Annotated in this window: 47 protein-coding genes and 1 pseudogene (1 of these 48 running past the window's edge); 20 read left to right on the forward strand and 28 right to left on the reverse strand. The window is 63.5% G+C overall.

Translation table 11 applies throughout. From position 1 onward, the window contains the following. Positions 1-2135, reverse strand: a 2135-nt coding sequence (gene alaS, locus FEZ63_RS10740) for an alanine--tRNA ligase (protein ID WP_150944205.1), incomplete at its 3' end; no start/stop codon positions are given. A 511-nt stretch (positions 2136-2646) separates the two neighbouring features. Between alaS and FEZ63_RS10745 the strand changes: the two genes are divergently transcribed. Continuing rightward, positions 2647-3687 carry a zinc-dependent alcohol dehydrogenase family protein gene (locus tag FEZ63_RS10745; RefSeq protein WP_150944618.1) on the forward strand — a complete coding sequence of 347 codons (1041 nt, stop codon included), beginning with the start codon at positions 2647-2649 and terminating at the stop codon, positions 3685-3687. Between the two features lie 339 nt (positions 3688-4026). On the opposite strand, the gene recA is transcribed toward FEZ63_RS10745, so the two are convergent. Continuing rightward, the gene (gene recA, locus FEZ63_RS10750) at positions 4027-5118 is read right to left on the reverse strand and encodes a recombinase RecA (protein ID WP_150944207.1); all 1092 of its coding nucleotides are present in this window, start codon (positions 5116-5118) and stop codon (positions 4027-4029) included. A gap of 352 nt (positions 5119-5470) precedes the next feature. Here recA and FEZ63_RS10755 point away from each other — a divergent pair, with 352 nt between their 5' ends. Further along, positions 5471-6292 carry an AbiJ-NTD4 domain-containing protein gene (locus tag FEZ63_RS10755; protein ID WP_150944209.1) on the forward strand — a complete coding sequence of 274 codons (822 nt, stop codon included), beginning with the start codon at positions 5471-5473 and terminating at the stop codon, positions 6290-6292. A 34-nt stretch (positions 6293-6326) separates the two neighbouring features. On the opposite strand, the gene cckA is transcribed toward FEZ63_RS10755, so the two are convergent. Next, on the reverse strand, positions 6327-8858 hold the full coding sequence (cckA, locus tag FEZ63_RS10760; RefSeq protein WP_150944211.1) for a cell cycle histidine kinase CckA: 2532 nt from the start codon (positions 8856-8858) through the stop codon (positions 6327-6329). 367 nt (positions 8859-9225) lie between these two features. On the opposite strand from cckA, the gene FEZ63_RS10765 reads away from it, so the two are divergent. Further along, the gene (locus FEZ63_RS10765) at positions 9226-10434 is read left to right on the forward strand and encodes a flagellar biosynthetic protein FliO (RefSeq protein ID WP_150944213.1); all 1209 of its coding nucleotides are present in this window, start codon (positions 9226-9228) and stop codon (positions 10432-10434) included. Positions 10435-10501: 67 nt separating this feature from the next. On the opposite strand, the gene dksA is transcribed toward FEZ63_RS10765, so the two are convergent. From dksA to FEZ63_RS10780, 3 genes are all read right to left on the reverse strand, one after another. Beyond that, on the reverse strand, positions 10502-10921 hold the full coding sequence (gene dksA / locus FEZ63_RS10770) for an RNA polymerase-binding protein DksA (protein WP_150944215.1): 420 nt from the start codon (positions 10919-10921) through the stop codon (positions 10502-10504). A 187-nt stretch (positions 10922-11108) separates the two neighbouring features. Further along, complete coding sequence (locus tag FEZ63_RS10775) at positions 11109-12137, reverse strand: hypothetical protein (RefSeq protein ID WP_150944217.1); 1029 nt, start codon at positions 12135-12137, stop codon at positions 11109-11111. Next, complete coding sequence (locus FEZ63_RS10780) at positions 12112-13485, reverse strand: MBOAT family O-acyltransferase (protein WP_150944218.1); 1374 nt, start codon at positions 13483-13485, stop codon at positions 12112-12114. The genes FEZ63_RS10775 and FEZ63_RS10780 overlap by 26 nt, the downstream gene beginning before the upstream one ends. Before the next feature lie 289 nt (positions 13486-13774). Between FEZ63_RS10780 and FEZ63_RS10785 the strand changes: the two genes are divergently transcribed. Continuing rightward, positions 13775-15784 carry a calcium-binding protein gene (locus tag FEZ63_RS10785; RefSeq protein ID WP_150944220.1) on the forward strand — a complete coding sequence of 670 codons (2010 nt, stop codon included), beginning with the start codon at positions 13775-13777 and terminating at the stop codon, positions 15782-15784. A 129-nt stretch (positions 15785-15913) separates the two neighbouring features. On the opposite strand, the gene FEZ63_RS10790 is transcribed toward FEZ63_RS10785, so the two are convergent. Both FEZ63_RS10790 and FEZ63_RS10795 read right to left on the reverse strand, forming a co-directional pair. Continuing rightward, on the reverse strand, positions 15914-16900 hold the full coding sequence (locus FEZ63_RS10790) for a YcjF family protein (protein WP_150944222.1): 987 nt from the start codon (positions 16898-16900) through the stop codon (positions 15914-15916). Further along, on the reverse strand, positions 16897-18345 hold the full coding sequence (locus FEZ63_RS10795; RefSeq protein WP_150944224.1) for a YcjX family GTP-binding protein: 1449 nt from the start codon (positions 18343-18345) through the stop codon (positions 16897-16899). The genes FEZ63_RS10790 and FEZ63_RS10795 overlap by 4 nt, the downstream gene beginning before the upstream one ends. A gap of 118 nt (positions 18346-18463) precedes the next feature. Between FEZ63_RS10795 and FEZ63_RS10800 the strand changes: the two genes are divergently transcribed. Further along, positions 18464-19360, forward strand: coding sequence for a serine hydrolase domain-containing protein (locus tag FEZ63_RS10800; RefSeq protein ID WP_150944226.1), 897 nt, complete (start codon positions 18464-18466; stop codon positions 19358-19360). A 39-nt stretch (positions 19361-19399) separates the two neighbouring features. Here FEZ63_RS10800 and FEZ63_RS10805 read toward each other — a convergent pair whose 3' ends face one another. From FEZ63_RS10805 to FEZ63_RS10815, 3 genes are all read right to left on the reverse strand, one after another. Further along, a complete protein-coding gene (locus FEZ63_RS10805; protein WP_150944228.1) occupies positions 19400-20416 on the reverse strand; it encodes a hypothetical protein in 1017 nt (338 codons plus the stop codon). A gap of 266 nt (positions 20417-20682) precedes the next feature. Then, positions 20683-21207 carry a SixA phosphatase family protein gene (locus tag FEZ63_RS10810; protein WP_150944229.1) on the reverse strand — a complete coding sequence of 175 codons (525 nt, stop codon included), beginning with the start codon at positions 21205-21207 and terminating at the stop codon, positions 20683-20685. Then, positions 21208-22059 (reverse strand): AAA family ATPase, encoded by an 852-nt coding sequence (locus FEZ63_RS10815; RefSeq protein ID WP_150944231.1) that lies wholly within the window; start codon positions 22057-22059, stop codon positions 21208-21210. 183 nt (positions 22060-22242) lie between these two features. On the opposite strand from FEZ63_RS10815, the gene FEZ63_RS10820 reads away from it, so the two are divergent. The 4 genes from FEZ63_RS10820 (at position 22243) to FEZ63_RS10835 (ending at position 27521) form a co-directional block, all read left to right on the forward strand. Beyond that, complete coding sequence (locus FEZ63_RS10820; RefSeq protein ID WP_150944233.1) at positions 22243-23529, forward strand: cystathionine gamma-synthase family protein; 1287 nt, start codon at positions 22243-22245, stop codon at positions 23527-23529. 166 nt (positions 23530-23695) lie between these two features. Beyond that, the gene (locus FEZ63_RS10825) at positions 23696-25558 is read left to right on the forward strand and encodes a cation:proton antiporter domain-containing protein (protein ID WP_150944235.1); all 1863 of its coding nucleotides are present in this window, start codon (positions 23696-23698) and stop codon (positions 25556-25558) included. A gap of 48 nt (positions 25559-25606) precedes the next feature. Beyond that, positions 25607-26782, forward strand: a complete 1176-nt coding sequence (locus FEZ63_RS10830) for a vWA domain-containing protein (RefSeq protein WP_150944238.1) — start codon at positions 25607-25609, stop codon at positions 26780-26782. Between the two features lie 172 nt (positions 26783-26954). Continuing rightward, positions 26955-27521 (forward strand): hypothetical protein, encoded by a 567-nt coding sequence (locus tag FEZ63_RS10835; RefSeq protein ID WP_150944239.1) that lies wholly within the window; start codon positions 26955-26957, stop codon positions 27519-27521. 242 nt (positions 27522-27763) lie between these two features. Here the strand turns inward: FEZ63_RS10835 and FEZ63_RS10840 are convergent, their stop codons facing one another. Together FEZ63_RS10840 and FEZ63_RS10845 are read right to left on the reverse strand one after the other, a co-directional pair. After that, entirely contained in the window at positions 27764-28189 is a 426-nt protein-coding gene (locus FEZ63_RS10840; protein WP_150944240.1) for a universal stress protein, read from the reverse strand. Between the two features lie 35 nt (positions 28190-28224). Next, positions 28225-28545 (reverse strand): 2Fe-2S iron-sulfur cluster-binding protein, encoded by a 321-nt coding sequence (locus tag FEZ63_RS10845; RefSeq protein ID WP_150944241.1) that lies wholly within the window; start codon positions 28543-28545, stop codon positions 28225-28227. A 1254-nt stretch (positions 28546-29799) separates the two neighbouring features. On the opposite strand from FEZ63_RS10845, the gene FEZ63_RS10850 reads away from it, so the two are divergent. Further along, entirely contained in the window at positions 29800-34395 is a 4596-nt protein-coding gene (locus FEZ63_RS10850) for an apolipoprotein A-IV repeat region-like domain-containing protein (RefSeq protein ID WP_150944242.1), read from the forward strand. A 144-nt stretch (positions 34396-34539) separates the two neighbouring features. On the opposite strand, the gene FEZ63_RS10855 is transcribed toward FEZ63_RS10850, so the two are convergent. From FEZ63_RS10855 to FEZ63_RS10870, 4 genes are all read right to left on the reverse strand, one after another. Further along, the gene (locus FEZ63_RS10855) at positions 34540-35205 is read right to left on the reverse strand and encodes an ABC-type transport auxiliary lipoprotein family protein (protein ID WP_150944243.1); all 666 of its coding nucleotides are present in this window, start codon (positions 35203-35205) and stop codon (positions 34540-34542) included. Between the two features lie 272 nt (positions 35206-35477). After that, positions 35478-36806 (reverse strand): MlaD family protein, encoded by a 1329-nt coding sequence (locus tag FEZ63_RS10860; RefSeq protein ID WP_150944244.1) that lies wholly within the window; start codon positions 36804-36806, stop codon positions 35478-35480. An 8-nt stretch (positions 36807-36814) separates the two neighbouring features. Continuing rightward, positions 36815-37615 (reverse strand): ABC transporter ATP-binding protein, encoded by an 801-nt coding sequence (locus FEZ63_RS10865; protein WP_150944245.1) that lies wholly within the window; start codon positions 37613-37615, stop codon positions 36815-36817. 4 nt (positions 37616-37619) lie between these two features. Then, positions 37620-38771 (reverse strand): ABC transporter permease, encoded by a 1152-nt coding sequence (locus tag FEZ63_RS10870; protein ID WP_150944620.1) that lies wholly within the window; start codon positions 38769-38771, stop codon positions 37620-37622. Positions 38772-38864: 93 nt separating this feature from the next. Here FEZ63_RS10870 and dgcA point away from each other — a divergent pair, with 93 nt between their 5' ends. Then, positions 38865-39848, forward strand: a complete 984-nt coding sequence (dgcA, locus tag FEZ63_RS10875) for an N-acetyl-D-Glu racemase DgcA (RefSeq protein WP_150944246.1) — start codon at positions 38865-38867, stop codon at positions 39846-39848. Here dgcA and FEZ63_RS10880 read toward each other — a convergent pair. The 3 genes and pseudogenes from FEZ63_RS10880 to FEZ63_RS10890 form a co-directional block, all read right to left on the reverse strand. Continuing rightward, positions 39827-40996: an MFS transporter gene (locus FEZ63_RS10880; protein WP_150944247.1), complete on the reverse strand. Its 1170-nt coding sequence runs from the start codon at positions 40994-40996 to the stop codon at positions 39827-39829. The two genes, dgcA and FEZ63_RS10880, sit on opposite strands and share 22 nt — an antisense overlap. 12 nt (positions 40997-41008) lie before the next feature. Further along, positions 41009-41233, reverse strand: a pseudogene (locus FEZ63_RS10885) (transposase); the annotation flags it as partial. Positions 41234-41349: 116 nt separating this feature from the next. Further along, on the reverse strand, positions 41350-41673 hold the full coding sequence (locus tag FEZ63_RS10890; protein ID WP_150944249.1) for a hypothetical protein: 324 nt from the start codon (positions 41671-41673) through the stop codon (positions 41350-41352). Between the two features lie 298 nt (positions 41674-41971). Between FEZ63_RS10890 and FEZ63_RS10895 the strand changes: the two genes are divergently transcribed. Both FEZ63_RS10895 and FEZ63_RS26200 read left to right on the forward strand, forming a co-directional pair. Beyond that, the gene (locus FEZ63_RS10895) at positions 41972-43639 is read left to right on the forward strand and encodes an arylsulfatase (protein ID WP_150944251.1); all 1668 of its coding nucleotides are present in this window, start codon (positions 41972-41974) and stop codon (positions 43637-43639) included. Positions 43640-43934: 295 nt separating this feature from the next. Further along, on the forward strand, positions 43935-44456 hold the full coding sequence (locus FEZ63_RS26200; RefSeq protein WP_150944253.1) for a hypothetical protein: 522 nt from the start codon (positions 43935-43937) through the stop codon (positions 44454-44456). Here FEZ63_RS26200 and FEZ63_RS10905 read toward each other — a convergent pair. Both FEZ63_RS10905 and FEZ63_RS10910 read right to left on the reverse strand, forming a co-directional pair. Next, entirely contained in the window at positions 44407-45465 is a 1059-nt protein-coding gene (locus FEZ63_RS10905) for a glycosyltransferase family 4 protein (RefSeq protein WP_150944256.1), read from the reverse strand. The two genes, FEZ63_RS26200 and FEZ63_RS10905, sit on opposite strands and share 50 nt — an antisense overlap. Further along, complete coding sequence (locus tag FEZ63_RS10910; protein ID WP_150944258.1) at positions 45465-46277, reverse strand: UDP-2,3-diacylglucosamine diphosphatase; 813 nt, start codon at positions 46275-46277, stop codon at positions 45465-45467. The genes FEZ63_RS10905 and FEZ63_RS10910 overlap by 1 nt, the downstream gene beginning before the upstream one ends. A 180-nt stretch (positions 46278-46457) precedes the next feature. On the opposite strand from FEZ63_RS10910, the gene FEZ63_RS10915 reads away from it, so the two are divergent. Then, a complete protein-coding gene (locus tag FEZ63_RS10915) occupies positions 46458-47390 on the forward strand; it encodes a DMT family transporter (protein WP_150944260.1) in 933 nt (310 codons plus the stop codon). Between the two features lie 192 nt (positions 47391-47582). Beyond that, a complete protein-coding gene (locus FEZ63_RS10920; RefSeq protein WP_150944262.1) occupies positions 47583-48200 on the forward strand; it encodes an XRE family transcriptional regulator in 618 nt (205 codons plus the stop codon). A gap of 82 nt (positions 48201-48282) precedes the next feature. Here the strand turns inward: FEZ63_RS10920 and FEZ63_RS10925 are convergent, their stop codons facing one another. The 6 genes from FEZ63_RS10925 to uraH form a co-directional block, all read right to left on the reverse strand. Next, positions 48283-49230: a cytochrome c gene (locus FEZ63_RS10925; protein ID WP_150944264.1), complete on the reverse strand. Its 948-nt coding sequence runs from the start codon at positions 49228-49230 to the stop codon at positions 48283-48285. Positions 49231-49295: 65 nt separating this feature from the next. Continuing rightward, positions 49296-49727 (reverse strand): c-type cytochrome, encoded by a 432-nt coding sequence (locus tag FEZ63_RS10930; protein WP_150944266.1) that lies wholly within the window; start codon positions 49725-49727, stop codon positions 49296-49298. A gap of 138 nt (positions 49728-49865) precedes the next feature. After that, complete coding sequence (locus FEZ63_RS10935; protein WP_150944268.1) at positions 49866-50186, reverse strand: rhodanese-like domain-containing protein; 321 nt, start codon at positions 50184-50186, stop codon at positions 49866-49868. A 57-nt stretch (positions 50187-50243) separates the two neighbouring features. Further along, positions 50244-50690, reverse strand: a complete 447-nt coding sequence (gene lysM, locus FEZ63_RS10940; protein WP_150944270.1) for a peptidoglycan-binding protein LysM — start codon at positions 50688-50690, stop codon at positions 50244-50246. A gap of 75 nt (positions 50691-50765) precedes the next feature. Then, positions 50766-52199 carry an allantoinase PuuE gene (gene puuE, locus FEZ63_RS10945; RefSeq protein WP_150944272.1) on the reverse strand — a complete coding sequence of 478 codons (1434 nt, stop codon included), beginning with the start codon at positions 52197-52199 and terminating at the stop codon, positions 50766-50768. Positions 52200-52201: 2 nt separating this feature from the next. Continuing rightward, positions 52202-52552: a hydroxyisourate hydrolase gene (gene uraH, locus FEZ63_RS10950; protein WP_150944274.1), complete on the reverse strand. Its 351-nt coding sequence runs from the start codon at positions 52550-52552 to the stop codon at positions 52202-52204. A 137-nt stretch (positions 52553-52689) separates the two neighbouring features. On the opposite strand from uraH, the gene FEZ63_RS10955 reads away from it, so the two are divergent. The 5 genes from FEZ63_RS10955 to FEZ63_RS10975 all read left to right on the forward strand — a co-directional run. Further along, the gene (locus FEZ63_RS10955; RefSeq protein ID WP_150944276.1) at positions 52690-53916 is read left to right on the forward strand and encodes a urate hydroxylase PuuD; all 1227 of its coding nucleotides are present in this window, start codon (positions 52690-52692) and stop codon (positions 53914-53916) included. Positions 53917-53966: 50 nt separating this feature from the next. Further along, complete coding sequence (locus FEZ63_RS10960) at positions 53967-54401, forward strand: GlcG/HbpS family heme-binding protein (RefSeq protein WP_150944278.1); 435 nt, start codon at positions 53967-53969, stop codon at positions 54399-54401. A 158-nt stretch (positions 54402-54559) separates the two neighbouring features. Continuing rightward, entirely contained in the window at positions 54560-56143 is a 1584-nt protein-coding gene (locus tag FEZ63_RS10965; RefSeq protein ID WP_150944281.1) for a peptide ABC transporter substrate-binding protein, read from the forward strand. Between the two features lie 76 nt (positions 56144-56219). Further along, positions 56220-57140 carry an ABC transporter permease subunit gene (locus tag FEZ63_RS10970; RefSeq protein WP_150944283.1) on the forward strand — a complete coding sequence of 307 codons (921 nt, stop codon included), beginning with the start codon at positions 56220-56222 and terminating at the stop codon, positions 57138-57140. Positions 57141-57148: 8 nt separating this feature from the next. Then, on the forward strand, positions 57149-57488 hold the beginning of the coding sequence (locus tag FEZ63_RS10975; protein ID WP_150944285.1) for an ABC transporter permease subunit. 797 nt of this gene lie beyond the right edge of the window; the window shows 340 of its 1137 coding nt (coding positions 1-340); it begins with the start codon at positions 57149-57151; its stop codon lies beyond the right edge, outside the window.

Consider the following 57488-nt stretch of genomic DNA (forward strand, 5'->3'; position numbering starts at 1 on the left):
TGGCGCCGCGCGGTGTCGCCCGTCATCGCTTCGAGACGACGCACGCCGGCCGCCACCGCCGCTTCCGCCACGATGGTGACGAGGCCGATATCGCCGGTGCGATTCACATGCGTGCCGCCGCAGAGTTCGATCGAAAACGTCCGGTTGCCATCGGCCTTGCCCATGGAAACGACGCGGACCTCGTCGCCGTATTTCTCGCCGAACAGCGCCCGCGCGCCGGATTCGATCGCCTCCTCGACGCCCATGAGCTTTGTGACGACGGGTTCGTTCTGGAGCAGGACGCGATTGGCGATGTCCTCCACCCGCGACAGCTCTTCGTCGGCGATGGGCTTGGGGTGGCTGAAGTCGAACCGCAAACGGTCCGGCGCGACGAGCGAACCCTTTTGCGCCACGTGATCGCCGAGAACCTGGCGCAGGGCCTCGTGCAGCAGATGGGTCGCCGAATGGTTGGCGCGAATGGCGGAACGGCGCTCGTGATCGACTGACAATTCCAGCGATTGATCGATCTTCAACGCGCCGTGCTCGACCAGAACCTGATGGACGAAGAGATCACCGAGTTTCTTTTCCGTGCCGGTAACGCGAACGCGCGCGCCCTCCCCTTGCAGAATCCCGGTATCGCCGCTCTGGCCGCCGGATTCGGCATAAAACGGCGTCTGGTTGAGGACCACGAGGCCGGTCTCGCCCGCCTTCAGCTCCGCCACCTCCTGGCCGTCTTTCAGAAGCGCGACCACGAGGCCTTCGGCAACTTCGGTGTCATAGCCCAGAAAATCGGTCGCACCGACGCGCTCCTTGATGCCGAACCACACGGTTTCGGTCGCCGCTTCACCCGAGCCGGACCAGGCGGCGCGCGCCATCTGACGCTGGCGCTCCATAGCGGCCTTGAACGTATCGGTATCGACGCCGATGCCGCGGGCTTTGAGCGCATCCTGCGTGAGATCGAGCGGGAAGCCGAAGGTGTCGTAGAGCGTGAATGCCGTCTCGCCCGAGAGGTTCTGACCCTTGGTGAGCGAGCGCGTTTCCTCGTCGAGAATCGACAGGCCGCGTTCAAGCGTCTTGCGAAAGCGGGTTTCCTCGAGCTTCAGGGTCTCGGTGATGAGCGGCTCGGCGCGGATCAGTTCCGGATAGGCCTGCCCCATCTCGCGCACCAGGGCGGGAACGAGCCGGTACATCAGCGGATCCTTCGCGCCCAAAAGCTGCGCATGGCGCATGGCGCGGCGCATGATGCGGCGCAGCACGTAGCCGCGGCCCTCGTTCGACGGCAGCACACCATCGGCAACCAGGAACGACGAAGCGCGCAGGTGGTCGGCGATGACCCGCTGCGACGCCTTGTGGGCGCCCTCCGGCGCGACGCCGGTCGCATGCGCCACCGCCTCGATCAGGGTGCGGAAGAGATCGGTGTCATAGTTCGAATGGACGCCCTGCAGGATCGCCGCCATGCGCTCGAGGCCCATGCCGGTATCGATCGAGGGCTTCGGCAGGTCGACCCGGTTGCCGGGCTCGATCTGCTCGTATTGCATGAAGACCAGGTTCCAGAATTCGAGGAACCGGTCGCCATCCTCATCCGGGCTGCCGGGAGGGCCGCCCTGAAGGGCATCGCCCTGGTCGATGAAGATTTCCGAGCACGGGCCGCACGGGCCGGTATCGCCCATCTGCCAGAAATTGTCCGAAGTGGGGATGCGGATGATCTTCGAATCGGAGAACCCGGCGATCTTCTTCCAGAGCGACACCGCCTCCTCGTCGTCGTGATAGACGGTGACGAGCAGCCGATCCTTGGTGAGGCCGAACTCCTTGGTGATCAGGTTCCACGCCAGCTCGATGGCGCGGTCCTTGAAGTAATCGCCAAACGAGAAATTCCCCATCATCTCAAAGAAGGTGTGGTGCCGGGCGGTGTAGCCCACATTGTCGAGATCGTTGTGCTTGCCGCCGGCGCGCACGCATTTCTGCGCCGTGGTGGCCCGGTTATAGGGCCGTTTCTCGGCGCCCGTGAACACGTTCTTGAACTGCACCATGCCCGCATTGGTGAACATCAGCGTCGGGTCGTTGCGCGGCACAAGCGAACTCGACGGCACCATTTCGTGGCCGTTCTGGGCAAAGTAATCGAGGAAGGCCGACCGGATTTCGTTGACGCCGCTCATGACAATCTAAACTCGGGACTGGGGCTCGCGAGGGCCCGAAAAAGGTATTGCAAGGTCTTGCAGGAGGGCCGGTTTTAGACGGCGGCGCAAGTCCTGTCGAGAACGGCGTTTCGGGGGATGTGCCCGCTGGTTTCATGACAAGCGGATAAAGGAGCTCCCTCCTTCCCGTCATCTCGAGCCTGGCCCGGAGACCCACACTATCGTCCGGCACCGTCGTGAAAAGTCGTGGATGGCCGGGTCAAGCCCGGCCAAGACGTTGGAGCGTTTAGGTCATTGCTCCGCGACCAGCGCTGCCGATCTGCCATCCCGCCGCTGTCATGCCCGAGCTTGACTCGGGGACCCACGCCTTCCCACCCGCGCGAGAAAGGCGTGGGTGGCCGGGTCAAGCCCGGCCATGACGGGGGTGGGATCGGCGGGCGGTTGCGCCGATCGTATTCGGCCCGACTACAGTTACGGGCACGAAGGGTGTAAGCCCTCCGACACCGCAATTCCCAATGGAAGCCCGCCCGCCATGAAAGCCATCCTGTTCGAACAATTCCGCCAGCCGCCGCGCGTGCAGAACGTGACTGATCCCGCGCCCTCCCTTGAGGGAGTGGTCGTCAAGGTCGAGGCGACCGGCCTCTGCCGGAGCGATTGGCACGGCTGGATGGGGCATGATTCGGATATCGTCCTGCCGCACGTGCCGGGCCACGAACTGGCGGGGACCGTTCAGGCGGTCGGGAAGGGGGTCTCCCGCTGGCGCATCGGCGACCGGGTCACGGTGCCGTTCGTCGGCGGTTGCGGCCATTGCGCCGAATGTCATTCCGGCAACCATCAGGTCTGCGAGCAGCAATTCCAGCCCGGCTTCACCGCGTGGGGTTCGTTTGCCGAATACGTCGCCATCGATTTTGCCGACACCAACCTCGTCGCCCTGCCGGACGATCTCGATTTTACCGCGGCGGCAAGCCTCGGTTGCCGTTTCGTCACGTCGTTCCGCGCCATCGTCGATCAGGGCCGCGTCAAGCCGGGCGAATGGGTGGCGGTGCATGGCTGCGGCGGCGTCGGCCTGTCGGCCATCATGATCGCGAGCGCCATGGGAGCGAACGTCGTGGCGATCGACCTGACGGAGGAAAAGCTCGCCTTCGCGCGGACGATCGGCGCCGTGGCGACCGTGAATGCATCGCAGACCGAGGATGTGGTCGGCGCGGTGCGGGAGATCACGAAGGGCGGCGCGCATATGTCGATGGATGCGCTCGGCCACCCCACCACCTGCTTCAACTCCATCGCCAATCTGCGCCGCCGCGGCCGCCACGTGCAGGTCGGCCTGATGCTGGGCGGCCACAACCGTCCGCAGGTCCCGATGGACCAGATCATCGCCCACGAACTGGAAATCCTCGGCAGCCACGGCATGCAGGCGTTCCGCTATCAGGCGATGATGGACATGATCGAAACCGGCAAGCTGAAGCCGCAGGCGCTGATCGGCAGGCACATTTCGCTCGATGAGGCACCGGCGGCGCTGATGGCGATGGACCGGTTCGAGGGCATCGGGATTTCAATGATTACGAGCTTTTAAGGGCTCATGCAGAGATAAACCTACGATCCGAGCGTCATGGCCGGGCTTGACCCGGGCACCCACGCCTTAACCCCGCGCGTCGCAAGAAGAACGTGGGTGGCCGGGTCAAGCCCGGCCATGACGGCCGCAGGCGGGATGCCCGTACTTCTGACCCCCACTTTCCCACTCACCACTCACCACTCATCACTCATCACTCATCACTCACCACTCGCCATTCGCAATTCGCAATTCGCTGCTCCCTCCATTCGCTCCTCAACAGCCGCAACAGAAAAGACCGCCGCGATCGCTCGCGACGGCCTTTGGTTTGCCCCTTGAAGGAGAGCAAAATTCGGAGATGGCCTACGCGACGCCCTCGTCGAGATCGTCCGCCGTGGGGGTGGCCTGATCGAGGATGCGGTCGGCGAGCAGGCCGGCATTCTGGCGGATGAGGCCTTCGATCTTGTCGGCGACTTCCGGGTTGTCGCGCAGGAACTGCTTTGAGTTCTCGCGGCCCTGGCCGAGACGCTGGCTGTCATAGGAGAACCAGGCGCCGGATTTCTCGACGATGCCGGCCTTGACGCCGAGATCGATGAGTTCGCCGACCTTGGACACGCCCTCGCCGAACATGATGTCGAACTCGACCTGCTTGAAGGGCGGCGCAACCTTGTTCTTGACCACCTTCACGCGCACCGAGTTGCCGATCGGATCATCGCGGTCCTTGAGCGTCGAGACGCGGCGGATATCGAGGCGGACCGAGGCGTAGAATTTGAGCGCGTTGCCGCCCGTCGTCGTTTCGGGCGAGCCGTACATGACGCCGATCTTCATGCGGATCTGGTTGATGAAGATCACCATGGTGTTCGAGCGTGAGATCGAACCGGTGAGCTTGCGCAGGGCCTGGCTCATGAGGCGGGCCTGGAGGCCGGGCTGCACGTCACCCATCTCGCCGTCGAGTTCGGCCTTCGGCGTCAGCGCCGCCACCGAATCGATAACCAGCACGTCGATGGCGCCGGAGCGCACCAGCGTGTCGCAGATCTCAAGCGCCTGCTCGCCCGTATCGGGCTGCGAGATCAGGAGATCGTCGAGAGCGACGCCGAGCTTGCGGGCATAGGCCGTATCGAGCGCGTGTTCCGCGTCGACGAAGGCGCAGACGCCGCCCTTCTTCTGCGCTTCGGCCACCGTATGCAGCGCCAGCGTCGTCTTGCCGGACGATTCGGGGCCGTAGATCTCGATGACGCGACCGCGTGGCAGCCCGCCGACGCCGAGCGCGATGTCGAGGCCGAGGGAGCCGGTCGAGACGACCTCGATCTCCTCGATCTTCTGATTCTTGCCCAACCGCATGATCGAGCCCTTGCCGAACGAGCGCTCGATTTGAGAAAGCGCTGCATCCAGAGCTTTCGACCTGTCTTTATCCATCGATGAATTTTCCACCAGTCTCAGAGACGACTGCGACATGACCTGAGCATCCTTATGGCACGGAGGGCTATTGAGTCTCAACGCGGGTTTGTGAGATAAACGTACCCGGTTTGTTCCAAGGCGCAAGTTCTTTTTTTGTTCTCATGGATATTATTCCCCAATAAGGGTGTTGGACACGTCTGAAATTTCCTCGGCTGGAGTGTCGTCTCGAATTGCCGAATTTTACAGCTTTCCTCGTCAACGGACGGGTGGCGTTAGGTCCCGCCGACTAGAAGCGCCGAAAGGTGCCTCGGCAAAATACGAAACGAATGTTGATAATCCGCCGCCCAACTTATCGAAGCGGGGCAATTTGCTGTACACCTGTTAGATGCCAGATGATCCGCAGCCTTACATGCCGTTCTCGCAGCGCACCGGCCTGGATCCCATTCCCCCACAGCTAAAATTGGGCGAGGCATCCGACGATTTGCGGCGAATGATAGAATACTACGTTGGACTTGAAATTGGGCGAAACACCCGCTCGGGTTATGATCATTCATATTTCAACGACCGTTGGGAGAGGGTGACGAGGGACCTGCACGTTCTCTTCCTGAAGGCGGATCCGGATATATATGAGAACTCGCCTTACGACTGGCGAATAAGTCTCAAAAATTTTTTCCAGGGCGCGAAGATCGGACCGCTATTTAATCTAATTGAATTTTTGGTCCGGCATCCAAAATGCAGTGACGAGCTGAAGAGTGAGCTTGCGAGCGCGTTTGTCACGGCGCGCGCAGCCTACCGCATCATTGATGGTCAGATCGTCGCCATTGGCACAGAAGAACAGGCCGCAGCGTTCGAGAAGGCCGTTGTGGATGCGGCAGAAAATAGTGCGGGTGCGGCGAGAAAGCACTTGCTGGCGGCAGGCATGGCGCTTCGTAATTCGGACTGGGCCGGTAGCGTTAGGGAAAGCATCCACGCTGTCGAAGCCATCGCCATTCGCCTTGCGCCTGACACAACCACCCTCGGCCCGGCACTTAGCGCGTTAGAAAAGCAGGGCCACTTGCACGGCAGCCTCAAGGCCGCGTTCGGCTCACTGTACGGATACTCAAGCGACGAAGAAGGTGTGCGACATGCGCTCGTGTTCAAAGAGGAGGCCCAAGTCGACGAGGCAGATGCATTATTTATGCTCGGCGCGTGCGCCTCATTCGTGTCCTACTTATTGGCACGCGCTAATTGAGGCGCCGCTGCTGCCTTCGGACTGATGAGTTTCCCTACTTCCCGATCACCTGCTTCACGGTCTCCACCAGCTGGCGCAGGCTGAAGGGCTTGGGCAGGAAGTTGAACTCCTCCCCTTCGGGCAGGTTGCGGCGGAAGGCGTCTTCGGCATAGCCGGAGACGAAGATGACCTTGAGGTCGGGATAGAGCTTGCGTAATTCGCCCAGCAGGGTCGGCCCGTCCATTTCGGGCATCACCACGTCGGAGACGACGAGATCGACCGGCGCGCCGCGCGCCTCGATGATCTGCATCGCCTCGACGCCGGAGGCGGCCTCCAGCACCGTATAGCCACGGGCCGAAAGCGCCCGCGAATTGACGGCGCGGACCGGGTCCTCGTCCTCGACGAGCAGGATAGTGCCCTGCCCGGTCATGTCGGCGGCCGGCTTCTTGACGGTCTCGGGCTTGGTGTCGTCCGGCAGTTCATGCGCCTCGGGGATGTGGCGCGGCATGTAGATGCGGAAGATCGTGCCGCGTCCGAGCTTCGAATCGACGTCGATGAAGCCGCCCGATTGCTTGACGATGCCGAACACGGTCGAGAGGCCGAGGCCGGTGCCCTTGCCCATCTCCTTGGTGGTGAAGAAGGGTTCGAAAATCTTCTCCATCACGCCGGCATCCATGCCGGTACCGCTATCCGACACCTCGACCACCACGTAATCGGCCGCCGGCATGCCGCTCACATGCAGCCGCGCGGCTTCGCTTTCGGGCAGGTTCATCGTCCGGATCACCAGCTTGCCGCCATCCGGCATCGCATCGCGCGCATTGACCGCGAGGTTCACCACCACCTGCTCGAACTGGTTCACGTCGGCCTTCACGAACCACAGGTCGCGGCCGTGGCTGAGGTCGAGTTCGACGCGCTCGCCGAGCAGGCGCTTCAGCAGCATCGAGAGTTCGTAGAGCCGGTCGTTGAGGTTCAGCACTTCCGGCCGCAGGGTCTGGCGGCGCGAGAAGGCGAGCAGCTGGCGCACCAGGCTCGCGGCCCGGTTGGCGTTCTGCTTGATCTGCATGATGTCCTGGAAGGACGGATCGGTCGGGCGGTGATTGGCGAGCAGAAGATCGCTGTAGCCGATGATCGCCTGCAACACATTGTTGAAATCGTGCGCGACGCCGCCCGCAAGCTGGCCGACCGCGTTCATCTTCTGCGATTGCGCGAGCTGTTCTTCGACCTTGCGGAAATCGGTGGTGTCGAAGGCGTAGAGGATCGCCGCTTCGCCATCCGCCGCATTGTCGCTCACCGGCGTCACCCACACGCGCACCGAGCCGCTCTTTTCGCCGGCGGTGTGCAGTTCGAGCGGCGGAATATCGCCGCGGCTTTCGCCGGCGGCCTTCAGCGCTGCCGCCACCTGCGCGCCCTCGCCGTCACGAAACGCGTCGGTGATCAGCGGGCCGTCGACGCCTTCCCCCGTGCGCGGCAGGGTGCCGAACAACCGCGTGAACGGGGCGTTGGCCTGCAGGATGCGGCCCTGCCGATTGACCGTCGCGATGGCGATCGGCGTGTTGTTGAAGAAACGCGCAAACCGCACTTCGGCGGCACGCTGGCCCTCATCCACGTCGAGACCCGGCGACCGGTTCAGCACCAGCGTCCGCGAGGCGCCCATCGCGCCGTCCTGCCCGAAGGCGATGCGGTGATAGAGCCGGACCGGCAGGAACTGGCCGTTGCGGCGGCGCAGATCGAGATCGAAGGTTTCGGTGCGCACGCTGCCGGGCTCGCCGGAGAATGACGTCATCATCGCCACCACGTTGCGCGGCACCACGTCGGCCAGACCAAGCCCGCCGGAGCCGACCTGCGCGAGGTCGTAATCGAGCCAGGAGGCGAGCGTCGCATTCAGATAGACGATGTTGCCGTCCGGATCGATCGACAGGAAACCGGCAGGCGCGTGATCGAGATAATCGATGGCGTGCTGCAATTCCTGAAAGACGTTTTCCTGGCGCTCCCGCTCATGGGTGACGTCGGCGATGGTCCATAAGGCGGCCTGTGCGCCGTTGCGCGGCAAGGCGCGGACGCGGACCCGGTACCAGCCGAATTCCTGGGTCCCGTCGAGCGAGGGGGACAGGCGGATTTCCTCCGAACCCGTGCGATGTTCACGGGCCGATTGGGCCAGACGGTAGATCGCCTCCGAAACTTCCGGCGCGCCGGTGAAGAGACGCTCGACGGCCCTGATATCGCCGCCGCTCGAGCCGGCGAGGTCGAGATAGGCCTTGTTGGCGTAGACCACGCGCCCGTCATCCTCGATGACGATGAGGCCGTCACTGGAGGTGTCGGCCATGAGCTTGGTGATATCGTTGCGAACCGACTTGGTGCCAAATTGCATGACGCCGATCGCAATCGCGAACAGGAAGAACACGCCCGCCATCGCGAAGAACGCCAGCAAGCCGAGGATCAGCGGCTGGGCCTGATCGCTGCCGAGATAACGCAGGCTCAGGATCGCCCCGACGAGAATCGTCGCCAGTAGCAGAACAAGGCCGATATGGCCCGGACGATCGGAGCGATCGATCGGGTCAGCCGCTTGCGTGTCGCCCTCATAAGCCATGGAAGTTCGATATCCCCTTGAGGAAGGTGGGCGATGCCGGAGCGCGCCTCGGATCTGCGAGGTTGGTTGTGGCCGCATACTACACAGAATTTATTGATTGACCTCTAAGGCCGTACAAGAGGGTCTTCATTGTCCCCCGAAAGCCTGCGGGGATGACCACCCCGGCGGCTAGCGCTGGGGAAACGGGTCGCCCGCCAGCACAGTGTTGCCGCAATGTGAACCCAAGTGACGACCAGACGTTGGCTTCCCTTGGCGAGGTGCATCGTTAACCATCCATTAACCTTGCGGCTTCCTTTGCTGATCGATGTGTTACAAAGCCGTTCAGGAACGTGGCCTTCAATGGCCCCACAAAATTTGAGAGTTCATCGTGCTGTCTCAATTTGGTATCGAAGCGTCACGGGCGGCCCAGTACGTCATCGCTTTCGCGATCATCCTCGGTCTGGTCGCGCTGTTTGGATTGGTTCTCCGCAAATTGACGGGCGGACGGCTCATGATGAACGGCCCCGACCGCTCCCGCGCCCGGCAACCCCGCCTCGGCGTCGTCGATATCTACGATCTCGACCGGCAACGGCAACTGGTCCTGTTGCGCCGTGACAATGTCGAGCATCTGCTGCTGATCGGCGGCCTCAACGACGTGGTCATCGAAACCAATATCGTGCGCGTCGCCGGCGCGAGGATTCCCGCGGCGTCCACCGAGCAAGGCGCCGATCGATTCGAGCCGGCCTTCGAGCCCACCCGTCCGCAGGTCGAAACTCCCGGCAGGCCCTCCATCGAGACGCAGCTCGCGGCGCAGCTCGGCAGCTTCATGAAACGCCCCTCCGAGGAGGCCGGCGACGAAGAGGCTCCTGCGAGCGCGCCCGAACAGGCGCGCCCGGAGCCGGTCCTCAAAGTCGGTGCGGCGCCCTATGGCGCGGGCCCGTCGATCGACGGCTTCCGCCCCGAATCCGAGTCCACCCCGCGTCAGCCCGCCGAGGCGCCGCCCGTGCGGGTCGAGCCGCGCCCGAGCTACATGCCGCCGATTTTCCAGTCGCGGCCGACGCCGCAACCGCCGGCGCCTCCTCCACCCGCGCCCCCGCCGCCGGCGCCGCCGATCTTTCCGATCGGCCCGGTGCGGGCGACCGAGAACGCCGCCAATGACCGGGCCGCACCCGACGCGGCGATCCTCTCGGACATGGCCAAGCAGCTCGAGGAAGCGCTCAAGCGTCCGGCCACTCCGGTGTCATCGGAGCATGATCGGTCGGAGCTGGCCTCGGCCGCCATCGAGGACAATCCGGATCTCGAGGATGACGATCTGCTGGAGCCCACCGCGCCCGCGGGCGGCTCGCCTGATGTCGGCACCCCCATTATCCTTGCCGACGAGGTCACGGCCAGCGCGGAAGTCGTCGCGGTCGAACCCCGCGAAACCGAGGCACAGGGCCCGACGGAGCCGGAGACCCGACCGGCTCCGGAGCGGGCCGAGACCGCCGGTCCGCAAAAGCCCACCGAGAAGGTGGCCGATCCGTTCTCGGTCGAGGAGATCGAGGCGGAATTCGCCCGGCTGCTCGGGCGGCCGCTGGACACCGGCAAGAAGGGCTGATCCTGCAATCCCGAAACGAAAAAGGGCTCCGCGTACGGAGCCCTTTTTGTTGTCGGATGGAGGAGGATCAGTCGTCCCGATAGACCCGCTCGTTGCGCTCGTGACGCTCCTGCGCTTCGAGCGACAGGGTGGCGATGGGGCGGGCTTCGAGCCGCTTGAGCGAGATCGGGTCGCCCGTCTCTTCGCAATAGCCGTAGCTGCCATCATCGATCCGCGCGAGGGCGGCGTCGATCTTGGCGATGAGCTTGCGCTGGCGGTCGCGGGCGCGAAGCTCGATGGCACGGTCGGTTTCGGAGGAAGCCCGGTCTGCGAGATCCGGGTGATTCTCGTTTTCGTTCTGCAGGGTAGCGAGGGTTTCCTGGGCTTCTTTCAGGATGTCGCCCTTCCAACGGATGAGCTTGCGCCGGAAATATTCCCGCTGCCGTTCGCTCATGAACGGCTCCTCTTCGGTTGGTCGATAACCCTCGGCGATTTCAATATTCGTCATGTGGGCCGTTTTATCCCGATGTACTGTCGCGCCCCTATATACACTCGCGCGGTCCGCCACAACGGAGTTCAGCGTCACCGGTTTGTCTAATATCCGACCGGGTGCGCCCCCTGTGACGCTGAGGAAGTCGCCGACGTTGTGGCAAAAGAACATTTTGCCGCACGGGTCCGTCGCTCAGCCCGGTGGCTCAGTTCAATTTTGCGAGAGCCTGCGCGATGTCCGCCTCCATCGCCCGGGCGATCGGCTGGCGATAATGGCTCATGTCGAAAAACAGGCTCGCCTCCTGATTCTCGGCCCGCTGGACGCGCCAATCGACCACCGCCGACTTGGCATGGCTCCGCGCCGCCTCCGTGATGGCCTTCTTGCAGGCCGCATCGTGATAGGCCGGCTCGGTGCCGGGCGGAGGCTGGAAATTGGTGTAGGTGGCGGGAAACACCACGATGAGGGCAGCCTCCGCCGGGAGCGTCCGCGCGACCTCCCGCAATTTTTCGGCGGTCGGGAAGCGGCGCTTTCCTGCCAGCGGGTCGTGCTCGACTAAGGCCGCCTTACCGTGGGGCTTTTGCTCGAGACGCTGCCTCAGGACCGGGTCCCGGTCATAGCCAAGGCCGATATAGTCAGGTTCGTAATCCCAATAGCCATCCGGGCGGGCGCGCTCGGCGTCCGTGTCGAAAACATAGCCGAGGCGTCGCGGGGTCTCCTCGAGGATGTCGTAGCGCAGGAGGCCGCGGAGATATTCGAGGGGACTTTGCGAAAACAGCCAGAACGGGAACGGCTTGTCGTTCGGCATCGCCGGATCGGGATTGCACCACATGGCGTCGGCGCTGACGATCAGGGCCCGCACCGGACGCTCCCGATGGCGCAGGAACCACTCGATGAGCGTGAAATGTTCCTTGGGGCCCGTGGCGGGAACCGCGAGCTGGACGAAGTCGAGCCCGGTCGAGGTCTTGAGGCGCTCGGGCGAGAGCAGCTGAATATGCGAATTGCCGACGATCGTTGCGTTATACGCCTGATCCCGCCCGCGGCTCGCCGCCGCCGTCCGCGGACCTTGCGGACGCACGCCGGGTTTCGGCAGCAGGTTGGAGCGTCCGGTATCGTAGGGGTCGGTGGCGTAGGTCGCCGCGACGATCAGGCCCAGAACCGCGGCGGCGACGGCCAGAAGCACCGCCGAGAACCGCCTCCAGCGGGCCGGGTCAGAACTGGAAATAGATGAATTCATAATTCGCATCGTCGCCGACCTTGAACAGCACCATCACCAGGAGCACCGCGAAGGCGACGGCGATCCAGCGCTGCGGCGGCATCTTGTGGACGAAGGTCCAGGCGGTCGGGCCGATCACCGCGACGGCGGCCGCGAGCGCGATAGCACGCCACTTGAACGCAAATCCCTGCGGGCCGAGACCGAGAAGGCCCTCATATACCCTGATGGCGGCCTCAAAACTGGTGGCTCGGAAGAGCACCCAGGTCAGCATCACGAACGCGAAGGTCAGGCCCCAGCCGAGCCAGCTCGGCATGGAGCGCCCGGCCTTGCGCCAAAGCACGCCTGCGCCCAGCACCGCCCCGTGCGCCGCACCCCAGGCGACGAATGTCAGCCCCGCGCCATGCCACAGACCGCCGAGGGTCATGGTGGCGAACAGGGCCGCCACCTGCATGGCGAGCCCTTTGCGGTTGCCGCCCATGGCGATATAGAGATAATCGCGCAGGAACCGGGACAGGGTCATGTGCCAGCGGCGCCAGAAATCCTGCAGCGACACCGACCGGTAGGGCGCGTCGAAATTCTGCGGCAGCACGATGCCGAACAGCAGCGCGAGCCCCAGGGCCATGTCGGTATAGCCCGAGAAATCGAAATAGATCTGGAACGTGAAGCCGAGCGTCGCCTGCCAGGCCTCGCCCATGGCAATGGCCTTGCCGGCTTCCGCGGCCTGAAAGACCGGGTTCACATATTCGGCCAACTGGTCGCCGATGAACACTTTTTTGGCGAGACCGCAGACCAGCAGCATCAGCCCGCGGGCAACCCGCTCGGCGGCGTCCGGCCGGAGATACGGCCGCTCCTCGAACTGGTGCATGATCTCGCTCCACCGCACCAGCGGGCCGGCGAGAACCTGCGGGAAGAACCCGATATAGAGCGAATAGCGGACGAGATCGTAGCGCGGCGCCTTCCCGGCCTTCAGATCCGTCAAATACATGATGTGGTGGAAGGTGAAGAACGAGATGCCGAGCGGCAGCGCGATGTCGTAATGCGGCGCGTGCAGCCCCGGAATCAGGTTCGCCAGATCGGCGAAGAAGTTGAAATACTTGAACACCGCCAGCACCGCGAGATTGGCGCCGATGGCGAGGGGAATCAGAATGCTGCGGCCGGTGCGGATGAAGCTCTGGGCGACGATCCAGTTGACGAGGATCGAGAGCGCCAGCAGCGGAATGAAGCGCCAATCCCAGTAGCCGTAGAAGATGAACGACAGGAATGCGAGCAGCGGCAGCCGCCAGTCCGGCCGGAATCGCTCGACCAGCCAATGGCTCAGGAGCGCAACCGGCAAGAATCCGAACAGGAAGATGAATGAGTTGAAGAGCATCGCCGCGTGGGTCTGATCGAGCGGCGCGCGACATTCCCCTCCGCGCCAGAAGGCCGGTTCTTGTGAGCGAATGGGAAGCGGACGTCAACTTGTCGGTAAGGCGACGCAAAAACTTGACCGATCCAATCTTCCCCCGCCGGTCGTATGCCGCGATCGGGCCGTCGGACGCTCCGGGTTCAAAAGATGTGATTAAGTTGTGTTTTAGGACGAAAGACCGTGACACGCGTCTATTCTTTCCTTGCCCCAGCGTCTACGAGTGCAACTTCATTTTATTACAATGGGGTTTCCAGTGCCAATATCCACTCTCGATGCCGCGGACGCGGCCCTGCTCGCCGAATTCAACGATGCTGCAGACGAATTCGCTGTTCTGGCGGCGATCGATGCTCACGCGGCGGCTCTTCTTGAGGGCGACAGCGCCACGCGGTTCGCTGAGCTTCCGGACAATGCCGGCCGCCAGCAGGCCATCGGGCTCGGCCTGAAAGAGATCGCCGACCTGTTCGGCGATTTCACCTCGGTCGCGCAGCTCAAGCTCGCGCTGGAGCACCAGATCGCCGTCGAATACGCCAAGCACCAGTTCATCGGCGCCATGGACGCCGCAACGACGGCCGAGGAAATGGCCGCTGCCATCACGGCCCATGTGGACCTCCTCAACGAGCATCGCCAGGCCCTGATCGCCGAATGGGGCGCCGTTGCCGGCAACCCGGCCGTCGCCGCTCGCGTGGCAGAGCTGCAGGCCGAAGATTATACGACGGTTCTCAACGACGTCGCAGCCCGTCTCGGCGACTCAGGCTTCGTGGGCGATCTCGGGGCCAGCCTTCTCGATGCCCGCAATGCGCTGCCGGGCGGCAAGTTCTTTGGCGACGGCAAGATCATAGCCGCCCTGGATGCGGCCAATGACGGGCCGGATGCAGCGCTCCTGACCGCGTTCAACGATGCGGCGAATGAAACCACGATTCTGGCTGCCATCGACACCTACGACGCAAGCCTTCTTGAAGGCGATAGCGCCACGCATTTCCGGGCGCTCCCGGACGATGCCGGCCGCCAGAAGGCGATCGCACTCGGTGTGAAGGAGATCGCGGATCTGTTCGGCGATTTCACCTCGGTCGCGCAGCTCAAGGCCGCGCTGGAGCACCAGATCGCCGTCGAATACGCCAAGCATCAATTCATCAGCGCGATCGACAGCGCCACGACGGCCGACGAAATGGCCGCTGCCATCTCGGATTATGCGGGCACGCTCAATGCCGATCGTCAGGATCTGATCGCCGAATGGGGCGCGGTTGACGGCAACCCCGCGGTCGCCGCTCGCGTGGCGGTATTGCGGGCCAGCGACTACACCAGGGTCCTGGCGGAGATCACGGCTAAGTTGGGCGACGGCCCGTTCCTGGCGGATCTGGCGGCCGGCGTCCTTGCCGCCCGCAACGAGATGCCGAACGACAAGTTCTTCGGCGACGTCAAGATTATTGCCGCACTGGACGCGGCGAGCAACGACGCGCCAACCGATATCTCGCTCTCGAATGCGACTTTGGCCGAGAACACGGGCACTGGGGCGGTCATTGGCTCGCTCACGGCCCTCGATGACGATTTGGGCGACACCTTCAGCTTTAAACTGCTCGACGATGCCGGCGGGCGTTTTGCGGTTCAGGGCGACAAGCTGGTCGTCGCGAACGGCACCCTTCTCGATTTCGAACAGGCCACAAGCCACAAGATCGTGGTGAAAGTCACCGACAGCATCGGAGCCAGCGTCAACAAGATCCTGACGCTGTCGCTGTCCGATGTCCTGAACGAATCCGCTGTCGGCTCGTCCGGCTCTGACAACCTCTCCGGCGGCACAGGCAACGACAATCTCGCGGGCGGCGCCGGAGACGACGTGCTGGCGGCGGGCGCCGGCAACGACAAGATCGACGGCGGCACAGGCAACGACAAGCTCTGGGGCGGTCTCGGGAAGGACACGCTGGCCGGCGGCACCGGGAAAGACATCTTCGTGTTCAACACCAAGCCGAACAAGAAGACGAACCTCGATAAAGTCACCGATTTCAACGTCAAGGATGACACGATCTGGCTCGAGAACGCCATCTTCACGAAACTTGGCCGGAAGGGCAGCGAGACCTCGCCCGCCAAGCTGAACAAGAAGTTCTTCAGCATCGATGGCGCCAAGGACCGGGACGACTACATCGTCTATAACAAGAAGACCGGCGTGGTGTCCTACGATCTGGACGGTTCGGGCGCCAAGAAGGCGGTCGAGATCGTCACCCTCAAGAAGAACCTGAAGTTGACCTACAACGACTTCCTCGTGATCTAACGATCATGAAACTCGCTGCTTCCCGGATCCGTCCGGGGAGCAGCAGGAAGCAGACGACGATATATCCGCTGACAAACGTGGCGGATCGAGACGCCGCCTGAGCCGCAAGGCGGTGGCATGATTTTTCCCCTACTCCGCCGCAGCCTCGGCTCGGCTCAGCAACTCTCCCGCCACGTCGCCGATCTTCGGCGTTTCCTCGCGGATGAACGGCAGCGGGCGGCAGACGGCGAGCGCCGCGAGGCCGAAACGGGCGGTCATGAGGCCGTTCAGCACCCCCTCCCCCAATTTGGCGGAGATGCGCGCGGCAAGGCCGAGACCCAGAACCTGCTGCAGTAAGCTGTCGCCCACCGCGACGCCGCCCGTCACCGCGAGGTGGTTGAAGGCGGCTTTGGCGAGACGCAGGAAGCCGAACAGCCCCGGTCGCCCGCCATAGATCCGCGCCAGCGTCCGCAAGAGCCGCACGGCCGCGAAGACCACGAACGCCACATCGACGATGGCGCGGGGGCTGACGGCCGTCACCAGCGAGACTTGCTTTGCCGCGCCCGCGATGGCGCGCTTGGCCTGCGCATCGAGAGGGGCGAGCAATTCCCGCTCGGCGATGGCGAGGCGATCATCGGCATCGATGATCTCGTCCATCAGGCCCATGAGGCGGGCGGTGCCGGGAACCGCGCTTGCCCGCGAGCCGTAGAGGCTCAGGAGATCGGAGACGATGGCCTTGGCGCCCTTGTGATCCTTGACCGCCAGCACATCGGCTGCGGCCTCGCGCAGGTGCTCGATCTTCTTCTCCCGCCAGATGCCCACGAACTCGCGGCCGATGATGGCGAGAAAGGCCGCGGCCGCCACCACGGCCAGCACCAGCGCCACCCAGCCGAGCCACGGCGCGACCGCATAGAGGTCGACGATGAGCCGCTCGACAGCGAGCCCGAGCCCGAGCACCAGCAGGCCCGAGAGAGCCGTCAGAAAGATGCCGACCCATGGCGCCCGGCGCTTCGGACCCATCGGCACGATGACGCCATCGGCCGCCTCGATGGCGTCAAGCGGCTCGTCCGTCACCACGACGGAGCCGCTGGCAACCCCAGGATCGTCAAGGCGAAAGGCGCGTGGTTGGCGGCTCATGTGAAACGGTCCCCGAGCAGGAATTCAAGGGCACGGTCGAGGCGGATATGGGGCATCTTGGCCATCCGGCCCGCCGCATCGACGGGAAGTTTCGGGGGACGGAAGCGGGGAAAGCGCAGGGAGCCGGGCGTCACCGCTCCCTCGAACACCGCACTGGCGGTTTCGGGCAATTCGCCGGGGAAAATCGCCGCTTCCGTCTCGCCGTCGAAAATCTCGTCGCCGACCCGCTCGCCGGCCTCCGGCACGCCGGCCACCGCCCGCAAGGTTTCGCGGCCCTCCCGGATCGTGGTCTCGCGCGTGGCCCGCACCGAGGCGAGCGCCACGGTGCCGACCCGCGCGCCGGCGGCTTCCGTGCGCCGCGCGGCGCGGTTGACCAGAAGCCGCAGGATCGCATCGAGGCGGTCATGATCGGTGTGGTGGATATGGTCGGCCTTGGTGGCGGCAAACAGCACCTTGTCGGCCCGCGGCGAGAAGAGCCGCGACAGCAACGTGTTTCGCCCGGTGCGGAACGCCATCAGCACCTGGTCCAGCGCTTCTTCCAGTTCCGCCAGGGCAACCGGACCGGCATCGATGGCGGCGAGCACGTCGACGAGGACGATCTGGCGATCGATGCGCTGGAAATGATCGCGGAAGAACGGCCTGACCACATGGGTCTTATAGGCCTCGAAGCGGCGCTCCATGAGAGAAGCGAAACTGCCCGGCGCGATCTGGGCGCCTGTGGCAAGATCGAGCGGCGCGAAGGTGAGCGCCGGGGAGCCCGCAAGATCCCCCGGCATCAGGAAGCGGCCCGGCGGCGTCGTCGCCACGGTCTCGTCGTCGGTGCGCAGGCCTATCAGATACTCCTTGAACGCCTCGCTGGCCTTGCCAGCCAGCACCTCGTCCGCCGGCCCCGCCGGATCGAATGTCTCAAGTGCCTTGCGCCAGGTCCGCGCCGTCTCGACCCGATCGGGCTTGCGGCTCTGCGCGACGGTCTGGCGCGACCATTCCGCGTAGCCGGCGTCGAGGAGCGCAAGGTCGAGCAGCCATTCGCCCGGATAATCGACGATGTCGAGGGCAAGTGAAGCCGGCCCCGTGCGCCAGCCAGCCTTGCGTTCATACTCGATATCGACGCGCAACTCGCTGATCCGATTGGTGGATTGCGGCCAGCGGCGTTCCGCCGTCAGCGCCTCCATGTGCTCCTCGTAGGGGAAGCGCGGCACCGCGTCATCGGGCTGCGGCGCCAGGTGGGCGCGACGGATGCGCCCTTCCGCGGAGGCGCGAAACGCCGGCAGGTTCGTGCCCCGGGTCAGGTGATGCACCAGCGCCGTCGTGAACACCGTCTTGCCCGAGCGCGCGAGACCGGTGACGCCGAGACGAAGCGAAGGCTGCACAAGTTGGCCGGAAGCCTCCCAGAGCGAGTGCGCCGCCGATCCGGCGCGGGAGGCGAGGTGATTGAAAAAAGGCACTAGGAACTCGCACTTTGGGACGGGCTTGAAGTGGTACCTTACTCATGAAATTGCAAAGCAGGGTATCATTTCTCCCGTTCGCAAACGCGCGACCGAGACAGCATGGTGATGGGAAGTCATGAGCGTTAGCCAATCGGCTGTCGTGACCGAGGAGGGCGAGCTCGAAGAAAGGGCATCGACCGCCATCGTCCCCTGGTGGAGCTTTACCAAGGCGCTCATCGCCGCCGGGGTGCTTCGGCTGGCCGAGCAAGGTCGCGTCGATCTCGATCGGCCTATCCGTGGTCAATCCTACACGCTGCGCGCCATCCTCCAGCATCGCAGCGGCATCGGCGATTACAGCGGGTTGGCGGAGTATCACGAGGCCGTCGCCAAGGGAGATGACCCGTGGTCCGATGAAGCGCTTTTTGAACGCGTGTCGCCAGAGGCGTTTCTGTTCCGGCCGATGAGCGGATGGGCCTACTCGAATGTGGGATATCTGCTTCTGCGGCGAATGATCGAGCGGACCTGCGGCACGGGTCTCCCTCAAGCGCTGCACGAACTCGTCCTCGAGCCGCTCGACCTGCGACATTCACGGGTCGCCGAGACGCGCGAGGACATGCGCGCCACCATCTTCGATACCGGGAGACCCTACCATCCGGGATGGGCATTCCATGGAATCGTGATCGGCCCCGTGGCGGAAGCGGCGCTGGCGCTCCATCGCCTCATGCAAGGCGACCTGCTCACGCCGGCCTCCCGAGCGGCGATGCTTAACGCCCATGCAATCGGCGGCGCCCTTCCCGGACGGCCCTGGCTGACCACCGGTTACGGCCTCGGGCTGATGAGCGGAACGATGCAGCGCGTCGGCATGGCGCGGCCGCTCCATGTGATCGGTCATTCCGCGGGTGGTCCCGCCAGTACCGGGGCGGTCTATTGCGCGTCGCAAGACGGCTATCGCCGCACCGTGGCGGTGTTCGGGCCCGGATCGAACGAGGGCGCCGCCGAGGATCAAGCCCTGCGGCTTCTGGCGAGGATGTAGTGCAGCCCGAACGCTGACCGAGATGGGTTGCCAACGGCATCAAAGCTCAGGATCGGCGGAGGGCGCCGCTTTCCTGGCTTCCGCCCGCAGGATGGCCCGTTGCACGGCTCCCTCGATGAGGGCGGCGCCTGGACGCAGCATGCCGAGTTCGAACGACGACATGGCCGCCATCACCGCCGTCAGGTTCGGCAACGGCGTACCATCCGCTGCAAAGAGCTTCAGATCGTCATTGGGCCCGAGATCGAGGTCGCCCACCATGCGCTCGGCGTAGTTGCGCAGGCGCTGCTCGTCCGGAGCGCAAGCGGCGACAGCAGGTTTGGGAGCGGAGGCCGTTGCCATTGGCGCCGCGGCGGCTCTGATTTTTGGTCGTGGTGCGGCTTCCATCTTCGGGACCGGCTTCGGCTTCTCGCCCATCCCTTCCGCGATATCCGGCACCCGGTATTGCGGCGTTTTTAGCGGGATGACCATCGACACCCGGCCGGGCTTTCCGCCTCGGCCCTTGGCGGTGAACGTGGTGACGCCCTTGCCGCGTCGCGACGCCAGATAGCGGGCGCGCACCGTGCCGCCGATGCCCTTGACGGCGAGCACCGCAAGGCCGCCGATTCCGGTGGCGATGCCGCATTCGGCCGGTGCCCATCGCCGCACGATGTCGAGGGCGGATTTGCGGCCGAATTCGAGGTAGTAACGGCGCAGCAACGTCACCGCGGCGTCGGCGCCGTGATCGGCGGACGCGAAACCCACATGGCCTTCCGAATCCTTGCCGATTTCGCCATCCCAGCGCGCGCTCTTGATGCACCAGTAGTTGTTGAGCTTGACACACCGGGTGACCACCGGACGATCGGCACCGAGCAACGCTGCGGCCATCGCGACGGGCTTGGGCTCGAGCGTCCCGACGGTCTGCGAACGCCAGTTCGAAATCTCACGCGTCGCCGCGTCGTAGCGGATGGCCGCGATCGAGGGCGCATCACGATCGGCGATCATGGCGGAAAACCCCCAATGATCGGTCGAGAGCGCGCTTCCGGCGAGGAAGAGCGCGATGAGCGCCGAAGGCAGCATGGCGATGATTGCCCCCTGAAAACGCAGCCCATCATCGGGCGTGTTTCAGGCACAACGATGGTCGGGCGGCGAAGTTCAGCCGTCATTCCGGGGCCGCGAAGCGGAACCCGGAACCCATAACCATGAGGCTGCCGGATAAAGTGCCGCGCGGAACCGCGGGGGTTCATACGCGGGAGGTCAGCGGTTATGGGTTCCGGGCTCTCGCTGCGCTCGCCCCGGAATGGCGGGTTGGTCCGCCGTCGTTCGCGGCCGCGGAACAGCAATCCTCAATCGTCCTCGCCGGCGCCGAGGAATTTGGGCGTGACGAAACGTTCGAGCTTGCCGCCTCGCGGCTTGACCTCGGCCCAGCTCGCGCAATCGCAATCGATCACCGCGAGGCCGGCGGTGGGATATTTCTGCCGCATCCGCGACAACGCCTCCCCGTCGCCGTGGCTCGCCAGCAGGCGGGCCAGATCCTCAAAACCGGGATTATGGCCGATGATCAGGACGCTCGAGATCTGCGGGTCGATCTCCTGGATGAGCGACAACAGCCGCGCGGCCGGCGCATCGTAGATCCGCGGCTCGGCACGCATGGTCACGGGCCCGAGCGCCGGCTGGACCAGCGACCAGGTCTCCACCGTCCGGCGCGCCGGCGAGATCAGGACGAGGTCGGGCAGAAGTTCCTCATCGTCGAGATAATCGCCCATCAGCACCGCGGCCTTGCGCCCTCGGGCCGAAAGCGGCCGGTCCACGTCGAGCATTCCCGACGGCCAGGAGGATTTCGCGTGACGCAGAAGCAGGAGCCGAACCATTCACGACCGCCCTTCGCGCCGCGAGAGAAACGCGAGCTTCTCGAACAGCGTCACATCCTGCTCGTTCTTCAACAGCGCGCCATGCAGCGGCGGGATCAGTTTGCGCGGATCGCGCTCGCGCAATTGCTCGGGGCCGATATCCTCCGCCATGAGCAATTTCAGCCAGTCGAGAAGTTCCGACGTCGAGGGCTTCTTCTTCAGCCCGGGCGCCTCGCGGATCTCGAAGAAGATCCTCAGCGCTTCCTCGACGAGACGGCGTTTGATGCCGGGATAATGCACGGCGATGATCCGCGACATCGTCACTTCGTCCGGAAACTTGATGTAGTGAAAGAAGCAGCGGCGCAGGAAGGCGTCGGGCAGTTCCTTCTCGTTATTGGACGTGATGATGACGATCGGCCGTCTTTCCGCCCGCACCGTCTCGCCGGTCTCGTAGACGTGGAATTCCATGCGATCGAGTTCGAGCAGAAGATCGTTCGGGAACTCGATATCGGCTTTGTCGATTTCGTCGATCAGCAGCACGGGCCGCTGGTCGGCGGCGAAGGCCTCCCAGAGTTTTCCGCGCTTGATGTAATGGCCGATATCGGAGACGCGGGGATCGCCGAGCTGGCTGTCGCGCAGACGCGACACCGCATCGTATTCGTAGAGGCCCTGCTGTGCCTTGGTGGTTGATTTGATGTGCCAGGTGAGAAGCGGCGCCTTGACGGCGCGGGCGATTTCCTCGGCCAGGACCGATTTGCCGGTGCCCGGCTCGCCTTTGACGAGCAGGGGACGTTCGAGAACGATGGCGGCATTGACGGCGACCGTCAGATCCTCGGTTGCCACATACGATTCAGTGCCTTCGAAACGCGCCATTCTGCCTTCCCTTCCGGTCTTTTTCCGACCCTAGAGCCGGATCGCCCCAAGGGAAAGCGCGAAGCACTTCTCCTTTGCGGCGTCAAATCCATCTCTCTCGAGAGGCGCGAGCATGATCGGCCGTCAGACGAGCTTTCGGCAACAGGCCGGTTAGGGTAAGGCTGGCGAAAGGGAGAATGAACCATGGCCTATAACCGCTACCACAAGGACCGGATCGGAAATCACAAGCTCAAGCCCGAGACCCTGATGCTCGGCTACGGGTATGATCCGACCCTCTCGGAAGGCGCCGTCAAGCCGCCCGTCTTTCTCACCTCGACTTTCGTGTTCAACTCGGCTGAGCACGGCAAGGAATTCTTCGATTACGTGGCCGGACGCCGCGAGCCGCCGCAAGGCGAGACCGCCGGCCTCGTCTATTCGCGCTTCAACCACCCCAATGCGGAGATCGTCGAGGATCGCCTGGCGATCTTCGAGGAAACGGAGGCCGGCCTCCTGTTCTCATCCGGCATGTCGGCCATCGCCACGGCGATTCTCGCCTTCGCCAAGCCCGGCGACGTGATCCTCCATTCGCAGCCGCTTTATGGCGGCACCGAAACCCTAATCTCGAAGACCCTCGCCAATCTCGGCATCCAGTCCGCCGGTTTCGGCGATGGCGTCGATGAGGCGAGCATCCGCGCCGCCGCCACGGAAGCGCAAGGCAAGGGCCGGGTGTCGGTGATCCTGGTCGAGTCGCCCTCGAACCCGGTCAACACGATCGTGGACATCGCGCTGATCCGCCGGATCGCCGACGAAATCGGAACGGCGCAGGGGCAGCGGCCGATCATTATGTGCGACAACACTTTGCTCGGGCCCATCTTCCAGAAACCGATCCAGCACGGCGTCGATATCTCGCTTTATTCGCTGACGAAATATGTGGGCGGACACTCGGACCTGATTGCCGGCGCCGCCTTGGGCTCGAAAGAGCTGATGAAGCCGGTGCGCATGCTGCGCTCGGCCATCGGCACGCAGCTCGATCCGCATTCGTGCTGGATGCTCGGCCGTTCGCTTGAAACGCTCGCGCTGCGCATGAACGCCGCCAATCGCAACGGCGAGATCGTGGCGAAATTCCTGAGCGACCATCCCATGGTGACCAAGCTCCATCATCTCGACTACCTGCCCGAAGGCTCGCCGGCCAAGCGGGTCTACGAGGCGCAGTGCTCTGCCCCCGGCTCGACTTTCTCGTTCGACGTCAAGGGCGGCGAGCCGGAAGCCTTCCGGGTTCTGAACGCGCTTCAGGTGTTCAAGCTGGCGGTCAGCCTGGGCGGCACCGAATCGCTGATCTCGCATCCGGCCTCGACCACCCATTCGGGCGTTCCTAAAGCGACCCGCGACCGGCTCGGCGTGAGCGATGCGACGATCCGCGTCTCCATCGGCATCGAGCACCCGGACGACCTGGTGGCCGATCTTGCCCAGGCGCTTTCGACGCTGGGCTGAAAAAGCCGCGGCTTTGCGGACTTCCGGGCATGCGTGCTGCCCGGAAGGACGGCCATTGAGGCGGCAGGCTGCCTCCAGAAGAGGCTAACCCCCTCTGAATCGGATGAGTTTTACCTTGCGCTGCCCGGACCCTTAAAACCATGATGGGCCGAACCGGACGGAGCAAATGGCAGCCGCAATCGACCTTTATGCCTATCAGGAGCCCATTCTATTTCTCGCCACGGCCGGGATCGTCGTTCCTCTCTTTCACCGGCTGAGGATCAGCCCTGTCCTGGGATTTCTGGGCGCGGGCGCCCTGCTCGGGCCTTACGGTTTGGGACGGCTGACGGATGACCACCCGTGGGTCAACTGGCTTACCCTCACCAATCAGGAAGGCACCTCGCACCTTGCCGAATTCGGCGTGGTGTTCCTGCTTTTCACCATCGGCATCGAATTGTCCTGGCAGCGCCTGCGGACCCTGAGGCGCCTGGTCTTCGGGTTCGGCTCGTTGCAGGTGCTCCTGTGCAGCGCTGCCATCGGCGCCCTCGCCTACGGCCTCGTCGGCACGATCACGGGCGCGGCGATCGTCGGGCTTGCTTTTGCGCTCTCCTCCACCGCCATCGTCATCCCGGTCATGGCGGAGCGGAAGCGCCTGAAAACACCCGCCGGCCGGGCAACCTTCTCGGCGCTGATCTTCCAGGACCTGGCGGTCGCGCCGATCCTCTTCACGATCGCGGTTCTCGATACCGGCCAACCCGAGGTCACGACCGCCTCGTTCCTGTGGGCGATGGTTCAGGCCGCCATTGCGCTTGCCCTTCTCGTGGGCGTCGGCCGCCTGATCCTGCGCCCGTTTTTTCAGCTCGCTTCCGCATCGCGCAGTCCCGAGGTGTTCATGGCGGCCTGCCTGCTGGTGGTGATCGTCACCAGCCTGATCGCAGCCGTGAGCGGGCTATCGATGGCGCTCGGCGCGTTCATCGCCGGCATTCTCTTGTCCGAGACCGAATACCGGCGCGCCGTCGACGTGACGATCCAACCCTTCAAGGGCTTGCTGCTCGGCGTCTTCTTCATGTCGGTCGGCATGAATCTCGACCTTTTCCGGCTGCTGGATGCGCCGATCCTGATCCTCACCGCGGCCACGACGATCATCGCCATCAAGGCGCTCATCGTGTTCTTCACGGCGCGGCCATTCGGCCTGACACCGGGTGAAGCCGCCGAGACCGGCCTGCTGCTCGGGCCCGCAGGGGAGTTCGCGCTCGTGATCATCGGCGGTGCGATGGCAGGCGCCCTGATCCCCTCCGCCATTGGCCAGAACCTTCTCATCGTCACGACCTTCACGATGGTCACCATACCGCTCCTCGCCCGCCTCGGGCGCAAGCTCGGCCGGCGTCTGGAAAAAGGCGAGCCGCTCGATCCGATCCTCGCGGCGACGCCCCCGCCCGACGAGGCAGGCCGGGTCATCATCGCCGGCTATGGTCGGGTCGGGCAGCTCGTAGGCGAAATGCTCGCCCGGCACGATGTACCGTTCCTGGCGCTGGACCTGGATCCTGTCCGCGTCGCCGCCGAGCGGCGAGCCGGAAAGCCGGTCTATTTCGGCAACGGCGCGCATCCTGAATTTCTCCGGGCTTGCGGCCTCGATCGGGCTCTCGCCCTCGTGGTGACGCTCGATACACGCGGCTCCATCGAGGCGGTCGTGTCGGCGGCACGGCAGGAGCGGTCCGACATCACCATCGTGGCGCGGGCGCGCGACGCCAAACACGCGGCCGAACTCTACAAGATCGGCGTCGACGATGCGGTGCCCGAGACCATCGAGGCGTCGTTGCAGCTGAGCGAGGCGGTGCTGGCCGATATCGGCGTCCCCATGGGCCTCGTGATCGCCTCGATCCACGAACGCCGCGACGAGTTCAGGTCGATTCTCAAGAGCAGCAATCTTCGGCGCGACCCGGCGCGGACGGAGTTTCGCGCGCGGCGGACGGTCGGAAAATCCTCGACCCGTGCCACTGAGGAAACCAGCACCCCGGTGAGCGGGGCGAAATCGCAGGTGGATGTCTAGCGCATGATGCCGGCTTGACGTTCCCGAACGAGACACGACACTGGTGCGATGTTTCTGAATTTCTTCACCGCTCTGCGCGCCGCCAAGGTGCCCGTCTCATTGCGCGAATACCTGTCGCTGCTCGATGCGCTCGACCAGGATCTCGCCGACAAGAAGGTCGAGGATTTCTATTACCTGTCGCGCGCATGCCTGGTGAAGGACGAACGCCATTTCGACCGCTTCGATCAGGTCTTCGCCAGGACATTCAACGGGATCGAGAGTCTCGGCGAAGCGCATGAGAACCCGGAGATTCCCGCCGAATGGCTCCGGTCGATGGCGGAGCGCTACCTGTCCGACGCGGAAAAACGCGAAATCGAGGCGCTCGGCTGGGACAAGCTGTTCGAGACGCTGAAGAAGCGCCTCGCGGAACAGAAAGAGCGCCATCAGGGCGGCAACAAGTGGATCGGCACCGGCGGCACGTCGCCCTACGGCGCCGATGGCTACAACCCCGAAGGAATCCGCATCGGGCAGGACAAGAACCGCAATTTCCGCGCCGTGAAGGTGTGGGACAAGCGCGAGTTCCGGGATTTCGACGACAGCGTGGAACTGGGCGTTCGCAACATGCGGATCGCGCTCAGGCGATTGCGCCGCTTCGCGCGATCGGGGGCAGTCGAGGAGCTCGATCTCGACGGCACGATCCACGAGACCGCGCATAAAGGCTATCTCGATGTGCGGCTTCGCCCGGAGCGCCGCAACGCCGTCAAGGTCCTGCTGTTTCTCGACGTCGGCGGCTCCATGGATTGGCACATCCAGGCCGCCGAGGAACTGTTCTCGGCCGCGCGTCTCGAGTTCAAGCATTTCGAGCATTTCTATTTCCACAACTGCATCTACGAGAAGGTCTGGAAGGAAAACCGGCGGCGGTTCGACGAAACGATCCCGACCCTGGATGTGATCCGCACCTACCCGTCCGATTACCGGGTGGTGATCGTCAGCGACGCCTCGATGAGCCCTTACGAGATCACCATGCCGGGCGGCTCGGTGGAGCATTGGAACGAGGAGCCGGGCCACATCTGGATCGAGCGGATTCTCGGGCATTTTCCAAAAGCGGTGCTGCTCAACCCGGTGCCGAAACCGCAATGGGGCTACACCCAGTCGATCGCGCTTTTGCGTCAGCTTTTGTCCGACCGCATGTATCCCCTCACGCTCGAAGGAATCGACCAGGCGATGCGCGAACTCGTGCGCTGACGCTCCGTCCAGCGCGCCCTTTCCGTTGTTGCTTCCCTAACGTCATGGCCGGGCATGACGGATCTCCGAAGATAAGATATCGCGCGTCCGATACCGGGCTTCTCTCTTTCGGCGAAACGGTGTCTATGCGGAGCTCGGTTTCTCTCAAGGCCGGCGATCGCCGGACGATTTCATGCCCATCACGTATGAACACAGCCCTCGCCCGGTCGGCGGCCCGATCAGCTTCAGCCTCGACGGCGACAGGCTCACGGTCGATTCCGGCCGGAGGGTCAGCGAAGTGCGCCTTGGCGCGGTCGAGCAGGTGCGAATGACGTTCGAGCCGGGGCGGTTCGCCCAAAAGGCCTATCGCACCCGTGTCACCATGAAGGACGGCAAGGCCTTCGCGTTCTCGTCGCTCAACTGGCGCAGCCTCGTGGAGGCGAGGGAACAAGGGCCGGAATACCGCGCCTTCACCCAATCCCTGTTCGAGGCCATCCTCCGGGCGAACCCGGATGCGCGCTTCGCGGCGGGCAAGTCCTGGCCGGTCTGGCTCATCACGTCGGCGCTGGGGATCGCCTCGCTCATCGCCATGGCGATCCTGATCTGGCGCGCCTTTCAGACCGGCGCCACCAACATCGCCGTTCTCGGGACGTTGTTCGCGCTCGTGGGAATCTGGCAGATCGAACCGATGGTCCGGCTCAACAAACCGCGCCCATTCGACCCCCGCTCGCCCCCGAAGGAATTGCTCCCGCGCTCCTGAATGTGCGAGCCCGTCCCAAAGCCTTATGCTGAGGAAGGCCGGAGGCCTATCTCGAAGCACGAGGCGGTTCCAGAGACCACTGGATGATCCTTCGAGACGCCGCTTTGCGGCTCCTCAGGATGAGGTGGAGTGGAACTCGAAAGGAGCGTGATAGCGCTGTCCTAAAGCCTCATGCTGAGGAGGGCCGGAGGCCTGTCTCGAAGCACGAGGCGTCTCCAGAGACCACTGGAGACGCTGCTGCGTCAGCTGCGCACCACCAGGACCGAGCATTTGGCGTGCCGCACGATCGTCGAGGCGTTCGACCCGAGCAGGAAGCTCGCCATGGTCGGACGGTGGGAGCCGATCACCACCAGATCCGCGCCGGTCTTTTCCGCTTCGTCGAGCACTTCATTGTAGATCGAGCCGAAGCGCACCACCGCCGAGACGCGATCAGCGGGCAGCTTCACGCTGGCGGCGATCTCGGCAAGCTTCTTCTCCGCATCGGCCTGCTGCTCCTCGTCGAAGGCCGGCGGCATGAATTCCATGTAGGTGACGGGAACGATGAAGCGCACATAGATCAGTCGCAACGTGCCCTCGGAGATCGCCGCAAGCGCCGCAGCCTTCTCGATGGCGGGTTGTGCAGCCTCGACTTCGCTGAGATCGACGGGAACCAGAATGGTCTTGAACATGGTGATCGTCTCCGGACGGCGCTGTTTTGAGAAGGCTAACCTTGGCGCTTCGGGGTCTGCACCACAAGCCCATCAAGCTCCGGCCTGACGCGGATCTGGCATGACAGGCGCGAATTCGGCCGGACGTCGGAAGCGAAATCGAGCATGTCCTCTTCCATGGGTTGCGGCGGCCCCACCGCCTCGACCCATTCCTCGTCCACATAGACATGGCAGGTGGCGCAGGAACATGCCCCGCCGCATTCCGCGTCGATCCCCGGCACACCATTGCGGATCGCCGTCTCCATCACCGTCGAGCCCTCCTCGGCCTCGACCTCACGTGACGTACCGGCAGCGTCCATATAAGTAATCTTGATCATCGCGTGCCTCTCGCTACCGGCGCATACTTAAGCGACGGAATGCCGAAAGACGAGACACGGATAGTTCGATTGCCGGCTTTTCGCCATGTTTGCACGGAGCGGCTTTGCCGGGGTCGGCTTAAGCCGCTGGATTTACGGGGCAATGCGCGGTTGCCCTGGGGTGGGTGAGATGGGTGTTTGAGCGGCCGAACGACTGGGCTCGATCAAGATAGGCCGGCGCGGAATTCGCCCGCACCAGCCCAACAACCTCGATTTGACGGCCAAGTCTAACAGCGGCGCGCCCGCCTGACGATTACGCGGCCCCATTCATCCTCTTCCTGAATGGTGACGGTCCGGCAACGTTCACCGTACCTGCTGTCGCGCCAAGCGGCTCGTCGACCCTCTTCGTATCCTCGCGCCCGTTCGACCGCTCTGCGCTCGCGCCAACGCTCTCGCCGCTCGTATCGATCGTCGTCGCTCGGTCCGACGCGGACACTGGGACCATACGGGCCAATACCCAGTTCAACCTGGGCGACTGATGGCGTTGCAAGGAATACGCCCGAGCCCAGCAGGGAAACTGCAGCGAGCAGAACAATTTTCCTCATCACACAAACTCCTGTTGGGACACTTGCAAACCAACGCTTGTGTAATAGCAGGGTTCCGATGCTCGTGACGTTGAAAACTACCTTAGAACACTCTTGCTAAATGGGTTTTTATACCAAATGCAAAGGGGAACGTTGCTTTTCGATCGTTTGGAATTACGCTCTGCCAGCCAACTTCCCATGACACTGCCGATCCGGCATTCGATCTCGCGCGCGGCCGCGTCCCCACCCAATCGGTGGGCCGCGATCTCCAGGCGCGGCGGCTGTGACGGAAGGTCGCCGACGAAATACCTCGACTGACAAAGCCAGCAATGTGGCGGCTCATTCCAACGCTGGAACGCCCGCCGACATCTGTGGTAGAGAGCGGTTCGAGGCTCATCGTCATTTCGGCCCGCCCGATTTTCGGAACGGGAATGAGTATCTTTCAAGCTTTTGATATGGTTAATGTTTGCTAATTGAAGCGGTTACCAAGCCGTTAACGACGTTCCTAAATCACAATGGGCATCGGGTTCCCTTAGTCGGCCTCGGTCGCTAGACTTTATCGGTGAATGGTAGGTTTCCGGCCGGGCTCGCCGCAGATGCGTCGAACGGGGGAAATCTGGTGTGCCGCGGCCATTTTGCCGCTGCCCTGCCGGGCTCCAACCACTATTCAGTTGCGTCACGAGGACTGATCATGGCGATCGAAAACAAGAAGATGAAAGACCCGGCCGAGGCAGCTTTGTCAGCTGTCGAACAGGCGCTGAACCTCGACGAGGTCATCAGCCTGCATCCGTCCGAACGGTCCGATGGCAGCCGGGTCGATGATCCGAAGCTGCCAGACATCGACGACCATGACTTTACCAAGGGCGCCTTTGCCGACATCGAGGCGAACGCGCCGCGTGAGCGCTACAGCCCGCGGGATCTCGACGACAGCCAGCGCTCAAGCTTCATCGCGCCGGACCGCGCCGCAGTCGCCAATGACGACCGGCAGAATGTCGGGACCATGCTGCAGGCCTTGCAGGTTCGCCCGTCGGGCCGCGCCTACAATGTGGCGACACTTCTGTCTCTGCTGTGGATCGCGGGCGGCGCCTTCTCGCTCTATTCGCAGGGGATCACGACGCCCGAACAGCTTCTCGCGGCCTATACCCCGGCCCAGCTCTCGGTTGCGGCACTCGTGCTGATTTCCCCCATCATCCTGTTCTTCATCGCCGCGATGCTCACCGTGCGTTCGCGCGAAATGAAGCAGGTTGCCCGCGCCGTCGGCGAAGTCGCCATGCGGCTTGCCCAGCCGGAGAATTTTTCCACCGACGCGGTGCTGTCCGTCTCGCAGGCGGTTCGCCGCGAAATCGCCGCCGTCGGCGACGGCGTGGAGCGGGCACTGGCCCGTGCCGGCGAACTGGAAACGCTCGTCCGCAGTGAAATCTCGACCCTCGAGCGAGCCTATTCGGACAATGAAATCCGCATTCGCTCGTTGATCGACGAATTGGTCACCCAGCGCGAGTCGGTCGTGACCAACGCCGAGCGCGTGCGGTCCGCGATCACCGGTTCGCATCAGCACATGACGCAGGATCTCGACGAGGCCGCCGAGCGCGTCGTCTCCGCGATCAATGGCGCGGGCGAACGGGTGACCGGATCGCTGGAACAGCGCGGCGAACAGATCACCCAGGCCCTTGGCCGCGCCGGCGAACGGGTCGTCGAAGAAATGGCGAGCCGCGGCGTCGAACTGGTCGACCGGCTGTCGGGCGCCAGCGACGAGATCAAGGTCGGCATCTCGAATGTCGGCACCAACATCACGGCCGCGCTCGAAGACAAGGCACAGGATATTACCGGCGCGTTCGAGCGCACTGGCGACCTCCTCACCCGCCATCTCCAGGATGGTGCCGGACAGGTCACGCGCACGCTCGCCGAAACCGGCCGCGGCGTGATCGACGCGCTCGCCCAGCAAGGCACGGATGTGCGCGAGGCGTTCGAGCAGACCGCGAAATCGCTGGAAGACAGCTTTGCCCAGCGGGGTACGCAGATCACCGAGCAATTGTCGGCAACCAGCACCCAGATCACCGACGATTTCTCTGCCCGCGCCATCGACATGCGCGAGCAGCTCGTGACGACCGGCGCCTCCATCGTTCAGGACATCGCCTCCAACGGCGGCAGCCTGCGCGAGGCCTTCGCGACCACCGCGACCACGCTGCTCGAAGAGATGACGACACGCAGTGAGGCCTTGCGCGAACAACTGGCCTCGACCGGCGTCGAAGTGGTGGACGAAATCGTGGTGCGCGGCGGCGAGTTCCGGGAAAAGCTTGCGACCACCGCAATGGAAGTCACCAGCGAGATCGCCGCACGCGGCGCGGAAGTCCGCGAGCATCTCGAAGGCGCGGTGCGGCTTGCAGATGAATCCATCGGCACCCGTGTCGAGGATCTCGCCGTACGCCTCGAATCCGCCAGCCTGCGCGTCAGCGAAACGGTCGGCGTTCAGGGCCAGGCCCTCGAAGGCAGCCTCACGGCGATGGGCGAGCGCATCACCTCGCTCATGGGCGTTAAGGTCGACGAGTTCCAGGCCGCCTATGAAACGCGCGGCGAGCAGTTCTCCGCCGCCCTCACCCGGCAGGCCGACGACGCGCAGACCCGCCTTGCCGGGACCGGCAAGGACATTGTTCTCGCAATCGCCACCCAAGGCGCGCGGGTCAACGAAGCACTCAACCGGACCGCCGACACGTTGTCGACGACGGTCGATACCCGCACCCGCGAGATGGAAGAGACGCTCGGCTCCCGCCTCGCCGCATTCGAGGACGTCATGGGCCGCGGCGGCGAAGTCGCCGAACGCATCTCGCGCGATGTGGGCAGCCTCACCGACACGATCAGCGGACGCTTCGAGGAGATGGACCGCCTCATCACCGTGCAGGGCCGCACGATGGCAGAATCGTTCTCGGAACGGGCTCGCGAAGCGACCGGGGCCATCGAGGTGCAGCTCACCGCGCTCGAGGAACATGCCACGCGCCGCACCTCCGAAATCACCGGCAATTTCGACGCCATCGTCGAACGTGTGGACAATGCGCTCAGCACGCGCTCGACGGCGCTCAACGAGACGCTGGTCGTGCGGACCGGCGAACTGGCGCGCGTCATGGCCGAAGGCGGCCGCGACATGGCAAGCACGCTCCAGAGCCGTGTCGACGAGATCGGCGAAGCCATGACGGCCAGGAGCGTCGCCATCACGGATTCGCTCGCCGCTCGCGCCGATCAGATCAGCGCGACGCTCGGGGCACGTGCGTCGGAAATCAACGCCACCCTCGGCAACCGCGCCGAGGAAATCGCCAGCACGCTCGACCAGCGCGTCTCGATGTTCGAGCATCGCGTGGTCAATCGTCTCGACGGGGTGGTGGAGGCCATCGACGAGAAGGGCCAAGCCGTTCTCGGCTCCCTCGGCGGGCGCATCGGCGAGATCCGCGGCATCTTCGACACGCAGGGCCTGTCGCTGGTGTCGAGCCTCGGCGAACGCAGCGAGTCGATCGGACGCGAAGTTGCGGCCATTACCGACGCCGTCATCGAGGGCCTGCAGGATCGCAGCAATTCCGTGCTGTCCTCGCTGCAGGAACGGGCATCGGAAGTCACCTCGTCCTACATGCAATCCACCGAAGCGATGCGCGCTGCCATCGACGAAGGCTCGTCCCGTGCGGTCGAAACCCTCATCGGCACCAACGAAAAGCTTCGCGACGAATTGTCGGAAGTTCTCGGACGTCTGCAGGACGCCAACCGCCTGCTGCAGCAGGTCTCGGCCAGCGCCAGCGGCAATCTCGGCGCCATCGAGGACGGACTCAGCAGCCGCGTGCAGCAGATCGAAGGTCTTCTCTCCGAAGTTGCGTCGCAAACCGGCCGCGCTTCCGAACAGGTCGCCGATCAGGTCGAGGCGCTGCGCTCCGTGTCCTCCGGCGCGATCCAGCAGGCAACCGAACTGGCACACGCACTCGAAGAGCGGGGCCGCTCGCTCACCGAAGGTGTCGGCACGCAGTTGCAGACACTGACGGAAGCCGCCTCCTCGCTCGAACAGGCGGAAAGCCGCATGAGCTCGGCCCTGGCCGGTCGCGAACAATCCCTCAACGAGCTCCTGGGCCGCATCAGCACACGGTCGGAAAATCTCGAGGCGGTCACCCGGTCGTTCACCGCATTGGTGGAGGGCTCGCTGCAGAACGCGGAATCCAAAGCCCGTCAGATCGGGTCCATTCTGGCCAATTCGGCAGAGGCGACCACCCATGCGATCGGCGAACAGTTCGAGCGCATCCGCAGCTCGACCGGCGCGGAAGGCGAACGCACCGCATCCGCGCTCCGCAGCGCCTATGAGCAGGCCGCAGCCGAAATGGCCGAAGCACTCAACAGCGCCACGGCGAAATTCCGCGACACCATGAACGAGATGCGCGGCATGACCGGGCAAATCCAGCGTGAGCTGGAAAACACGCGCGCCGAACTCCATCGCGGCGTCGTCGAGTTGCCGCAGGAGACGCAGGAGACGACAGCCAACATGCGCCGTGTCGTCGCCGACCAGATCAAGGCGCTGAACGAGCTTTCGGCGCTGGTGTCGCGCTCCAACCGCGTCGTCGACGCGGCTCCCGCGGTCCAGCCGCGCCGGGTCAACGAGGCGGCCTCGATCGCCGCTGTCGCGGCGGTGGTGGAACAGCGCCCGGTTCCCGCGGTCGCGGCGGCTCCGATCCCCATGAACGCCCCGGCTGCGACTTTCGCCCGTCATGTGGAGCCGAAAGCGGCGCCCGTGCAAACCCCTGCACCAGCGCCGGCTCCCGCACCGATGCGTCAGGCGCCGCCCGTGGCGGAGCGCCCTGCCCCGCGCCGCGAGGATCCGGCCAACCGCAGCGGATGGCTCTCGGGCCTGCTCGACCGGGCCTCGCGCGACGAGGAAGAGCATGGACGCGCTGGCGGTCGGCCCGATCGCTCGCGGGTCAACAGCCTCGAATCCCTCGATTCCATCTCGGTTGATATTGCGCGGATGATCGACCACGACGCGGCCGTCGAATTGTGGGATCGCTACAAGCGCGGCGAGAGCAAGGTGTTTACGCGCCGGCTCTATACGCTCCAAGGGCAGCAGACCTTCGACGAGATCCGCCGCAAATACGGGCGCGATCCTGAATTCAAGGCGACCGTTGATCGCTACGTGGAAGAGTTCGAGCGGCTTCTCGCCGAAGTCTCCCGCGATGATCGCGACTCGATGCTGACCAAGACCTACCTGACGTCGGAAACCGGCAAGGTCTACACCATGCTGGCCCATGCGAGTGGCAGGCTGGACTGATCACGCGCCGAAAGCGGAAACGAAAACGCGGCCCATCGAGGCCGCGTTTTTTGTTCGCTGGATAATCCGGGGCGTTGGTGGGCGATTTTCCGCTGGCTCATGCACCAGGGGATCGCAATCGAAGGCGACTGAGACGCTGCGCTGTCAGCTTGGCGCTGCGCCGCTCGCCTCGCTCGCGGTCTCGCGACGCGGCAGGCGATTGCCGCTGACCCAGCGCACGATGTCGAGCATGACCACCGAGAGAGCCTCGTCGAGGGCGCGGGCGGCATTGGCGGCGTCGATCGCCGCTGCCGGCACACGGGCGCGGAAGATGCGCGCGTTGACGATGCGGCCGGTGCCGTCATTGACGATCTTCACCGACATTTCCACGAACGCCTCATTGGCCGGTGTGGCGATTTCGAAGCTTCGGAGCTCGGAGATCAACTGCACGTCGGCCACCGCCCCGCTGCTCGGGCGCGAGACGCCGCGAAGCTGGGACGCGTTCTCGAAGGTGTTGATGAGGCGGGTCTGGATCAGGCGCGGAAGATTGTCGGACCATTGCCCGCCGCCGAGAAAGCTGATGGCGCCGGTCTGATCCTTGACGATGAGCTGCTGCGTCGAGAGCACCTGCAGCGCCGAAGGCTCGTTGACCGAAATCTGCAGGCCCGAGGCCCCGCCGATCCGCGATGTGGGCGCCGACAGGTCGTAGGTGGTCGGGGCCGGGCCCGAGGAACAACCGGCCGACAGTGCACCCAGGAGCAGCACGCAGGATACGCGACCGAGCGATCCGACTCGATTGAAGTTGAAGGAAAGCACTGATGACCCACACATTGTTCGAGCTTAAGGCGCTCTCCCGCCAGACCGAAATGCCTCTGAAAGGAATCCACTCCCGACCATTAACTTGAGCATACGCCGGAAAGTTCAGTCAATGTCCAGCGGGAAGCTCCGGAACGTGACGCCGAAACGCCGGGAGCGGCTTTCGGGTCACATCATGCTCCGGATGACGAGAGCCTGATCCGGCGAAGTGGATACCGGTTCGCCGAAAGATCATGCGCCAAAACAGAGAGATAGAGGCGGATCAGATTCGAAGAAACGATCCGGCTCTAGCGACGCCCGTTGTATTCGGGAAGGGCCGGCTTGCCGCCGAAGATGAATTGCTGCGGGTTGCGCTCGATGCTCCGGACGGCGCGGCTGATGTCGTTGAGCGCCTTGCGGCCCTCGACGGCCAGCGCCTCATATTCCCGCAGGCCCGAATCCGTGAACTTGCCGACGCCGGTGAGGATGCCGGTGGTGCGCTGGTTCAGATTGTCGGCGAGGATCCGGACGGAGTCGGCCGCCGCCTTGATCTGCTCGAAGGCACTCTGCCCTTCCTCGCCCGAGGCCGAGCCGAGGAACGTTTTGGCCGCCTCGAGTACGGAATCGATCTTGTCGGCCGATTTGTTGAGCTTCTCGGTGATCGAGCGCGCCTCGACGATCGCCTTGTCGACGTCAGGCGTGCGCTCGCGTAGGGTCTGGCTGAACACGTCGGCATTATCGACGACGCGGCCGACCTTGGCCGGGTCGATGGCTTTGGTCAGGGTGCTGAGTTCCGTGAGTGCGGAGTCAAGCTTTGGAGCCGAATCGTTCAAGCGCCCCACCAGGGTGGCGGCGTCGGCCAGCGCCTTGCTGATGTCGGCGCGGCTGTCGCTGAGGCTGGTGGTGAAATTGTCCACATTCTCGACGATGCGCGCGACGCGATCGCGATCAACCGACCGGACCACCTCGTCGAGATCGGCCGCGAGCGTTTCGAGCTTCTCGGCCAGCGGCCCGACCTTTTCCGCCGCTTGGCCGATCTGAGCAAGGAAACTGTCGATGCCGTCGGCGTTCTCGCCCAAGGCCTGCGAGAACTTCTCGACGTTCTGGACGGTGCGGTTGATCGAGGCCTCGTTGTCGGTGATGACACGGCTGACCCGCTCCATCACGTCGTCGGCCCGGCGCGCGATGTTGCGGGCGGATTCGATGAGATCCTGGAAATCGGACCGGTCGGCGAAAATGGTCGGCAGAGGCTGGCCGGGACCAGCGACCAACGGCGGAGCGCCAGGCTCACCACCCGTCAGCGCGATCGCCGCCACGCCGGTCAGACCCTGATATTCGAGGCGCGCGCGGGTGTCGGCGCGAATGGGCGTGGTGCCTTCGACCTGAATGATGGCAACGACGCGACGCGGGTCCTCGGGCAGAAGGCTGATTTCGGTGACCTCGCCGACCCGCAGGCCGTTGAAGGAGGCGATCGACCCCTTCGAGAGGCCCGAGACTGAACCGGCAAACACCACGCGAACGGATTGCCGGGCCTGGCCACGGTCGCCACCGGAGAACCAGTAGACGAAGCCGAAACCGGCCGCGATCACCGCGAGGGTGAACAATCCGATCAGGGCGTAATTCGCACGCGTTTCCATCGTTGACCTTAAGCCCCGGTCGCCATGACGGCGCGGGCTCTCTTCCCATGAAAATAGGCGCGGAGCCAAGGATGATCCGATGCAAGCATCGTCTCGATGGTGCCCTCCGCCAGTATCTTGCCGTCGCCCAGGGCGGCGATCCGATCGCAGACCGTATGAAGACTATCCAGGTCATGCGTTACCATGAATACCGTCAGGCCTAAAGTCCGCTGTAACGTCGCAATCAGCTCGTCGAACTCGCCGGCGCCGATGGGATCGAGGCCGGAGGTCGGCTCGTCGAGGAACAGGATATCGGGATCGAGCGACAACGCCCGGGCCAGTGCCGCGCGCTTGATCATGCCGCCCGAGAGCTCGGATGGAAGCTTGTCGGCGGCATCGGGATTGAGGCCGACCATTTCGATCTTGAGCATGGCCAGTTCGTCGAGCAGGCGATCCGACAGGTCGAGAAACTCGCGCATCGGCACCTGGACGTTCTGCTTCACGGTCAGTGCGGAGAACAGGGCTCCCTGCTGGAACAGCACGCCCCAGCGGCGCTCCAGCAGCCGCCGTTCCGAGGGTGACAGGCTGTCGAGGTTCTGGCCCAGCACCTCGATGGTGCCGGCGCGCTTGGGGACCAATCCGAGAATGGCGCGGGTCAGGACCGACTTGCCTTGCCCGGAAGCGCCCACGAAACCCAGAATCTCGCCGCGATAGACGTCGAGGTCGAGCCCCTTCAGGATGGTCTTCTCCCCGAAGCCGACCTCGATGTCGCGCACGCGAATGACGATTTCGCGCTCGTCGTCGGGAACGGAATGGCGCCTGTCGAGCATCGTTTCAGAACCTGATCGCTGCGAAGAACATGGCGAAAAGCCCATCGATCACGATCACCATGAAGATGGCCTTCACCACGGACGAGGTGACATGCCGGCCCAGCGATTCCGCCGAACCTTCGACCGCCATGCCCTCGAGGGTGGCGATAATGCCGATGACCAAGGCCATGAACGGCGCCTTGATGATCCCGACGAGGAAGGTGTGATAATCGACGGCCGCTTTCAGCCGCGAGAGAAAGACGTCCGGGCTCACGTCGCCGTAAAGCCACGCCGTGATGCCGCCGCCAAGCAGCGCCGCGATGGAGGAAATGAAGGTCAGGAGCGGCAGCCCGATCAGCAGCGCGAAGATGCGCGGCACGATCAGGACCTCGATCGGGTCCAGACCCATGACTCGCAATGCATCGATCTCCTCCCGCATCTTCATGGAGCCGATCTCGGCGGTGAAGGCGGAACCGGAGCGGCCCGCCACCATGATCGAGGTGAGCAGCACCGCCAGCTCGCGCAGGATCAGAATGCCGATCAGGTCGACCACGAAAGGGGTCGCGCCGAAGCGCACAAGCTGGAAGATGCCCTGCTGCGCGATGATGCAGCCGACCAGGAAAGAGATCAGGACGATGATCGGAACGCCCTTGTAGGCGATCTGCTCGAGCTGGTTGACGACGGCGGCGCCGCGAAACCGGCTCGGATTGAGGATGATGCGGATAATCGCCGCAATGAGCTCGCCCAGAAACGCGACACCGCTGACAAGATCATGGCCCGCGTCGTGGACGGTGCGTCCCACATCGACCAGGAAATCGACGAAACGCGAGTGCTTGACCGGTTTGGTCTCCTGAAACCCGCGATAGGCCACCTCGTCGAGGAGGATCTGCTGTTCGGGGTCCGCATTGGCAAAATCCGCCGAAAGGTCGCGCTTTCCGAGATCGTGACGGGTGCGGTCGAGGACCCACGCGCCCAGGGTATCGAGCCTGTGGACGCCGGCGAGATCGATGATGATGTGATGCGTGTCCGTCTCGGCGGTGATTTCGTCCGCAATGCGCTCGACCGCGGCCGCGTACTCGGCCGTCCAGTACCCGGCGAGCTTCGCCGTGACCCGGTCGCCCGTCCGTTCGATTTCGACCTCCGGCTCTTGAGCCAATGCGCTCTGCGGCACGATCATCCTTCCGGCGTTGACGACGCCATCGATTCCGCTTGGTGATAGCGTGTTGCTACGCCACAAGTCGAGCCGAGTTTCAGCAACAGGGACGAGAGAATGCGTCAACTCACCGTCAGCATCGAGCGGTTTCCCATCGCCGGCACCTTCACCATCGCGCGTGGGTCCCGCACCGAGGCCGTCGTCGTGACGGCTACGATCTCGGAGAACGGCGCGGTCGGACGCGGCGAGTGCGTCCCCTACCCGCGCTACGGCGAGACGGTCGAGGGCGTCGCTGCCGCCATCGAGGCCCTGCGACTGCAAATCGAAGCCGGGCTGACGCGCGAGGGATTGCAATCGGCCATGCCGGCCGGAGCGGCACGAAATGCGGTGGATTGCGCGCTCTGGGATCTCGACGCGAAGCGCTCCGGCATCCGCGCTCATGTAACAGCCGGCATCGACCGCTGGCCACCGGCCACGACCGCCTACACGATCAGCCTCGCGGCCCCGGAGGTCATGGCCGAGGCCGCGGCAAAAGCCGCCGACCGGCCGATCCTGAAGGTGAAATTCGGTGGCGAGGGGGGCGATCTGGAGCGCATCGCGGCGGTTCGTCGCGCGGCCCCTGACGCAACCCTGATCGCGGACGCGAACGAAGGCTGGACCGAGCACAACCTGGCGGAGCATTTTGCCGCCTGCGCCGAGGCCGGCTACGTCCTGGTCGAGCAGCCGCTGCCGGCGGCGAATGACGGTTTTCTGGCAACGCTTGCCCGCCCGGTGGCGATCTGCGCCGACGAAAGCGTCCACGACCGCGCAAGCCTCAAGCGCCTCGTGGGCCTCTATGATGCCGTCAACATCAAGCTCGACAAAACCGGCGGCCTGACGGAGGCGCTGGAACTCGCCGAGGCTGCGCAGGCGCAGGGCTTCTCGTTGATGATCGGCTGCATGGTCGGCACCTCGCTTGCGATGGCGCCCGCCATGGTACTGGCGCCACGGGCGCGGTTCGTCGATCTCGACGGCCCGCTGCTTCTCGCCAAGGATCGGGAGCCGGCGCTGACCTATGACGGCAGTATCGTCTATCCGCCTCAGCCGGCTCTCTGGGGCTGATTTTTCAGCATCCGCGCGGCAACCAGCGTCAGGATGAAGCCGGCAGCGCCCAGCGGCGCCATGGCGGCGAACACGGCGGCACCGGATTCGCGATAGATCACGCCGCTGGCGATGGTCGCAGTCGCGGTCGTCAAGGCTGCGAGCGAGCCATAAATGCCCTGCGCTCGTCCCCGGACGCGAGTGGGTGCGAGCGCCGTCAAGGCCGCCATCGCGCCAAGGTGCGAGGCGCCGAACGACAGGCTGTGCATCGCCTGCAGCACGAAGGTGGTCGCCATATCGGGCTGGAGCGACATGATGCTGAACCGGATCGCGGAGGCGCCGGAGCCGATCAGCAACAATCCGAGCCCAGAGCCGCGTCCCACCGCCTGCCCCAGCACCATGAAAACGATGATTTCGGCGATCACGCCTGCAGCCCAGAAATAGCCGATCGCCGCATCGGCAAACCCCAGCGATTGCCAATAGATGCTCGCGAAGGCGTTGAGCGCCCCGTGGCTGCCCTGCGTCAGCGCGGCGGCGATCATGACGATCCACAAAACCTTCGGCAGCACGGTGGAGGCCGCCATTTCGCTTGGCGCCGCAGAGGCGATTTCCGATAACGGCTTGGGGACGGCCAGCAGAGTGGCGGTGATCCCGAGGGCAGGTATGAGCGACAGCGCCAACGGCACAACGCCCGCCCCGAACGCGCCGACGAGATAGCCGCCGACGATGTTGGCGACGAAGAACGCAATGGAGCCGACGCCCCGCAACCGGCCATAATTCAGGCCGGGATAACGCTGCACCGCCGACGTCGTCACCAGATCGTTGCCCGGGATGACGGCAGCCTGGGTGATGGATACCAGTGCGACGAGGCCGGTGATCGTGACGCTGTCCTGCGCCAGGAAAAGCAAGGGAAACCCGATCATCTGGCCGAGATGGCTGATCACCAGGAGGCGCCGGGCGCCGAAGGACCTGTCGGCGAGGCTCAGGAGCGGCGCGGTCGCGAGAATCCGGACGATGATGGGAATGGCGACCACCAGGCCGATAAGCGCCGGATCGAGCCCCTTGCTCTGGAGCCAGAGGGGAAAGAACGGCAGATAGAAGCCGTGGCTGAAAAAGCTCGCCGCGTGCAGGGCGGATAATCGGACTGCCAGAGCTTTGGGACGCGACATGGTCAAAAGGGCCTAGGGCGTGGATTCATAAGCGCGTCGCCAAGTTCGGATTGATGCCAGTTTGATGAAGGCGAGGTAGTTTGCGGCGAGTTTGTCATACCTGGTCGCAACCCGCCGACACTGCTTGATCCTGTTGAAGAAGCGCTCAACCAAGTTGCGGGCGCGGTACAGATAAGGGCTAAAGCAGATAGGCTCTTTGCGATTTCGCTCCGGAGGAATGTTGGCCAACGCACCCTGGCAAAATCGACGCGAATGACTCAAAGCAGACATGTACCCAATTTCAACGTCCCGCGCTTTCACCCAGGTACGGTTTCAGCGCCAATCGTGTCGACTAGCGAACTTGTGCCTTCCGCTTAGTGCTTTATGCGCATTTCTATGACGTCTATGGCAAGCAAATCAGTATAGCGACGTTCCGCCGCCTCGACGAACTCTTCTGCGAAGCGAGACCCTTGCTCCTGTATCAACGCTTGAGAAGCTTCCTTCTTCTCGTCATGGCAAGACATGATGGCATAGCGCGCGACCACAGGAGCGCTTTCTGCACTCTTTGAGAATCGTTTCGCTGCAGCGTCAGCACAGGCTCGCCATTTTTCAAGGGCCAAGTTTCCTTTCCCTTTTTCTTGTGCGAATGCGATGGTGGTGATCAGGCACCCGATACCAATCAAGATAATTTTGCGCATGTTGTCCCGCTCCCAATAGACGGACCGTCACATTGAAAATGCGAAAGTCGCACAACCAATCCAAACGTGGATGCTTCCCATTCTTAGTGGGACCTGTTTCACCAATTCACTTTCGCACAGCCGCCAAGCCTTTGTGAAGAACAATTCCAGACCTCACCAGAACAGCGGCTGGGCTGCTCGCCCTAGCTGACGAAGCGATTATTAAATTCGATCCAACTATTTCCAATCTTAGGGTCAACAACTAGGCTCCAAGAGCTTCACCTAGCTTAGAGGCATGCCGCTGCCCAAGGAGAACGCAATGGCGAAAAAAGAAAGCTCCGACCGCAGGCCCACTATTAGCCGCCGTAAAATTCTACTTGGTGGCACGAGCATTGCCGCGGCTTCTGCATTGTCGGCCGCCGCGCCGGTGAAAACGGCTCAGGCGCAGCAACGGCCGGCGGTGTCACCATCCGGACGCAAGCCCAACATCCTCATGATCATGGCCGATGACATCGGTTGGTTCAATGTGAGCGCCTACAATCTGGGCGTTATGGGATACCAAACGCCCAATATCGACCGCATCGCCAAAGAGGGGGCGCTGTTTACCGATTGGTACGGTGAGCAAAGTTGCACAGCAGGACGTGCGGCCTTCATCACCGGACAATCGCCGATCAGGACCGGACTGACCAAAGTGGGATTGCCGGGTGCAGCCATCGGACTTCATGCCGAGGACATAAGTGTCGCGGAAGCCCTGAAGCCGCTTGGCTACGCCACCGGCCAATTCGGCAAGAACCATCTCGGCGACCGCAACGAATATCTGCCGACCGTACACGGCTTCGACGAGTTCTTTGGCAATCTCTACCATCTCAACGCGGAGGAAGAGCCTCAGAATCCGGACTACCCCAAGGACCCGAAGTTTCGGACCAAGTTTGGGCCGCGCGGCGTACTGAAATGCAAAGCCACCGACGTGGATGACGCGACCGTCGATCCCGCCTACGGACGTGTGGGTAAGCAGACAATCGAAAACACCGGCCCGCTTGACACCAAGCGGATGCAGACCGTGGACGAGGAGTTCATCGGCGCGGCCATCGATTTCATCGACCGCAAGCACCAAGCTAACACTCCCTGGTTCTGTTACTTCAACCCAACACGCATGCATGTATGGACGCACCTGAAGCCTGCTTCCGAAGGAAAGACCAAGCTCGGACCCTATCCCGACGGTATGGTAGAGCTTGACGGTTTGGTCGGACAGTTGCTCAAGAAGCTTGACGACCTCGGTATCGCCGACAACACCATCGTCCTGTTCACCTCTGACAACGGCGCGGAGATCGTATCCTGGCCGGATGGCGGAGCTACCCCGTTCCGTGGCGAGAAAGCGACCAATTGGGAAGGCGGTTATCGTGTGCCGACGGTGATCCGCTGGCCCGGCACTATCAAGCCCGGCACGATCTATAATGATATGTTCTCGCATTACGATCTACTACCGACGTTCGCCGCAGCGGGCGGCGATCCTGACATCGTCAACAAATGCTTGCGGGGCGCGCGGATCGGCGACAAGGACTTCAAAGTCCATCTCGACGGCTTCAATCTCATTCCCTTCTTCAGGGGTGACACCAAGGAAGAACCGCGCCGCGAGTTCGTTTACTGGAACGATGACGGTCAACTTGTTGCGATTCGGGTTAACGAGTGGAAATGCGTCTTCCTTGAGCAGAACAACAAGGGAATCGGCGTCTGGTCAGGGCAATTTACAGAATTGCGCCTGCCGAAGCTGTTCAACTTGCGCGCTGATCCGTTCGAGCGCGGGGACGAGTCCATTCTTTATGACAGATGGATGATTGAACGCGCCTTCGTCCAGGTGCCCATGCAGGCGCTCGCTACTCAATGGCTGCAAAGTTTCAACGAATTTCCGGTGCGGCAGAAGCCCGCGAGTTTCAACCTCGACGCGGTGATAACGAAGCTGGAGAAGACCGGGGCTACCGCTCCCTGACGACGGCAAGATCGGTTCTGCCAATCTTTGCGCGGACCAGAAGCTTGAGCGGATTGTCCTCACATAGCGGACATCGCTGAATCTTGATTGATTTATGAGTACACGGCCTAATCAGGACGTCCGGGCAGCTGAAATCGTGGCCGGAGCCGCGAATGGGCGTTGATAACGCAACGGAAGGTGTTGAGCTGTTGCGAGCTTTCGACACACTGGCACCTGACAGCCGGGGGCGTGCCCTGGTCGGAAATCCAGCCGATTTCTCCGGGACATGCTCGGGGAATCAGGAGCCCGCATAGCGATGACGCCTACCATGACCGATGAGGAGCCGTTCGTCACGGCGGAGGATGGCGATTTCGCCGATTCCGATTTTACCGCCATCGAGGCAGCCGTCATGGAAACCTCGCGCGGCCGGTGGTTCCTGCGCGAATATGCGAGGCGCAACCGCCATGCGGATACCGAGGTCGTTCTTGGCGCGGTCAACCGGCTGCAGGATGATACGCTGCCGGGTCGCGCGGTGCGGGTGATGGACCACCTCCACGACAATCTCCGGACCATCGCGACGATGTTCGAGCAGACCAGGCGCGAGGTAGCCCTGCTGCCGCCGGTGGACCGCGTCGGCCTTCATCCGATTCACCCGGATGTTCCATTGAGCGACACTGACGCGGCGGGGATGCAGCGCATCGCGCGGATCCTCAAGAACCTGCGCTATCTCGAGACGCGTCTCCACGCGATGATCGCGATTTGCGATTCCGAACCGGCGGAGAGCGAGCCTATGCGACAGCCGGAACCGACGGCCGCGCACCCGCCGTTTCTGATGTGAGCGGGGCAGTATCGCACGCGATCGCAATGTTGGAGAAGAATTGCCGCGCACTTTCGCGCCAGGTGAAGGTCTCGCCATAGGCGCGGCAGCGCGTCTTCGGGATATCGAGTGCGGCCAAAGCACCTTGCCGCAGGTCGTCCCCGAGAACCCCGCAACCGGACCCTCCCACCACGTCGGCTGGCCCGGTGACCGGGAAGGCCGCGATCGGGAGACCCGATGCCAGCGCTTCGAGCAGGACGATGCCGAAGGTGTCAGTCAGGCTCGGAAAGACGAACACATCCGCGCTGGCATAGATGCGCGCAAGCTCCTCTCCGGATAGAACACCGAGGAAACGCACATCCGGGTATTTCCTGGCAAGCACCGCTCGCGCCGGGCCGTCGCCCACCACGAGCTTGGTGCCGGGAAGATCGAGCGCCAGGAACGCCTCGATGTTCTTCTCGACAGCGACGCGGCCGACGAACAGGAACAGCGGCCCGGGCGCATCGATGATCCGCTCGCGCCGCGGGCGAAACAGCGTCGTGTCGACGCCGCGGGTCCAGCGCAGGATATTGCGAAAGCCGCGCGCGCCGAGTTCGCTCTCCAGGGACGGCGTGCTCACCATCACGGCGCGGCCGCCATTGTGAAATTGCCGGAGGAACCGGTAGGTGAGGCCCTCCGGGATCGGCATGCGGGCGGAGAGATATTCGGGAAAGCGCGTATGATAGCTCGTGGTGAAAGCGCGCCCGTCCTTCAGGCAGGCGCGGCGGGTCGCAAGGCCGATCGGGCCTTCGGTTGCGATATGAATATGCGTCGGATCGGCCGCTTCGATGAAACGCCGCACTTGTCCGGGTGCCACCACCGACAACCGGATTTCCGGGTAGGTTGGCATCGGAAACGAGCGGAAGCGTTCCGGCGTCAGGAAGCTGACCTCAGCCCCGAATCCCGGCGCCATTTCGGCCATGTATTCGAGCGAGCGCACGACGCCGTTGATCTGCGGCCGCCACGCATCGGTGGCGATGAGGAGACGCATCAGGCAGCCTCCTGCGCCAGAAGGCTCGCGGCGGCGCTGTTTTCCGGCCGCAGACGCGCTCCGGCCTCGGCCCAGCGCACCAGTTCGAATGCACCATCGTAGTGTTCGACGACCGCCGTGCAGGATTCGACCCAGTCGCCGGTGTTCACATACGCGATGCCGTCGAGGTCGCGCATGGCAGCATGGTGGATATGTCCGCAGATGACGCCGTCGGCATCATGTCGCTTCGCCTCGGCGGCGAGCAATTCCTCGAAACGGCCGATATAGTTGACGGCGTTCTTCACCCGCAGTTTCGCCCATGACGAGAGCGACCAGTAGGTGAGCCCGAGTTTTCGCCGCACGACGTTGAGATAGGTGTTGATGAAAAGCGCGGCGGTATAGGCGCCGTCGCCAAGAAGCGCGAGCCACCGCGCGTGCCGGACGACAAGGTCGAACTGGTCGCCGTGGATCACCAGATAGGTCTTGCCGTCGGCGGCCTCGTGGAGCGCAAAATCCGCAAGCTCGACCCCGCCGAGACTGTTCCCGAGGAAGTCGCGCAGGAATTCGTCGTGGTTGCCCGGAATGTAGACCAGGCGCGTGCCCTTGCGGACCTTTCGCAACAGCTTCTGCACCACGTCGTTATGGGCCTGCGGCCAATACCAGCCGGATTTCAGGCGCCACCCGTCGACGATGTCGCCCACAAGATAGATCGTGTCGGCGTCGTAGCGTTTGAGGAAGGCGAGCACCTGGTCGGCCTGACAGCCCTTGGTGCCAAGATGAAGATCGGAGAGAAAGAGAGTGCGAACGCGAATTGCGTCGAACGCCTGACCCATGAGACATCCTCCGGCTTGATCACCATCAGCCAGACCGGATTCCCGTCTCAGGATCGTGACGCTGATCTTGCAGTTTTGTGACGTCGGGCACCAAATGCGGCTTTTGGGGCGAAATGGGCTTCACGCCGCTCCCACGCCGTGGTTGTTTGCGGCTCGTTTCCTCCACCGACTCAGAGTCCGTTGAACCCACTTCTCGGGATTTCCCTCAAAGTTCTGTCCGCTCTCGTCTTCACGGTCATGTCGGCTATCCTGAAGACCCTGACGGCGCGCTATCCGGTCGGCGAGGTCGTCTTTTTCCGCTCGGCCTTTGCGATCATCCCGCTGCTCGCATGGCTGATATGGCAGGGCGCCCTGATCAATTCGGTGCGGACGAAGAACCTGCGCGGCCACTTCAAACGCGGCTTCATCGGCACGCTCGGCATGTATCTGGGGTTCTCGGCGCTCACCTATTTGCCGCTGCCGGACGCCATCGCCATCGGGTACGCCTCGCCGCTCATCGTGGTCGTGCTGGCGGCCCTCGTGCTCAGGGAGAAGGTTCGGGCCTATCGCTGGACGGCCGTCGCAATCGGGTTCGTCGGCGTGCTGATCATGCTGTCGCCCTACCTGTCGCCGAGCATGTTCTCCGGCGGATTGTCGTCCGGACCCACCCTCGGCGCCGTCGCGGCGCTTGCGGGAGCATTTTGTTCCGCCGGCGCGATGATCCAGGTACGGCGGCTGACGGAGACCGAGAAGACCGGCGCCATCGTGTTCTACTTTTTCATTCTCGCCTCCTGCCTCTCGCTCCTGACCCTGCCATTCGGCTGGCGGCTGCCGGACCGCGCCGACCTGATGCTCTTCGTGGTCGGCGGCCTGTTCGGCGGCCTGGGGCAGATTCTTCTGACCGAGAGCTATCGGCATGCGGACACCTCGATCATCGCCCCCTTCGAATACACCAGCATGATCTGGGCGCTGCTGATCGGCTGGGCGGTGTTCGGCGATCTGCCGGCGCTGACGGTGATCATCGGCGGCCTGATCGTTGCCGCCACGGGGCTGCTGATCGTCTGGAGAGAGCGCCAGCTCGGCCTCCAGCGCGCCAAGGAGCTGGCCGCGGCATCGCAGCGATCCAGCGTCTAGAGCATGAGCCGTGGAGCGGATTCGGCAGACGTCGTGCTCCGGATGATAAAATCGGTCACGTTTTCATGAGTTTGGGCAGAATCTGTCCAAACTCATCGTGATCCAGACGGGCGCTTGACCCCAGCGCCTCCATACCCCAAAACCTTTTTGTGGAACGATCGTTCGTTCTTTCAGGACACGAGGCGTTTTGAGATGGGCGTAGAAGGCAAAGAGCGGCACCGGGAGCTGGACGCCGGAGCGCAGGTTCTGTCCGGCCATATGGGCAAGACGATCCAGCGGCTGCGCAAGGCCTACAATCTTTCGCTCTCTGAGCTGGCCGAGCAATCCGGCGTCGCCAAATCGATCATCAGCCAGATCGAGCGCAACGAGACCAACCCGACGCTCGCCACCATCTGGCGCCTCAGTCAGGCGCTGGACGTGTCCATCGAGCGCGTCCTGGCCTCGAGCGACGAAGAGCCGTTCATCGAGAAATCCTCGCGCGCCGACACGCCGAACCTGCTGTCGGAGGACGGCAAGGTTCGCCTCGCCATCGTCGGGTGGATCAAGACCATCGAGTGGCTGCAATGGTACGACGTGCAGGCCGAACCCGGCGGCGTGCTGGATTCGGACGCTCACCAGCGCGGCTCGGTGGAATGCCTGTCCGTGCTGGAAGGCGAGTTCGAGGTCGAGGTGGGCGAGGTGGTCCAGCGCGCCAAGGCCGGCGAGACCCTGCGCTATCGCTGCGACCGTCGCCACACCGTGCGCTGCGTCGGCACTGCTCCCGCACGCGCCACGATGGTCTGCATCCTCAAAGCCGCGGTGATGGACTGATCAACGAGGGCCCGCTCGGACCTGCGGCTCCGCCGCTCGACCGCAGTGAGCCTCCTCGACAGGTCTTGAGGCCCGCTCCGATCTATTGAGGCTTCTTGTAGGCGTCGAGAGGGGCGAGCGACAGGATGTATTCGGCCATGGCGGCGCGGTCCCCATCCGACAATTGCGCGGTGTTGCGAACCACATCCGCCATCGGCCCGCCCACCGTGTCGAAATTCGGGGTATCGCCGGTTTTCAACAGCGTGGTCAGGTCGTCGGGCGTCCAGCCGCCGATGCCCGACGGGCTCGGAGTGATGTTGGGGACGACTCCTTTGCCTTCCGGATCGGGTCCGCCGGCAAAGCGGCGATCGGAAATGATCGCACCGGCGAAATTGCGCTCGCTATGGCACTCGGCGCAATGGCCCGGGCCGTTCACCAGATAGGCGCCCCGATTCCAGCTCTCGGACTTTGACGGATCCGGCGCGAACACGCGTCCGTCGAGGAACGCCAGATCCCACAGGCCGAGGCCGCGGCGCATCGAGTAGGGAAACTTCAGTTCATGATCGGGCGTGCGGCCCTCGACCGGTGCCAGCGACATGATGAACGCGTGCAGGTCGGTGAGGTCTCCCGGCGACATGCGCTGATAGGAGGGATACGGAAAAGCCGGGTAGAGATGCGTCTCGCCGGGTCCGATGCCCTCGCGCATGGCGCGGATGAAATCCTTCAGCCGCCACGCGCCGATCCCGTCCTGCTTGTGGGGGGAAATGTTGGGAACATGAAACGTCCCGAAGGGCGTCGCCAGCTTGAGACCGCCGCCGAGTTTCAATTTGTCGCCCTGCCCCGGAACCGCATGGCACGACGCGCAGCCGCCGGCATAGAAGAGCGTGCGGCCGTTATCTGCGTTGCCGGCATCACCGGGAAACCCCGCCGGAATCGCGACGGCGTCTGCACTGCCGCGAACCCACCGATAGACGGTGGGCGACGTCAGGGCGTAAAAGCCCACACCCCCCAGCAGCAGCAGACCGACGAGCCCCAGCAGCGCCCTGCGCATCACGTCTCCTTGACCTCATGGCAACGGGCGGCGCGAGGCCGCCCGCAAATGGTAGCGCCGGACAATCAGCTCTTGCGATAGGTCTTGTGGCAGGTGCCGCAATTCTGCAGGACTTTCGGCATTTCGGCCTTGAAGGACGCCTCGTCGGTGATCTTCGCCAGGGCCGTCTGCGACGCCGCATCGAGGCTGGCAAACAGCTTGTCGAATTCGGCCTTGCTTTCCCACACCGTCGGGAGCGCATCCGTCTTCTCGGCGCCTTTCGTGCTCTCCGGGAACAGGGGCGGCAGCTTTTTGGCCGCATCGGAGACGGTCTTGAGGGCGGCCTGGGTTTGGGCGAGGTCGAACGGCGCCTGCCCCCGCAGCATTCCCGCAATCGTTCGCGATTGCGCGCCGAATTGCTTCATCAGGTCCTGACGCTGTTCGACAATATTACTTTGGGCAATGGCTGCCGTCAGGCCGAGCGTCATCAACCCGGCGACGATAATCGCACGCTTCATTCAAGATCCCCCTGTCCGTCTTCAGAATCGCTGCCGGCATCGGCTCGCGGACGTCGCGGAGTTAGCCACAGATCGCGGCGTTTTCGCACTGCGCGCTTGAACAAATCTGCGTGAGCGATGCGATTGTGCACGCCGAAGCTACTCGACCGGTTCGCCGGCTTCCGACCAATCCTTGAAGCCGCCCTTGTAATGTTCCCGAAGGTCGATCCCCGCCGCCTGGGCCAGCTCGGCGGCGCGCACGGATCGGACACCGGAGCGGCAGGACAGGACGACGCGCCTATCGGTCGGAATCGATGTCGGATCGAAGGCCGACAACGGATGCGAGACGGCGCCCGGAATATGGCCCTCGGCGAATTCATGAGGCTCGCGCACATCCACGAGCAGGATCGAGTCCTCGCTCAGCCCCCGCTTGATGGCGTCGCGATCGAGATCGACGATGGTCGGCTTGCTGACATTCATGATTTGGCTTCTCCGTGCGGGACCCCGCATGTAAGGCCCCGCGCGGAGGACCGCAATCTAGGCGAGCGGCGGAATGCGAAGCACCCAGCCGGGCTGGATCATGTCGGGGTTCTTCACCGGGGGCGAATTCGCCTTGACAATCTGGGTGTGCTTGGCGCCGTTGCCCTTGCCGTAATGCTTCTCGGCGATCGCCCAGAGCGTGTCGCCCTTGACCACCGTGTACATCACGGATTCGGCGGCGGGCTTCTCGATCTTGAGGCCGCTGGTATCCACCTCGGCGACCCCATAGGTATTTCCAAGCGCCAGGATGATCTTCTCGGCTTCCTCCTGGCTGACGGCGTCGCCGGACAGCTTGACCTTGCCGTCATTGACCTCAATTGCGAGTTTATCCGAGTTGAAGCCGTGGCCCTTGACCTCTTCCTTCAATTTCTCGGAGGTCGCCGCCTGAGCGCTGCCGCCAAAGATCTTGGCGCCCGCTTCCTTGATGAACGTGAAAAGACCCATCGAAAACTCTCCCCTTCAGCCGGCCGTTGCGGCCAAGCTGAGGGCAAGACTCTTTCACCGGCCTCCGGGTTCCGTTCAGGCAAGCGAAGAGAAGACATCCGCGAGCGAAGGGAGCCTGTCTTTCAGGCGCAACAGGGCGATGCGGTCAATTTGCTCCAGGGCGGCCTCGAATTCCTGATCGGGGTTGTGCTCGAGACGCTCCTCGAACGCTGCCAGGATCTCCTCCTTGGTGCGTCCCTTGACCGCCAGGATGAACGGAAAGCCGAATTTTGCCCGGTAAGCATCGTTGAGAGCAAGGAAGCGGTCGCGCTCCTCCTCTGTCAGGCGGTCGAGGCCGGCGGAGGATTGTTCGCTGCGGGAAACATCCGTTAGGTCGGCGAGCTTCAGGCGCCCGGCAAGGTCCGGGTGGGCCTCGACCAGCGCACGTTTCTGCTCCCGGCTTGCCGACTTCAGCACCGCCGCCATGCTGGCGTGCAGCCCCTCGGCGGTGTCCTGGACAGTGGTCAGCCCCGCCTCATGGGCTTTCCCGGCGATCCAGGGCGAATGCTCGTAGATGTCGCCGAAGAGCGTCACGAAGACGGCCCGGTTCATGGTGCTGGGCTTGAGGCCCGCGGGGCGGTGATGGGCGAGCCAATGCCGCGCGACATCGATCCGTCGCGCGACCCACACGCGCTCGTGCGACGCCACATAATCGAGAAACCGCGCCAGTGCCGCGGCCCGCCCCGGACGTCCGACAAGCCTGCAATGGAGGCCGACCGACATCATCTTCGGCGCAGTCTCGCCCTCGGCATACAGCGTATCGAACGTGTCCTTCAGGTAGGCGTAGAACTGATCGCCCGAGTTGAAGCCCTGAGGTGTCCCGAAGCGCATGTCGTTGGCGTCGAGCGTATAGGGCACCACGAGTTGCGTGCCATTTTCCCAATAGGGCAGCTCATCGGCATAGGAATCCGCCGTGTAGAGAAAGCCGCCCTCCTCCGCCACCAGAGCGTTGGTGTGGCCCGATGTCCGGCCCGTGTACCAGCCGGTGGGGCGCTCGCCCGTCACTTCGGTGTGGATGCGGATCGCCTCGTTCATATGCGCCCGTTCTTCTGGCGCGCCGAAATCCTTGTAGTCGATCCACTTCAAGCCGTGGCTGGCGATTTCCCAATCCGCCTCCTGCATCGCCGCGACCGCTTCCGGGTTGCGCTGAAGCGCCGTCGCGACGCCAAAGACCGTCACAGGCATCGCGCGCGCGGTGAACATCCGCCACAGCCGCCAAAACCCCGCGCGGGAGCCGAACTCGTAGATCGATTCCATGCTCATGTGGCGCTGGCCCGGCCACGGGGCGGCGCCCACGATCTCCGACAGGAACGCCTCGGAGGCGCGGTCGCCATGCAGGATGTTGTTCTCGCCGCCCTCCTCGTAATTGACCACGAACTGCACGCAGAGGCGCGCATCGCCCGGCCAGTTCGGATGGGGCGGATTGCGGCCATAGCCAATCAGATCGCGCGGATAGGACGTCTCGCTCATGCTCAACTGCCCCGATAGGTGGAATAGCTCCACGGCGTCACCAGGAGCGGCACGTGATAATGCCCGTCCGGCTCGGCGATCGAAAAGCGGATCGGCACAAAATCGAGGAAGGACGGCTCGGCGGCCGTTTCCGTGCTGCGGAAATAAGGACCGATATGGAAGACGAGTTCGTAGGTGCCAACCTGAAAGGTGTCGCCTGACAGAAGCGGCGCATCGGTGCGGCCATCGGCGTTGGTGCGTGCCCTGGCGACGGAGCGGCGGGTAGCGCCCTCGACCGCGAAGAGTTCGATTTCGACCCCGCTCGCGGGCCTGCCCATGACGGTGTCGAGGACGTGGGTGGATAGCCGGCCCATGAATGCTCCTTCGGGACGAGATCGTCTTAGGGTTACTCTATCGGAATGGCTTGCCGATGAAAAAGGCCGAAAGCCGACCTATCGCAAAGCCACCGGCGGTTCTAGGCTGACGGTCCCGGACCGCTTCAAGTGATTGCATGATCGACCCGCAAATTTCCGAATGGATCAGCCAGCTGCTGCGTTGGGTTCATGTCATTACCGCGATAGCGTGGATCGGCTCGTCCTTCTATTTCATCCATCTCGATCTCAGCCTCAAGACCCGGGAAGGGCTGGCGCCCGGTGTCGGTGGCGAAGCGTGGCAGGTCCATGGCGGCGGCTTCTACAATATGCGCAAGTACCTGATCGCGCCGCCCGAGTTGCCCAAGGAGCTGACGTGGTTCAAGTGGGAAAGCTACAGCACCTGGATCACCGGCTTCTTCCTTCTCGTCTGGGTCTACTACCTGCGCGCCGATCTCTACACGATCGATCCGGCGGTGCGGGCGCTCGCGCCCTGGCAGGCGGGCGCCCTCGGCATCGGCGGCCTGATTTTGAGTTGGCTCGTTTATGAAGGTCTCTGCCGCTCGCCTGTCGGTCGAAATCCTGCGCTGCTCGGCGGCGTGCTGTTCGTCTATATTCTCGCGGCTTCCTACGCTTTCACGCATATCTTCAGCGGGCGGGCGGCCTTTCTCCATACCGGTGCGATGATCGCCACATGGATGTCGGCCAGCGTCTTCTTCGTCATCATTCCCAACCAGAAAAAGGTCGTGGCGGACCTGCTGGCGGGCAAGATTCCCGATCCGGCGCTCGGTCTGCAGGCCAAGCAGCGCTCCACTCACAACAACTACCTGACGCTCCCCGTCATCTTCCTGATGCTGTCGAACCATTATCCGCTGGCATGGTCGTCCCGCTATTCGGTCGGCATCATCGCCATGATCCTGATCGCCGGCGCACTCATCCGGCATTTCTTCAATGCGCGTCATGCGGGGAAGAAAGCGCCCTACTGGACATGGCTTGTGGCGGGCTACTGCATCGCCATCGCGATCTGGCTCTCGATTATCGGCAAGCCCGGCTACGTCAATCAGGCGGAAGCGCAGTCCGGCGTGACCCCGGAGATCGTCGAGACTTCCTTCGATGCGGCGGTTCTCGCCATCCAGTCGCGCTGCTCCATGTGTCACGCCAGCGAACCCTCCTGGGCGGGAATCCCGGCAGCACCGAAGGGCATCGTTCTCGACACGCCGGCCGAGATCGCCCGGCACGCGGAGATCATCCGCATCCAGAGCGTGCTGACCCATGCGATGCCGCCCAACAACATTACCGAGATGACAGTGGAGGAGCGTAAGGCCGTGGCCACTTGGCTGGCGCAAAAGGAAGCCATCCTGCGCTAGGACGTGCTGACGATATCGATCAACGCAAATCATCAAAAATGGAGACAGGCATGTCGGAACTCACCCTCGAAATCGCCCAGACGATCGCCAACGCGGCGCTGAAAGCCGCCCGCGAGAAGTCGTTCAAACCGCTCTCCGTGGTGGTCTATGACCAGCGCGGCGCCATCAAGGCTCTGGCGTCGGAGGATGGCACGAGCCTGAAGCGGGCCGAGATCGCCATGGGCAAGGCCTATGGGGCGCTCGCCTTGGGGGTCGGCTCCCGCGCCCTTCACAAGATGGCGACCGACCGTCCCTATTTCGTCGCCGCCGCAACCCATGCGGTGGGCGGACAATTGGTGCCGGTTCCCGGTGGCGTCCTGATCAAGGACGGCCAAGGCCGGATTCTGGGAGCGGTCGGCGTTTCCGGCGACACGTCGGACAACGACGAGATCGCGGCGGCGGCGGGAATTGGGGCAGCAGGACTGACCTTTGACGCGGGAGCGTAGCGCTCTGCCACCCTCCAAACCATTGCTGGGCAAGGGTTTTTAATACCCTCTGGACATACGGGAATGTTTGCTCAACAAATGAGATAAGGTCACCGAAATTCGGCGATCGACATTTTTTCAAACGACCAAGAAAAACTCAACAGAAGGGAACGCGTCACATGTCATGGTTCAAACGCATGGCTCTCGCGACCGTCGCCACGGCCGCCCTCATGGGAACGGCGTCGGCCGAAGTGGTCTATAACCGAGCCAATTCCGGCGAGCCGGAAACGCTCGATACGCACAAGACCTCGACCGTTCAGGAAGCCCACATCCTGCGCGACATGCTCGAAGGCCTCGTGACTTACAACGCCAAGGGCGAAGCGGTTCCCGGCCAGGCCGAGAAGTGGGAAATCAGCGACGACGGCAAGACCTACCGATTCACCCTGCGCGACGGCATCAAATGGTCGAACGGCGACCCGGTGAAGGCATCGGATTTCGTCTATTCCTACCGCCGCATCATGGATCCGGCCACCGGCGCCAAATACGCCAACATCCTTTACCCGATCGCCGGCTCCGAGAAGGCCAACAAGGGCCAGGGCAAGATCGAGGACATCGGCGTCAAGGCAGTCGACGACAAGACCCTGGAAATCCGTCTCGAGCAGGCGACCCCGTACTTCCTCGAACTCCTCACCCATCAGACCAGCCTTCCGGTGCATCAGGCCTCGGTCGAGAAATTCGGCAAGGATTTCGTCAAGCCGGGCAACATGGTGTCGAACGGCGCCTACAAGCTCGCCGAATTCGTGCCGAACTCGCACATCAAGCTCGTGAAGAACGAGAATTATTACGGTGCGAAGGACGTCAAGATCGATACCGTCAACTACTTCCCGAACTCGGATTTCTCCGCGATGGTGCGTCGCTACGAGGCCGGCGAACTCGACACGACGGACGACCTTCCGGCCGATCAGATGAAATCCCTGAAGGAGCGTTTCAAGGATCAGGTCAAGCTCGGGCCGTGGCTCGGCACATGGTTCCTGGTGGTTAATTCGTCGAAGCCGCCGTTCAACGACGTGCGCGTCCGCCAGGCCCTCTCAACCGGTCTCGACCGGGAGTTCATCGCCGAACAGATCTGGGGCCAGACGATGCAGCCCGGCTACTCGTTCATGCCGCCGGGCGTCGGCAATGCGGGCGCGCCCGCCTACATGGCGAACAAGGATGCGTCGCCGATCGAGCGCGAAGACAAGGCGAAGGCGCTCCTGAAGGAAGCCGGTTTCGGCCCGGGCAAGCCGCTGAAGGTCGAGATCCGCTACAACACCACGGATAACAACCGCAACACGGTCATCGCGGTTGCCGAACAATGGAAGCAGCTCGGCGTCGACACCACCTTCGTCAACACCGACGGCAAGACGCACTTCGCTCACTTGCGTGATGGCGGCGACTTCGACATCGCGCGCTATGGTTGGATCGCGGATTACTCGGATCCGAGCAACTTCCTGTTCCTGGTCAAGAGCGACAACAAGGGCTTCAACTACGGCAAGTACAACAACCCCGAATTCGACGGGTTGCTGAACCAGGCCGCGACCGAGCTCGATTTGAAGAAACGGGCCGAGATGCTGCACAAGGCCGAGGCGATCCTGATGAAGGATATGCCGTGGATCCCGGTCATGTATTACGGCAAGAGCCAGCTGATCTCGCCGAAGATCAAGGGTTTCGTGCAGAACACCCGCGGCGTCTACCCATCGCGGTTCCTGTCGAAGACCCAGTAGGAACTGGCAATACGGGGCGGGCCGGACATATCCGGACCGCCCCTTTTTTCAACATCGACACAGCAGGAGGAGCCTCGTGCTCTCCTTCATCATCCGCCGGTTTCTGTCGGCCATTCCGACGCTGCTGATCATCGTCACGATCTCGTTCTTCCTGATCCGCCTTGCGCCCGGAGGACCCTTCGACCTCGAGCGTCCGCTCGAGGCCAAGGTGATGGAAAATCTCAACCGCATCTATCAGCTCGACAAGCCGCTGATCCAGCAATACTGGCTTTACCTCACCTCCGTGATGCGTGGCGATTTCGGCCCCTCGTTCTTCCTCCGCGATTTTTCCGTCGCCGAATTGTTCGCGCGCGGCCTGCCGGTGTCGATGACCCTCGGCGCACTTGCCCTCTCATTCGCGATTCTCATCGGCGGCACGCTTGGCTCCATCGCGGCGATGCGGCAGAACAGCGGCGTCGATTATCTCGTGACGGGCCTCGGCGCCCTCGGTCTCACTATCCCGAATTTCGTCGTCGCGCCGGTCTTCCAGATCGTCTTCGGCCTCACGCTCGCATGGCTCCCCGTCGGCGGATGGGCGAACGGCTCGGTGCGCAACCTCATCCTGCCGGTGACCGTTCTCGCTCTGCCGCAGATCGCGGTGATTTCGCGCATGACGCGTGCGGCAATGATCGAAAACCTGCGCTCCAACCACATCCGCACCCTGCGTTCTCTCGGCCTGCCGCTCCATGTTATCGTCAGCCACGCGCTGCGCGGCGCGGCCTTGCCGGTGGTGTCCTATCTCGGGCCGGCAGCCGCCGCCCTTCTCACCGGCTCGGTGGTGGTCGAGACAATCTTCGGGCTGCCCGGGATCGGGCGCTATTTCGTCGAAGGCGCGCTTAACCGCGATTACACGCTCGTCATGGGCACCGTCGTAGTCATCGCCGTCTTCGTGCTTCTCTTCAACCTCGTGGTCGATATCCTCTACGCGCTCATCGATCCGCGCATTCGTTACGATTGAGATGTGCCATGGCTGAAGGCGCTGTCGTTCCCACCGAATTCATCACCGGGCCGATCGTCGGCCGTTCGCTCTGGGTGGAGGCCCGCGTGCGCCTCGTGCGCAACCGGGCCGCCCTCACCAGCATCGTGGTGCTGGGCTTCGTCGCGCTGGCGTGCATTTTCGGACCCTTCGTGACGGGCCACCCGTTTGATCGCGTCTATCCCGATTACGTGCGCGCACCGGCGAGCCTTTCAACCTATCCCACGCCCGGACAGGTCGAGCCCGCGATCGAGCGGATCGGTGCGCGCGTTCGCGCGAAAGCCGAGAACATCGAGATCGGCCGCAACCAGATCCGCATGAACCTCGTCG

Source organism: Microvirga brassicacearum (assembly GCF_008757455.1).
GTDB classification, from domain to species: Bacteria; Pseudomonadota; Alphaproteobacteria; order Rhizobiales; family Beijerinckiaceae; genus Microvirga; species Microvirga brassicacearum.

What these genes read in the sequence shown, in the direction of transcription:
- dksA (WP_150944215.1), bottom strand. Translation starts at nt 10,921, where the DNA reads ATGACGAATATTGAAATCGCCGAGGGTTATCGACCAACCGAAGAGGAG.
- FEZ63_RS10775 (WP_150944217.1), bottom strand. Translation starts at nt 12,137, where the DNA reads ATGAATTCATCTATTTCCAGTTCTGACCCGGCCCGCTGGAGGCGGTTC.
- cckA (WP_150944211.1), bottom strand. Translation starts at nt 8,858, where the DNA reads ATGGCTTATGAGGGCGACACGCAAGCGGCTGACCCGATCGATCGCTCC.
- lysM (WP_150944270.1), bottom strand. Translation starts at nt 50,690, where the DNA reads ATGGGTCTTTTCACGTTCATCAAGGAAGCGGGCGCCAAGATCTTTGGC.
- FEZ63_RS10870 (WP_150944620.1), bottom strand. Translation starts at nt 38,771, where the DNA reads ATGATCGTGCCGCAGAGCGCATTGGCTCAAGAGCCGGAGGTCGAAATC.
- FEZ63_RS10910 (WP_150944258.1), bottom strand. Translation starts at nt 46,277, where the DNA reads ATGGGTCAGGCGTTCGACGCAATTCGCGTTCGCACTCTCTTTCTCTCC.
- FEZ63_RS10825 (WP_150944235.1), top strand. Translation starts at nt 23,696, where the DNA reads ATGGCAGCCGCAATCGACCTTTATGCCTATCAGGAGCCCATTCTATTT.
- FEZ63_RS10930 (WP_150944266.1), bottom strand. Translation starts at nt 49,727, where the DNA reads ATGAAGCGTGCGATTATCGTCGCCGGGTTGATGACGCTCGGCCTGACG.
- FEZ63_RS10960 (WP_150944278.1), top strand. Translation starts at nt 53,967, where the DNA reads ATGTCGGAACTCACCCTCGAAATCGCCCAGACGATCGCCAACGCGGCG.
- FEZ63_RS26200 (WP_150944253.1), top strand. Translation starts at nt 43,935, where the DNA reads ATGACGCCTACCATGACCGATGAGGAGCCGTTCGTCACGGCGGAGGAT.
- puuE (WP_150944272.1), bottom strand. Translation starts at nt 52,199, where the DNA reads ATGAGCGAGACGTCCTATCCGCGCGATCTGATTGGCTATGGCCGCAAT.
- FEZ63_RS10780 (WP_150944218.1), bottom strand. Translation starts at nt 13,485, where the DNA reads ATGCTCTTCAACTCATTCATCTTCCTGTTCGGATTCTTGCCGGTTGCG.
- FEZ63_RS10895 (WP_150944251.1), top strand. Translation starts at nt 41,972, where the DNA reads ATGGCGAAAAAAGAAAGCTCCGACCGCAGGCCCACTATTAGCCGCCGT.
- FEZ63_RS10965 (WP_150944281.1), top strand. Translation starts at nt 54,560, where the DNA reads ATGTCATGGTTCAAACGCATGGCTCTCGCGACCGTCGCCACGGCCGCC.
- FEZ63_RS10955 (WP_150944276.1), top strand. Translation starts at nt 52,690, where the DNA reads ATGATCGACCCGCAAATTTCCGAATGGATCAGCCAGCTGCTGCGTTGG.
- FEZ63_RS10805 (WP_150944228.1), bottom strand. Translation starts at nt 20,416, where the DNA reads ATGCTGCCTTCGGCGCTCATCGCGCTCTTCCTCGCCGGAAGCGCGCTC.
- FEZ63_RS10920 (WP_150944262.1), top strand. Translation starts at nt 47,583, where the DNA reads ATGGGCGTAGAAGGCAAAGAGCGGCACCGGGAGCTGGACGCCGGAGCG.
- FEZ63_RS10810 (WP_150944229.1), bottom strand. Translation starts at nt 21,207, where the DNA reads ATGGTTCGGCTCCTGCTTCTGCGTCACGCGAAATCCTCCTGGCCGTCG.
- dgcA (WP_150944246.1), top strand. Translation starts at nt 38,865, where the DNA reads ATGCGTCAACTCACCGTCAGCATCGAGCGGTTTCCCATCGCCGGCACC.
- FEZ63_RS10845 (WP_150944241.1), bottom strand. Translation starts at nt 28,545, where the DNA reads ATGATCAAGATTACTTATATGGACGCTGCCGGTACGTCACGTGAGGTC.
- FEZ63_RS10745 (WP_150944618.1), top strand. Translation starts at nt 2,647, where the DNA reads ATGAAAGCCATCCTGTTCGAACAATTCCGCCAGCCGCCGCGCGTGCAG.
- FEZ63_RS10890 (WP_150944249.1), bottom strand. Translation starts at nt 41,673, where the DNA reads ATGCGCAAAATTATCTTGATTGGTATCGGGTGCCTGATCACCACCATC.
- uraH (WP_150944274.1), bottom strand. Translation starts at nt 52,552, where the DNA reads ATGGGCCGGCTATCCACCCACGTCCTCGACACCGTCATGGGCAGGCCC.
- FEZ63_RS10905 (WP_150944256.1), bottom strand. Translation starts at nt 45,465, where the DNA reads ATGCGTCTCCTCATCGCCACCGATGCGTGGCGGCCGCAGATCAACGGC.
- FEZ63_RS10925 (WP_150944264.1), bottom strand. Translation starts at nt 49,230, where the DNA reads ATGCGCAGGGCGCTGCTGGGGCTCGTCGGTCTGCTGCTGCTGGGGGGT.
- FEZ63_RS10790 (WP_150944222.1), bottom strand. Translation starts at nt 16,900, where the DNA reads ATGAGCCGCCAACCACGCGCCTTTCGCCTTGACGATCCTGGGGTTGCC.
- FEZ63_RS10815 (WP_150944231.1), bottom strand. Translation starts at nt 22,059, where the DNA reads ATGGCGCGTTTCGAAGGCACTGAATCGTATGTGGCAACCGAGGATCTG.
- FEZ63_RS10865 (WP_150944245.1), bottom strand. Translation starts at nt 37,615, where the DNA reads ATGCTCGACAGGCGCCATTCCGTTCCCGACGACGAGCGCGAAATCGTC.
- FEZ63_RS10755 (WP_150944209.1), top strand. Translation starts at nt 5,471, where the DNA reads ATGCCGTTCTCGCAGCGCACCGGCCTGGATCCCATTCCCCCACAGCTA.
- FEZ63_RS10830 (WP_150944238.1), top strand. Translation starts at nt 25,607, where the DNA reads ATGTTTCTGAATTTCTTCACCGCTCTGCGCGCCGCCAAGGTGCCCGTC.
- FEZ63_RS10800 (WP_150944226.1), top strand. Translation starts at nt 18,464, where the DNA reads ATGAGCGTTAGCCAATCGGCTGTCGTGACCGAGGAGGGCGAGCTCGAA.
- FEZ63_RS10935 (WP_150944268.1), bottom strand. Translation starts at nt 50,186, where the DNA reads ATGAATGTCAGCAAGCCGACCATCGTCGATCTCGATCGCGACGCCATC.
- FEZ63_RS10860 (WP_150944244.1), bottom strand. Translation starts at nt 36,806, where the DNA reads ATGGAAACGCGTGCGAATTACGCCCTGATCGGATTGTTCACCCTCGCG.
- recA (WP_150944207.1), bottom strand. Translation starts at nt 5,118, where the DNA reads ATGTCGCAGTCGTCTCTGAGACTGGTGGAAAATTCATCGATGGATAAA.
- FEZ63_RS10820 (WP_150944233.1), top strand. Translation starts at nt 22,243, where the DNA reads ATGGCCTATAACCGCTACCACAAGGACCGGATCGGAAATCACAAGCTC.
- FEZ63_RS10850 (WP_150944242.1), top strand. Translation starts at nt 29,800, where the DNA reads ATGGCGATCGAAAACAAGAAGATGAAAGACCCGGCCGAGGCAGCTTTG.
- FEZ63_RS10840 (WP_150944240.1), bottom strand. Translation starts at nt 28,189, where the DNA reads ATGTTCAAGACCATTCTGGTTCCCGTCGATCTCAGCGAAGTCGAGGCT.
- FEZ63_RS10880 (WP_150944247.1), bottom strand. Translation starts at nt 40,996, where the DNA reads ATGTCGCGTCCCAAAGCTCTGGCAGTCCGATTATCCGCCCTGCACGCG.
- FEZ63_RS10855 (WP_150944243.1), bottom strand. Translation starts at nt 35,205, where the DNA reads ATGTGTGGGTCATCAGTGCTTTCCTTCAACTTCAATCGAGTCGGATCG.
- FEZ63_RS10835 (WP_150944239.1), top strand. Translation starts at nt 26,955, where the DNA reads ATGCCCATCACGTATGAACACAGCCCTCGCCCGGTCGGCGGCCCGATC.